Annotated in this window: 57 protein-coding genes, 1 other RNA gene, 2 pseudogenes and 1 other annotated feature (1 of these 61 cut by a window edge); of the genes and pseudogenes, 47 read left to right on the top strand and 13 right to left on the bottom strand. The window is 35.9% G+C overall.

The window, feature by feature from the left end; all coding sequences use genetic code 11:
* Nucleotides 1-503: 503 nt before the first annotated feature.
* Nucleotides 504-2033, bottom strand: a complete 1530-nt coding sequence (locus G4D61_RS07350) for an N-acetylmuramoyl-L-alanine amidase family protein (RefSeq protein WP_025728329.1) — start codon at nt 2031-2033, stop codon at nt 504-506.
* A gap of 217 nt (nt 2034-2250) precedes the next feature.
* On the opposite strand from G4D61_RS07350, the gene G4D61_RS07345 reads away from it, so the two are divergent.
* The 8 genes and pseudogenes from G4D61_RS07345 to G4D61_RS18120 form a co-directional block, all read left to right on the top strand.
* On the top strand, nt 2251-2427 hold the full coding sequence (locus G4D61_RS07345; protein ID WP_163173587.1) for a hypothetical protein: 177 nt from the start codon (nt 2251-2253) through the stop codon (nt 2425-2427).
* Nucleotides 2428-2510: 83 nt separating this feature from the next.
* Nucleotides 2511-2741, top strand: a binding site (T-box leader).
* 68 nt (nt 2742-2809) lie between these two features.
* The gene (hisS, locus tag G4D61_RS07340) at nt 2810-4081 is read left to right on the top strand and encodes a histidine--tRNA ligase (protein ID WP_025728327.1); all 1272 of its coding nucleotides are present in this window, start codon (nt 2810-2812) and stop codon (nt 4079-4081) included.
* 12 nt (nt 4082-4093) lie between these two features.
* On the top strand, nt 4094-5863 hold the full coding sequence (aspS, locus tag G4D61_RS07335) for an aspartate--tRNA ligase (protein WP_025728325.1): 1770 nt from the start codon (nt 4094-4096) through the stop codon (nt 5861-5863).
* 74 nt (nt 5864-5937) lie between these two features.
* A non-coding RNA gene (gene ssrS, locus G4D61_RS07330) (6S RNA) lies at nt 5938-6127 on the top strand.
* 203 nt (nt 6128-6330) lie between these two features.
* Nucleotides 6331-7314: a bile acid:sodium symporter family protein gene (locus G4D61_RS07325; RefSeq protein ID WP_025728323.1), complete on the top strand. Its 984-nt coding sequence runs from the start codon at nt 6331-6333 to the stop codon at nt 7312-7314.
* 91 nt (nt 7315-7405) lie between these two features.
* Complete coding sequence (locus G4D61_RS07320) at nt 7406-8173, top strand: tRNA threonylcarbamoyladenosine dehydratase (protein ID WP_025728321.1); 768 nt, start codon at nt 7406-7408, stop codon at nt 8171-8173.
* 253 nt (nt 8174-8426) lie between these two features.
* Nucleotides 8427-8720 carry an IS110 family transposase gene (locus G4D61_RS18125; protein ID WP_235425013.1) on the top strand — a complete coding sequence of 98 codons (294 nt, stop codon included), beginning with the start codon at nt 8427-8429 and terminating at the stop codon, nt 8718-8720.
* Between the two features lie 471 nt (nt 8721-9191).
* A pseudogene (locus tag G4D61_RS18120) lies at nt 9192-9314 on the top strand (transposase); the annotation flags it as partial.
* A gap of 550 nt (nt 9315-9864) precedes the next feature.
* Here the strand turns inward: G4D61_RS18120 and G4D61_RS07310 are convergent.
* Nucleotides 9865-10113, bottom strand: coding sequence for a hypothetical protein (locus G4D61_RS07310; protein ID WP_163173586.1), 249 nt, complete (start codon nt 10111-10113; stop codon nt 9865-9867).
* An 82-nt stretch (nt 10114-10195) separates the two neighbouring features.
* Nucleotides 10196-10270 (bottom strand): annotated as a pseudogene (locus G4D61_RS18620) (hypothetical protein); the annotation flags it as partial.
* A gap of 182 nt (nt 10271-10452) precedes the next feature.
* Here G4D61_RS18620 and G4D61_RS07305 point away from each other — a divergent pair.
* From G4D61_RS07305 to G4D61_RS07295, 3 genes are all read left to right on the top strand, one after another.
* A complete protein-coding gene (locus G4D61_RS07305; protein ID WP_025726605.1) occupies nt 10453-11538 on the top strand; it encodes a CotH kinase family protein in 1086 nt (361 codons plus the stop codon).
* A 146-nt stretch (nt 11539-11684) separates the two neighbouring features.
* Complete coding sequence (locus G4D61_RS07300) at nt 11685-12596, top strand: spore coat protein (protein ID WP_163173584.1); 912 nt, start codon at nt 11685-11687, stop codon at nt 12594-12596.
* Nucleotides 12597-12643: 47 nt separating this feature from the next.
* A complete protein-coding gene (locus G4D61_RS07295) occupies nt 12644-13327 on the top strand; it encodes a YwrJ family protein (protein ID WP_025726607.1) in 684 nt (227 codons plus the stop codon).
* 49 nt (nt 13328-13376) lie between these two features.
* Here the strand turns inward: G4D61_RS07295 and G4D61_RS07290 are convergent, their stop codons facing one another.
* Together G4D61_RS07290 and G4D61_RS07285 are read right to left on the bottom strand one after the other, a co-directional pair.
* Complete coding sequence (locus G4D61_RS07290) at nt 13377-14726, bottom strand: arsenic transporter (protein WP_025726608.1); 1350 nt, start codon at nt 14724-14726, stop codon at nt 13377-13379.
* 516 nt (nt 14727-15242) lie between these two features.
* Nucleotides 15243-16514, bottom strand: a complete 1272-nt coding sequence (locus G4D61_RS07285) for a replication-associated recombination protein A (protein ID WP_025726609.1) — start codon at nt 16512-16514, stop codon at nt 15243-15245.
* A gap of 137 nt (nt 16515-16651) precedes the next feature.
* On the opposite strand from G4D61_RS07285, the gene G4D61_RS07280 reads away from it, so the two are divergent.
* From G4D61_RS07280 to recD2, 6 genes are all read left to right on the top strand, one after another.
* Entirely contained in the window at nt 16652-17353 is a 702-nt protein-coding gene (locus G4D61_RS07280; protein ID WP_235425012.1) for a YczE/YyaS/YitT family protein, read from the top strand.
* Nucleotides 17350-17769, top strand: a complete 420-nt coding sequence (gene cymR, locus G4D61_RS07275) for a cysteine metabolism transcriptional regulator CymR (RefSeq protein ID WP_025726611.1) — start codon at nt 17350-17352, stop codon at nt 17767-17769. The genes G4D61_RS07280 and cymR overlap by 4 nt, the downstream gene beginning before the upstream one ends.
* 23 nt (nt 17770-17792) lie before the next feature.
* A complete protein-coding gene (locus G4D61_RS07270) occupies nt 17793-18938 on the top strand; it encodes a cysteine desulfurase family protein (RefSeq protein WP_025726612.1) in 1146 nt (381 codons plus the stop codon).
* A gap of 16 nt (nt 18939-18954) precedes the next feature.
* The gene (gene mnmA, locus G4D61_RS07265; RefSeq protein ID WP_025726613.1) at nt 18955-20070 is read left to right on the top strand and encodes a tRNA 2-thiouridine(34) synthase MnmA; all 1116 of its coding nucleotides are present in this window, start codon (nt 18955-18957) and stop codon (nt 20068-20070) included.
* A 90-nt stretch (nt 20071-20160) separates the two neighbouring features.
* The gene (locus G4D61_RS07260; RefSeq protein ID WP_025726614.1) at nt 20161-20817 is read left to right on the top strand and encodes a tetratricopeptide repeat protein; all 657 of its coding nucleotides are present in this window, start codon (nt 20161-20163) and stop codon (nt 20815-20817) included.
* A 39-nt stretch (nt 20818-20856) separates the two neighbouring features.
* Nucleotides 20857-23244: an SF1B family DNA helicase RecD2 gene (gene recD2, locus G4D61_RS07255; RefSeq protein ID WP_035352487.1), complete on the top strand. Its 2388-nt coding sequence runs from the start codon at nt 20857-20859 to the stop codon at nt 23242-23244.
* A 662-nt stretch (nt 23245-23906) separates the two neighbouring features.
* Here recD2 and G4D61_RS07250 read toward each other — a convergent pair.
* Together G4D61_RS07250 and G4D61_RS07245 are read right to left on the bottom strand one after the other, a co-directional pair.
* Nucleotides 23907-24359: a DUF2512 family protein gene (locus G4D61_RS07250; RefSeq protein WP_025726616.1), complete on the bottom strand. Its 453-nt coding sequence runs from the start codon at nt 24357-24359 to the stop codon at nt 23907-23909.
* 52 nt (nt 24360-24411) lie between these two features.
* Nucleotides 24412-24522: a hypothetical protein gene (locus tag G4D61_RS07245; protein WP_035348081.1), complete on the bottom strand. Its 111-nt coding sequence runs from the start codon at nt 24520-24522 to the stop codon at nt 24412-24414.
* Nucleotides 24523-24882: 360 nt separating this feature from the next.
* Here G4D61_RS07245 and G4D61_RS07240 point away from each other — a divergent pair, with 360 nt between their 5' ends.
* The 12 genes from G4D61_RS07240 to G4D61_RS07185 all read left to right on the top strand — a co-directional run bounded on the left by G4D61_RS07240 (nt 24883) and on the right by G4D61_RS07185 (nt 35503).
* Nucleotides 24883-25068: a YrzR-like zinc ribbon domain gene (locus G4D61_RS07240; protein WP_035352474.1), complete on the top strand. Its 186-nt coding sequence runs from the start codon at nt 24883-24885 to the stop codon at nt 25066-25068.
* Nucleotides 25069-25088: 20 nt separating this feature from the next.
* Nucleotides 25089-25220, top strand: a complete 132-nt coding sequence (locus tag G4D61_RS07235) for a DUF3918 family protein (RefSeq protein WP_081749929.1) — start codon at nt 25089-25091, stop codon at nt 25218-25220.
* Between the two features lie 157 nt (nt 25221-25377).
* Nucleotides 25378-26469, top strand: a complete 1092-nt coding sequence (locus G4D61_RS07230; RefSeq protein ID WP_035352471.1) for an AI-2E family transporter — start codon at nt 25378-25380, stop codon at nt 26467-26469.
* Between the two features lie 427 nt (nt 26470-26896).
* Nucleotides 26897-29530 (top strand): alanine--tRNA ligase, encoded by a 2634-nt coding sequence (alaS, locus tag G4D61_RS07225; protein WP_163173582.1) that lies wholly within the window; start codon nt 26897-26899, stop codon nt 29528-29530.
* A gap of 154 nt (nt 29531-29684) precedes the next feature.
* Complete coding sequence (locus tag G4D61_RS07220; protein WP_025726620.1) at nt 29685-29951, top strand: IreB family regulatory phosphoprotein; 267 nt, start codon at nt 29685-29687, stop codon at nt 29949-29951.
* A gap of 2 nt (nt 29952-29953) precedes the next feature.
* Nucleotides 29954-30370 carry a Holliday junction resolvase RuvX gene (ruvX, locus tag G4D61_RS07215; RefSeq protein WP_025726621.1) on the top strand — a complete coding sequence of 139 codons (417 nt, stop codon included), beginning with the start codon at nt 29954-29956 and terminating at the stop codon, nt 30368-30370.
* Between the two features lie 12 nt (nt 30371-30382).
* Nucleotides 30383-30685 carry a DUF1292 domain-containing protein gene (locus G4D61_RS07210; protein WP_025726622.1) on the top strand — a complete coding sequence of 101 codons (303 nt, stop codon included), beginning with the start codon at nt 30383-30385 and terminating at the stop codon, nt 30683-30685.
* 380 nt (nt 30686-31065) lie between these two features.
* Nucleotides 31066-32145, top strand: a complete 1080-nt coding sequence (mltG, locus tag G4D61_RS07205; protein ID WP_025726623.1) for an endolytic transglycosylase MltG — start codon at nt 31066-31068, stop codon at nt 32143-32145.
* 411 nt (nt 32146-32556) lie between these two features.
* Nucleotides 32557-33204, top strand: a complete 648-nt coding sequence (locus G4D61_RS07200) for an O-methyltransferase (RefSeq protein ID WP_025726624.1) — start codon at nt 32557-32559, stop codon at nt 33202-33204.
* Between the two features lie 6 nt (nt 33205-33210).
* Entirely contained in the window at nt 33211-33837 is a 627-nt protein-coding gene (gene udk, locus G4D61_RS07195; RefSeq protein ID WP_035348084.1) for a uridine kinase, read from the top strand.
* A 201-nt stretch (nt 33838-34038) separates the two neighbouring features.
* Nucleotides 34039-34512: a transcription elongation factor GreA gene (gene greA, locus G4D61_RS07190; protein ID WP_025726625.1), complete on the top strand. Its 474-nt coding sequence runs from the start codon at nt 34039-34041 to the stop codon at nt 34510-34512.
* Nucleotides 34513-34864: 352 nt separating this feature from the next.
* On the top strand, nt 34865-35503 hold the full coding sequence (locus tag G4D61_RS07185; protein WP_035352458.1) for a YrrS family protein: 639 nt from the start codon (nt 34865-34867) through the stop codon (nt 35501-35503).
* A 62-nt stretch (nt 35504-35565) separates the two neighbouring features.
* Here G4D61_RS07185 and G4D61_RS07180 read toward each other — a convergent pair whose 3' ends face one another.
* Complete coding sequence (locus tag G4D61_RS07180) at nt 35566-35772, bottom strand: YrzA family protein (RefSeq protein WP_025726627.1); 207 nt, start codon at nt 35770-35772, stop codon at nt 35566-35568.
* Between the two features lie 127 nt (nt 35773-35899).
* Between G4D61_RS07180 and mtnN the strand changes: the two genes are divergently transcribed.
* From mtnN to G4D61_RS07165, 3 genes are all read left to right on the top strand, one after another.
* Entirely contained in the window at nt 35900-36595 is a 696-nt protein-coding gene (gene mtnN, locus G4D61_RS07175; RefSeq protein WP_025726628.1) for a 5'-methylthioadenosine/S-adenosylhomocysteine nucleosidase, read from the top strand.
* 102 nt (nt 36596-36697) lie between these two features.
* Nucleotides 36698-36967 carry a YrhC family protein gene (locus G4D61_RS07170; RefSeq protein ID WP_025726629.1) on the top strand — a complete coding sequence of 90 codons (270 nt, stop codon included), beginning with the start codon at nt 36698-36700 and terminating at the stop codon, nt 36965-36967.
* 443 nt (nt 36968-37410) lie between these two features.
* Entirely contained in the window at nt 37411-37554 is a 144-nt protein-coding gene (locus tag G4D61_RS07165) for a YrzI family small protein (RefSeq protein WP_081749930.1), read from the top strand.
* A gap of 244 nt (nt 37555-37798) precedes the next feature.
* Here G4D61_RS07165 and sigK read toward each other — a convergent pair whose 3' ends face one another.
* Nucleotides 37799-38521, bottom strand: coding sequence for an RNA polymerase sporulation sigma factor SigK (gene sigK, locus G4D61_RS07160; RefSeq protein WP_025726630.1), 723 nt, complete (start codon nt 38519-38521; stop codon nt 37799-37801).
* 210 nt (nt 38522-38731) lie between these two features.
* On the opposite strand from sigK, the gene G4D61_RS07155 reads away from it, so the two are divergent.
* Entirely contained in the window at nt 38732-40519 is a 1788-nt protein-coding gene (locus G4D61_RS07155) for a M3 family oligoendopeptidase (RefSeq protein ID WP_035352455.1), read from the top strand.
* Between the two features lie 60 nt (nt 40520-40579).
* Here G4D61_RS07155 and pssA read toward each other — a convergent pair whose 3' ends face one another.
* Nucleotides 40580-41116 (bottom strand): CDP-diacylglycerol--serine O-phosphatidyltransferase, encoded by a 537-nt coding sequence (pssA, locus tag G4D61_RS07150; RefSeq protein WP_025726632.1) that lies wholly within the window; start codon nt 41114-41116, stop codon nt 40580-40582.
* Nucleotides 41117-41220: 104 nt separating this feature from the next.
* Nucleotides 41221-41361, bottom strand: coding sequence for a sporulation histidine kinase inhibitor Sda (locus G4D61_RS07145; protein ID WP_025726633.1), 141 nt, complete (start codon nt 41359-41361; stop codon nt 41221-41223).
* Nucleotides 41362-41791: 430 nt separating this feature from the next.
* Here G4D61_RS07145 and G4D61_RS07140 point away from each other — a divergent pair, with 430 nt between their 5' ends.
* The 5 genes from G4D61_RS07140 (at nt 41792) to nfsA (ending at nt 46903) form a co-directional block, all read left to right on the top strand.
* Nucleotides 41792-42859 carry a C45 family autoproteolytic acyltransferase/hydrolase gene (locus G4D61_RS07140; protein ID WP_035352452.1) on the top strand — a complete coding sequence of 356 codons (1068 nt, stop codon included), beginning with the start codon at nt 41792-41794 and terminating at the stop codon, nt 42857-42859.
* 91 nt (nt 42860-42950) lie between these two features.
* Nucleotides 42951-43379, top strand: a complete 429-nt coding sequence (locus tag G4D61_RS07135) for a MarR family winged helix-turn-helix transcriptional regulator (protein WP_035348087.1) — start codon at nt 42951-42953, stop codon at nt 43377-43379.
* A gap of 475 nt (nt 43380-43854) precedes the next feature.
* Nucleotides 43855-45435: an MFS transporter gene (locus G4D61_RS07130; protein ID WP_052137738.1), complete on the top strand. Its 1581-nt coding sequence runs from the start codon at nt 43855-43857 to the stop codon at nt 45433-45435.
* 144 nt (nt 45436-45579) lie between these two features.
* The gene (locus G4D61_RS07125) at nt 45580-46170 is read left to right on the top strand and encodes a GNAT family N-acetyltransferase (protein ID WP_025726637.1); all 591 of its coding nucleotides are present in this window, start codon (nt 45580-45582) and stop codon (nt 46168-46170) included.
* Nucleotides 46154-46903: an oxygen-insensitive NADPH nitroreductase gene (gene nfsA, locus G4D61_RS07120; protein WP_025726638.1), complete on the top strand. Its 750-nt coding sequence runs from the start codon at nt 46154-46156 to the stop codon at nt 46901-46903. The genes G4D61_RS07125 and nfsA overlap by 17 nt, the downstream gene beginning before the upstream one ends.
* Nucleotides 46904-47177: 274 nt before the next feature.
* On the opposite strand, the gene G4D61_RS07115 is transcribed toward nfsA, so the two are convergent.
* On the bottom strand, nt 47178-48866 hold the full coding sequence (locus tag G4D61_RS07115; protein WP_163173580.1) for an L-lactate permease: 1689 nt from the start codon (nt 48864-48866) through the stop codon (nt 47178-47180).
* A gap of 367 nt (nt 48867-49233) precedes the next feature.
* On the opposite strand from G4D61_RS07115, the gene G4D61_RS07110 reads away from it, so the two are divergent.
* From G4D61_RS07110 to G4D61_RS07075, 8 genes are all read left to right on the top strand, one after another.
* Nucleotides 49234-49752: a YqeG family HAD IIIA-type phosphatase gene (locus tag G4D61_RS07110; protein ID WP_163173578.1), complete on the top strand. Its 519-nt coding sequence runs from the start codon at nt 49234-49236 to the stop codon at nt 49750-49752.
* A gap of 2 nt (nt 49753-49754) precedes the next feature.
* A complete protein-coding gene (yqeH, locus tag G4D61_RS07105; RefSeq protein WP_200886135.1) occupies nt 49755-50861 on the top strand; it encodes a ribosome biogenesis GTPase YqeH in 1107 nt (368 codons plus the stop codon).
* An 81-nt stretch (nt 50862-50942) separates the two neighbouring features.
* Entirely contained in the window at nt 50943-51779 is an 837-nt protein-coding gene (aroE, locus tag G4D61_RS07100) for a shikimate dehydrogenase (RefSeq protein WP_035354828.1), read from the top strand.
* Complete coding sequence (yhbY, locus tag G4D61_RS07095) at nt 51779-52069, top strand: ribosome assembly RNA-binding protein YhbY (RefSeq protein WP_025726643.1); 291 nt, start codon at nt 51779-51781, stop codon at nt 52067-52069. The genes aroE and yhbY overlap by 1 nt, the downstream gene beginning before the upstream one ends.
* A gap of 14 nt (nt 52070-52083) precedes the next feature.
* A complete protein-coding gene (locus tag G4D61_RS07090; RefSeq protein WP_035354825.1) occupies nt 52084-52659 on the top strand; it encodes a nicotinate-nucleotide adenylyltransferase in 576 nt (191 codons plus the stop codon).
* The gene (yqeK, locus tag G4D61_RS07085; RefSeq protein WP_035354822.1) at nt 52649-53224 is read left to right on the top strand and encodes a bis(5'-nucleosyl)-tetraphosphatase (symmetrical) YqeK; all 576 of its coding nucleotides are present in this window, start codon (nt 52649-52651) and stop codon (nt 53222-53224) included. Before G4D61_RS07090 ends, yqeK begins: the two co-directional genes overlap by 11 nt.
* Nucleotides 53221-53574 carry a ribosome silencing factor gene (gene rsfS / locus G4D61_RS07080; RefSeq protein ID WP_035354819.1) on the top strand — a complete coding sequence of 118 codons (354 nt, stop codon included), beginning with the start codon at nt 53221-53223 and terminating at the stop codon, nt 53572-53574. Before yqeK ends, rsfS begins: the two co-directional genes overlap by 4 nt.
* Nucleotides 53571-54323 (top strand): class I SAM-dependent DNA methyltransferase, encoded by a 753-nt coding sequence (locus G4D61_RS07075; RefSeq protein ID WP_163173576.1) that lies wholly within the window; start codon nt 53571-53573, stop codon nt 54321-54323. The genes rsfS and G4D61_RS07075 overlap by 4 nt, the downstream gene beginning before the upstream one ends.
* A 574-nt stretch (nt 54324-54897) precedes the next feature.
* On the opposite strand, the gene comER is transcribed toward G4D61_RS07075, so the two are convergent.
* Nucleotides 54898-55716 (bottom strand): late competence protein ComER, encoded by an 819-nt coding sequence (gene comER, locus G4D61_RS07070; protein ID WP_025726648.1) that lies wholly within the window; start codon nt 55714-55716, stop codon nt 54898-54900.
* A 130-nt stretch (nt 55717-55846) separates the two neighbouring features.
* Between comER and G4D61_RS07065 the strand changes: the two genes are divergently transcribed.
* Nucleotides 55847-56196 carry the 5' portion of a helix-hairpin-helix domain-containing protein gene (locus G4D61_RS07065; RefSeq protein ID WP_025726649.1) on the top strand. 322 nt of this gene lie beyond the right edge of the window, so the window shows 350 of its 672 coding nt (coding positions 1-350); its start codon is at nt 55847-55849; the stop codon falls past the right edge of the window.

Genomic DNA, 56196 nt, shown 5'->3' with positions numbered 1-56196 from the left:
AAAAAAGGCAGTTTGTTGTCTGAACTAGAACAACAAACTGCCTTTTTTCTGCCTTTGCTAAATCAATTTATATAAAAACGTAAGATTTTCAGTGGCCTCGCTGTACGCCTGCGGGTTCTCAGCAATTCCGCTTATCCCGCAGGAGTCACGCATCCTTGCGCTTCGATAAATTTTTTTATGAATAGTTTAAGTATTGACAAAGTGCAATCTGTACTATACAAAGGTGTTTTTTATTCAAAAGGGGAAAGTTTAGATTTCCGCTTCAGGATGCTCCTTTCCGCGGGCGGAAGCTGAGCCTCCTCGGCGCTGCACGCCTGCGAGGTCTCATCTATTCCGCTCATCTCGCAGGAGTCACGCATCCTTGCGCTTCGATAAACTTAAGGTGAAAAGCGAATGGAGTTATAATAAAAAACGGCTAAAGCAAAATAGATTTACTTTAGCCGTTTTCATTGAGATGAAGCCCATTTAAAGGAGTAAACAAACTTGTCATGGAAAGATTTGTTTTACTTAAAATAATTTAGCAAACCGTTATAAATGCCTGTAGCTGCTTTATTTTGGTAAGAGTCCGTTACAACTAATTTTTCTTCAACTGGGTTACTTAAATAACCCAGTTCCAATAAAATAGCAGGTTCTTCATTTTCTCGAAGAACATGGAAATCGCCAAATTTAATTCCGCGATCTGCAGTTGATACTTGTTTAGATAGGCTTTTATCAACAGTCGTTGCTAGTGATTCATCTTGTGAGTGGTAATAGTATGTTGTATGTCCGTTAACACTTTTATCATTATCTGCACTATCAAAGTGGATACTGACAAAAGCATTTGCGTGATTTGAGTTAGAGATTGCTACCCTTTCTGGCAATGATACATAATAATCGCCTGTACGAGTTAATATTACTTTTGCTCCAGCTTGTTTTAATTTATCATACAATTTTTCAGCGGTGCGAAAGGTAATTAATTTTTCTAATGTCCCATTATAACCTGTTGTGCCATCATCTTCTCCGCCATGGCCAGGATCAAGGACGATTGTTTTCCCTTTAATACCAGCTTGTGAATTGGAATCTTCTTTGTTTGTTTGATCACTAGATGTAGGGGATGATTGTACAAGCCATGAAGCAACGTAAGCAGTTGTGCCATCAGGTAATTGAACTTCATACCAGTCACCGCTCTGTTTTTTTACTGTATACGCTTGTCCCGCCTCGCCACGAGCAATAACACTTGAATCTGTTGAAGGCTGGCTCCGTAAATTTGTTCCGTCCTGAACAATTTTTATATTTTCCATGCTGCTGTTTTCGTCTTGTGCTGATGAAGCTTCACTTGAACTGTTAGCATTTGTTTGAAGTAAGTAACTTGCAACCCATCCGACAGAACCATCTGAAAGTTTCACTTTATCCCAGCCATTTTCCTCTTGCATTATTTCTAGCGATGCGCCTCTTTTGGCAGAAGCAACGACATTGCCGTTTAGTGATGGTGTGTCTCTGACATTTAAATTATCTACGGAGACAGTTCCTTTTGTTGTTTTTTCGGAAGTATTTTGTGAATCTGATGTTTGTTTTGCTTTCGTTTCGACATATTGACGACTCACCCAACCATTTACAGAATGTGCAGAAATATACAGCCAACTGCCACTTTCTTTATGTACGGTAACAACGTCATTTTTTTCTAAAGTAGTGATAATAGAAGCATTATTATCCGGCAAGCTTCTAACCCTGAGCCCGTTTGTTGTTATAGTACCAGATACGCTTTTTTCATTTCCATTAGCGGTGACGAGCCAATCTGCAACCCATCCTTTTTTTCCACTTTCGAATTCAATTTGGTCCCAATTATTTTTTTGCTGAAGGATGTTGTAAGTTTCCCCTTTTTTAGCATCTGCTATGACTGAATAAGAAACGGCGGGACCTTGACGAATATGAATACCGTCACGTGGAATTGTGATTGATTCGGAGGCGGCTTGGATATTCTTAAAAGGAATACTGCTGAATATAAGCAGTATAATGCTTAAACAAAAACAAATTACGATCAGTTTTTTCCTCACTTATAGACCTCCTAGGTTCAGTTTTAGACATATTCGTTGAATACCCCTTTACTATTCTTGCTTAGTATAAAAATATCCTTTTTCATGAAAAAAAAAACGGTCTTTTGGGAAAAAATAAATATATACTACTATGATTTTTGACTGAGAGTAGTTTAAACATAGTTGTTAGATGAATCAGTTCATGTGAGTAAATGTAAAAAAAGGAGCGAAGACACCATTGAAATTAAATGATCGGCATCAAATGGCAAATCATGCAGCAAATCAAATTAATGGAACTACGTTTTACGAGAAGAATAATCATGAAAATGAAATAACATCTGTTGAACTAGCTTCTGAGTTTGGTGTATCATTAGAGAGTGTCAAAAAGTTAAAAAGAAAATTGGATAGATTTTAGTGTCATGCATTTAATTTCTTGAATAACCTTGACATATGAAATTCTGATACGTATCATATTTAAAATAGATGGTAAATATCGTTCGAAAACCAATGACGAAGAAAAGTAATTAAGATCCGTATGAAAAGAGAGGAAATGTCTCAGGCTGAAAACATTTCTACATATTGGCTTAATGAAAGAACACTTTGTAGGTTTTGTCTTGAACAAGGGACATCCTTTAATAGGGACAAACGTTTGCAGGCGTTAACTGTAAAAGTGGAAGCTTTTTGCTTCAATTAGGGTGGCACCACGGGAAACATACTCTCGTCCCTTGTTATTTAACAAGGGATTGGGAGTTTTTTTATTTTATACATATTTAGCTACATGTTAAGGAGGATGTTATATGGCCATTCAAATTCCGCGCGGGACTCAAGATATATTACCTGGTGAAGTGGAAAAATGGAACTATATTGAAGGGGTCGCTAAAAGCATATGTCAGAACTATCAATACCAAGAGATTCGAACGCCTATTTTCGAGCACACTGAATTATTTCAAAAAGGTGTTGGGGATACGACGGATATTGTACAAAAAGAAATGTACACATTCAAAGATCGTGGCGATCGTAGTTTAACACTTCGTCCTGAAGGAACTGCTTCTGTAGCTCGGTCTTTTATAGAGCATAAAATGTTCGGAAATCCTAATCAACCTGTCAAACTATTTTACAATGGTCCAATGTTCCGTTACGAAAGACCGCAGGCAGGTCGTTTCCGTCAATTCGTTCAATTTGGTGTAGAAGCTTTAGGAAGTGAAGATCCAGCCATTGATGCAGAAGTCATTTCTCTAGCAATGGATATATATAAACAATTGGGCTTGAAAAATTTAAAGCTTGTCATAAATAGCCTAGGTGATAAAGAAAGCCGGATTGCTCACCGCGAAGCACTTATTAATCACTTTAAACCGCGGATTCACGAATTTTGCAGCGACTGTCAAAATCGATTAGAGAAAAATCCATTGCGTATTCTAGATTGTAAAAAAGATCGTGATCACGAATTAATGAAAACTGCACCATCCATATTAGATTACTTAAATGAGTCATCAAAAGCGTATTTTGAACAAGTATTATCCTATTTAGATTCAATCGATGTTGAATATGAAGTGGATGCGACACTTGTACGTGGTCTTGATTACTATTATCATACGGCTTTTGAAATTATGAGTAATGCAGAAGGTTTTGGAGCTATTACAACACTTTGTGGCGGTGGCCGCTACAATGGACTCGTACAAGAAATGGGCGGTCCTGAAACACCTGGAATTGGATTTGCTTTTAGTGTTGAGAGATTGATCGCAGCCTTGAAAGCAGAGCATATTGAATTGCCAGTTGAATATGATGTTGATTGCTATGTTGTATCAATTGGTGATGAAGCAAAATCTACTGCCTTTAAATTATTGCATGATTTGCGCACAGCAGGCTTTTCTGCTGAAAAAGATTACTTAAATCGTAAAGTGAAAGCCCAATTTAAATCAGCAGACCGTTTGCAATCTAAATTTGTGGCTGTCCTTGGAGAAGATGAAATTAAACAAAATAAAGTAAACCTAAAAAACATGCAAACAGGTGATCAAATCGAATTACCGCTTGACACGTTTGTTGAAGAATTTAAAAAATTAGCGTACTAGGGGGAAAGTATGATGGAAGGACGTTCATATTATTGCGGTGACGTAACAGAAGAATATGTTGGTGAACAAGTTACATTAAAAGGCTGGGTTCAAAAACGCCGTGACTTAGGTGGTCTTATCTTTGTAGATTTAAGAGATCGTGAAGGCATTGTGCAAGTTGTTTTTAATCCAGAATATTCTCAAGAAGCGTTAGCACTTGCAGAGAAAATTCGCAATGAATACGTTATTGAAGTAAAAGGAACAGTAGTTAAACGTCAAGAGAATACCATTAACCAAAACATCAAAACAGGGAAAATTGAAATTCAGGCTGAACAACTAGTGATTATTAATGAAGCGAAAACACCTCCATTTGTTCTTGAAGATCAAACGGATGTTGCTGAGGATGTGCGCCTTAAATATCGCTATTTGGATTTGCGCAGATCAGAAATGATTCAAACATTTAAGATGCGTCATAATATCACGAAAACGATTCGTAATTTTTTGGATAGCGAAGGTTTTCTTGATGTGGAAACACCAATTTTAACAAAGAGTACACCGGAAGGAGCTCGGGATTACTTAGTGCCAAGCCGTGTCCATAACGGTGAGTTCTATGCTTTACCGCAGTCTCCGCAGCTTTTCAAACAGCTGTTAATGGTATCTGGGTTTGATAAATATTATCAAATTGCACGCTGTTTCCGTGATGAGGACTTACGGGCGGATAGACAGCCGGAATTTACACAAATCGATATTGAAACGAGCTTTTTTACTCAAGAAGATATCATTAGCATGACTGAAAGAATGATGAAACGATTAATGAAGGAAGTAAAAGGTGTGGATATCGTAACGCCACTACCGCGGTTAACTTACGATGAAGCGATGAGCCGATATGGATCTGATAAGCCTGATACACGATTTGAAATGGAACTAGTGGATATATCCGAAATTGTGAAAGATTCTAGTTTTAAAGTCTTTGCATCAGCTGTTGCAAATAATGGCCAAGTTAAAGCGATTAATGCCAAAGGAGCAGCAAGTAAATATTCTAGAAAAGATATTGATGCTTTAGGAGAATTTGTTGCTCGTTATGGAGCGAAAGGTTTGGCGTGGTTAAAAGTTGAGGAAGAAGGATTGAAAGGTCCAATTTCTAAATTCTTTACCGATGAAGATCAACAGCAAATGATGAAAACCTTAGAAGCTGAACAAGGGGATCTGTTGCTGTTTGTTGCTGATAAAAAATCAGTTGTTGCTAGTGCTCTTGGTGCGTTAAGGTTAAAATTGGGAAAAGAACTCAATTTAATAGATGAAAGTCTGTTTAATTTCCTATGGGTGACAGATTGGCCACTTCTTGAGTTTAATGAAGAAGATGGACGTTATTATGCTGCGCATCACCCATTTACAATGCCATTCCGTGAAGATATTGAAAAACTTGAAACAGATCCAGCAAGTGTAAAAGCTCAAGCATACGACATTGTTTTAAATGGATATGAATTAGGTGGGGGATCACTGCGTATTTACGAACGTGATGTACAAGAAAAAATGTTTAAAGCGCTCGGATTTTCATTAGAACAAGCCTATGAGCAGTTTGGATTCTTACTTGATGCATTTGAATACGGTACACCTCCGCATGGTGGTATTGCGCTTGGACTAGACCGTTTGGTAATGCTTCTTGCAGGCAGATCAAACCTTCGTGATACGATTGCTTTTCCTAAGACAGCGAGTGCAAGCTGCTTGTTAACGGATGCTCCTGGTCCTGTAAGCGAAGCACAATTAGATGAATTGCATTTAAATATTCAATTGAAGGAATAAATAAAAAATTCAATTTTTAGGCGATTACCATTTGATAATAAGATAGAAAAGTGATAAGATAATATCAAGTTAGATAAGTCCTGATGTGTTCGTTAATTTCCCTATAAGTTTTGACCGAACATTTCTATTTTTGGGAGTTCGGAGTTTTCAAGTGGCATACATGCCTTTTTAAAAGGAAGTATAAAATTTGGAACAGAACACCCACCTGCTGAGTGCGGGTTCAAAACACTAGGATATTAGAATAACGGCATGATCGGGACTTATCCTATTTTGCGTTAAATCACCCTCTTAATAAGAGGGTTTTATTTTTTGAAAAATCCAAAACAACGAATATTTTTTCTCTTTCGAAAACAAATACATATCATTTGCTTTATTGTTTAACGCGAAACACTATGTGCAAGTCACTACGACTACTTACTAGTTATAATCTGGATGCAGGTAACTAGTAATTAAAAGAGGGGAAATGAATGGTAATGAATGTATTTCAGCTGACAAATCAATTTTTAAGTAAAGCGATGCCAATTTTTATTCCGATCAGTTTAATTTTGGGGATTTTATTAGGTCATCATATTACACACTTATTATTTTTAGTTCCGTGGTTATTTGCATTTATGACATTTACGGGCAGCATTGGTTCAACGTTTAAACAATTAGGAATGGTTGTGCGTCATCCTTTTCCGGTTATTCTCGCTTTTATCGTACTACATATTGCGATGCCATTGTTCGCATGGGGGATCGGTCATGTTTTATATGCCCATGATCATTTTACAATTACAGGGTTTGTCATTTCAGCAGCGATTCCAACAGGTGTGACAAGTTTTGTTTGGGTAATGATGCAGAAGGGAAATGTTCCACTAGTGTTAACAGTCATTTTAATCGATACTTTGCTCTCTCCTTTTATTGTTCCCTTAACAATTATGATATTAGCAGGGCAAAGTGTTGAATTAAATGTTGTTGATTTAATGAAAGATTTATTCACAATGATTGTTGTTCCTTCCCTGTTAGGTCTCATCTTTAGTCAATTTACATCGAAAGAATTGCAAAAAAAGGCAACCTCAACATTGTCTCCCTTTTCAAAAATTGGTATGTTTCTTGTTGTTATGATTAACGGCAGTGTTATGACACCGTACTTGCATCATATTAATTTAAAAATATTATTGATTATTTTGACTGTATTGTTTATTTCAGCATCTGGTTACCTGTTAAGTTGGTTGATAGGAGCTTTATTTCATTTGAAAACAGATATGGTGATTACATTAACATATAGCGGCGGTATGAGAAATATTAGTGCAGGTTCTGTTATCGCAGTCTCATTTTTTCCACCACAGGTCGTTTTCCCGGTGATTATTGGGATGCTATTTCAGCAAGTATTAGCTTCTGTGTACGGGCAGCTGCTGACAAAATTCTATCATCACCGCTCGAAAAACATTACAATTACAACGAGCCATTAAATGGGAGACAGCTAATATCTATCATCTATTGCATTCTTTTAGCGTTTTGTATATTCTAATGAAGAAGTTAGATAGTTTGGAGATGATAGTTATGCTTCACCAGTTTTCACGTAATGAACTTGCCATAGGTCAAGAAGGATTGGAAAAATTAAAAAATGCAACGGTTGCTATCCTTGGTATTGGCGGTGTTGGCTCTTTTGCCGTAGAGGCGTTAGCCCGTTCTGGCGTCGGTAAATTAATTTTAGTTGATAAAGATGATGTGGATATTACAAATGTTAACCGTCAGCTGCCTGCTCTTTTATCAACAGTTGGACAATCAAAAGCGGATTTAATGAAAGCACGTATTGCAGATATTAATCCTCAATGTGAAGTCATTGCATTGAAAATGTTTTATACAGAAGAAACATACGAAGAATTTTTCCGATATAAGCCTGATTACGTAGTAGATGCTTCAGATACGATCATTTATAAAGTCCATTTGATGAAGGAATGCTTAAAACGCAATATTAAAATCATTTCTAGTATGGGGGCGGCCAATAAAATGGATCCAACGCGTTTACGGATTGCGGATATTTCTCAGACGCATACAGATCCGATTGCAAGGGTTGTCCGTCTAAAATTACGTAAAGAAGGGATTAGAAAAGGGATCCCTGTTGTTTTCTCTGATGAAAGTCCTATTGTCATCCGTGAAGATGTTCGAAAAATAGTTGGAAACGATCAAGCAGAAATTAGAAAGGCTCAAATGCCGCCATCATCAAATGCGTTTGTACCATCAACGGCTGGTTTGTTTATGGCTAGTTATGTTGTTCGGGATATTTTAAAAGATATTCCATTAAAACGTGTTAAAGATGAAAAATAATGCTCAATAAAAACATACTAACATTAGTAGCACAAACCTAGGCCATGGTTCGTGCTGCTATTTTTTTATAGTAGAAGTGAAGGAAGGTCGACCAGCCTCTGGGACCATGTAAGAGTCCGTATCAAAAATAGACCAACTTCACACCCTTATTTGAATCAGTTTAGTATGTTTGGTCAAAGAGATCGTGTATAAGAAAATGGAATCGATAAGGCACTGTGAAGACTTCTATGATAGGCAAAAGGAGTAGATTTGTATGAAACATGTCATCGCACTTGATGTTAGTAAAGGAAAAAGTACCATCGTTATATATAATCGCTATAAACAATGTGAATTTGAAGGTGTGTTAGATCATACACGTGTTGATTTTACGCAGCTATACCAATGTATTGAGGAAATCACAGCTCTTGATGGACCAGCCCCTGAAATCGTATTTGAAGCGACAGATGTCTATTCAAAGCAAGTTGAAAAGTTTCTACGTGATTACGGCCATACATACTGCCGCATGAACCCGATTGAAGCGCACTTACAAATGGCTTCCATGCGTTGAAACAAAACCGATATAAGTGATGCCCATAATTTAGTGAAAACCCACTTTAATATGGGACGCAAAAAGACGTATGTACAGGATGATTATTATGAACAAATGCGGGCGATTACACGTTATTATGACGAGATTGACGAAAAAATCATTCTTTTACGTAGCCGTATGCATGCGATTTTACATCTATCGTTTCCGGAGCTGGAACAACTTATTACACCGAGTTCAGCAATATTCTTGAATATTGTACAGTTATATCCACATCCCGCACTTTTAATGGCTCATTCAAAGACCATCATTAAAAATCGTTTGAAAAGTAATACACGTAAGAATCTGTCCCTAGAACGTGCAGAGAAAAAAGCCATCGTATTATTAGAAGTTGTGGGAAATTCATATCCCGCTGTGGCGATGTCTGAAGGAAGAAAGGAATATCCCGTATTACGCTCTTTTCCAAGTATCGGAGATAACACTGTGTGCCGACTTATTGGGGAGTTAGGGGATATCCACCGTTTTAAAAACGCGAAACAACTGAACGCTTATGTTGGTATCGATATTATGCGCTATCAATCTGGCAATACGCACTACCGTGATCGTATCAATAAAACATGAAGCGTTCAAATCGTTCCTGCGAATGAGGGCTGTCCCGCCTATCATCCATGCATAATGCTGAAAATTATCTTATGTGTCTACCCGCAATCTATCTTTTCAGGACGTAATCCCCATTAAAAGACAGTATCCCCGTGATGTGGCTAGTTCAAGGGTATGAAGTAAGCTCCGTACAATTAACACATTCCGTGTTCAATCGAAAGTGAAAGATTTAATTAGCCAATGTTTTGATATTCCGTTGAAGGTTAATTTACGTTTCACACGATCTTCTGTACGAGAAAAAATGAAGAAAGAAAAAGAAATGGGCCACACATTAATGGCTGGGAATTTAAGAAATACATGGCCAACAACTTAGGTAATAGAAGAATCTACACGTAAAAATAAAAAAAGGTGAGTTTGAGTTCTTTCAAATTCACCTTTTGCACTATTTAAAGCTAGTGCTGTCCCAACCTCATTTATTTTTTATAGTGTACAGACCAAAGATTGCCATTTCTCCATTCTTTTTTTACTGTTCTATACTTTGAGTAATTACAATTATGTTTACTATTTAGATTTTGGGTAGTTCGACTTGTTCTTCTGTTACATGAACGAGATGTTGATAGGTTGCGAGAAGAACTGCGACGGTTGCGAGAAGAACTGCGACGGTTGCGAGAAGAACTGCGACGGCTGCGAGAAGAACTGCGACGGTTGCGAGAAGAACTGCGACGGTTACGAGAAGAACTGCGACGGTTGCAAGAAGAGCTGCGACGGTTGCGAGAAGAACTGCGACGGTTGCAAGAAGAACTGGATTCAACATCACTGCTTTCTTCACAGCTACAATAGCATGAACAATGGTCAGATGTATCGTGATGGTGTTTTTTTCGACCTGGATCCTGATATAAGAACTCCTCTAAACCGTTTAAATGAACTTGATCTACTCCAGATTGAATATCTTCATAAGAATAGTAACCCATAGTTTCCCTCCTTTTTATTTAAAAAACCATTCTATCAATGTTTGGTTTTTACTTTACTATATTACGTCAAGAAGTGGTCAGTTGAATAAGTAAATCATGTAAATATAAAAAAATAGATTATCCACTATAGCCATTGTCACTTATCTTTAGCATTCATACAATATGAAGAAAGTGAGGGAGACATGATGAAGCCTATTAAAATACCTATATACCAGCTTTTTGTTCATCCGTTGGATTTAAGTGAATTAAAGAAAGATATTTGGAATAATGATCCCCTTCCAGCTACACTTACAATCCAGAAAAAAAGATATGATATTGATCTAGCATTACGCGGGGCACATATTCGAAAATTCCCTAAGAAATCATTTCACGTCCAATTCTATAAGCCAAAAACTTACAAAGGTGTAAAAGAAATTCACTTAAACGCAGAATATAAAGACCCTTCTATGATTAGAAATAAACTGTCACTAGACTTTTTTAAAGATATTGGTGTTCATTCACCTCAATGTAGACATATTTTTTTGAAAGTGAATAGTCAAAATTCAGGTATTTATTTGGAATTAGAATCTGTTGATAGGCAATTCCTTATGAAAAGGGGGCTACCAGATGGACCGATTTTCTATGCAGTTAATGGTGATGCCAACTTTTCGCTAATGAGTGACGTAGATAAAAAGATCAAGACATCTTTAACGTTAGGATACGAAAGAAAATATGGACTTAGCGAAGATAATGCAGAGTTAGAAAAATTTATCTATCAAGTAAATACGATGTTAAATAATGAATTCGAAAAAGAAATTAATCAATATTTAGATATTGATCGTTATCTCCGATATCTAGCAGGAATTATTTTCACGCAAAATTATGATGGGTTTGTCCATAACTATGCTTTATATCAAAATCGAGAAACTGGATTATTTGAAGTGTTTCCTTGGGACTACGATGCTACTTGGGGAAGAGATATAAATGGTAAGTACATGAGGGAGGATTTTGTCTCAATTTTAGGGTATAACACTTTGACTGCGAGATTACTTCATACAGATAAATATAGGAAGCAATATCAATTGATTTTAAAAAATATATTAAACGAACAATTTCATCATGATTATTTGAAGCCAAAAATAGATTTAATGTATGAATCTCTTGAACCTTTTATTACGCAAGATCCATATAAGGATGAAGAAGAGTGGATAAAGGAACCACAAAGAATTTATGACTATATTGAAGGTAGAAGAAAATATATCTCTACACATTTAGATATACTGAACTAGTCTGATAGGTAACAGTGGATATTGTTTGAAATGATGATATAGCCAAGGCAAATTATGGGAATGTAACGTATGTTATGATGAAATTATCTTTAAAGGATAAGTAACTTAGTAAATCAATCAAACCAATTATTAAAAGGGGGAGCAATATGACGAGAGAAATGATTTCATCTTCTCTAATAGGCCAAAATGTTACAATTTATCGTGGGGGACCGGAATCTAAGAGTGGGGTAATATTAGATGTACAAAAAGACTATCTTGCATTATATACACAACAAGAAATTGTTTATTATCAATCAGAGCACATTCAAAGCATCACTGTTAATACGAAAGAAAATCTTTCTGTACAGGATTTAAAAAATGAAGTTAATTACAAAAAAGCAAGTGATTTTTTATCCTTATTGTCCACTTTAATTAATCAGGAAGTAAAAATATATCAAGGTGGTCCTGAATCACGACAGGGTATTTTATTATCTCTTGGCGATGACTATGCTGCGATATTGACGAGAGAAGATGGGGTTATTTACTATAATTTGTTCCATGTGAAGAGTATTGAATTGAAAGAAAGTAAAGATGATAATATATCAAAGCAGAATGAGCATTGCTATCCAGCAAAGACCTTTAAGTCACTATTTAAGTTTTTTAATCATAAATGGGTATCAATAAATCGCAATGGTCCTGAGGCAGTAGAAGGGATCTTAGTTGAGAATTCAAATGGCCTATTAACGATTATTCATCACGAAGAATTATATAGAATAGATCCATTTCATGTGAAAAGCATTAGTGTTGGTGAAAGAGGAGCAGGAAAAGGAAATCAAAAACAAGAAAATAATAACGAGTCTAGCTCTTCATCTGCAAACTTTGAGGAATCTAGTTCATCGTCCTCAAGATATAAAGAATCTAGTTCATCATCTTCATCTTTCTCAATATACGATGATGAATATTTAAGTAGATCGAGAGGAACTCGGGTCTCTTCAAGTACAGATTCCTACCATTCATATCGTCAATCTGTTCAGTCGGAAACTGTCATATCTAGAAGCTATATTTGGAAACCACGATGATTGTAAATTAATTTTTATTTTTCTGTTCTAAAGAAAGGTGGGGAAAGATGGGCATAGAGCATCTATTAAATAAAGAAGTTGAAATTGAAATAACAGGGAAAATTATTTGTACAGGTATACTTGTTGATACAGGAACTGATATTCTTGTGCTTTTTGACGGAAATGAATACGTGTATATCCCTATTGTACATTTGCATAAAATTAAAGAATTTTCAGCGAAAGACCGGCAAGTAGACTTCCCAAAATTTAAAGAGACATTAGGAAACAATGAGCCAATTTCATATCGAAAAATATTAATAAACGGAAAAGGAAAATTTGTGAAAATAAAATTATCAGAAACAATAACTCTCCACGGGTATATCGTAAATGTATTAAACGATTATATTTTATTTTATTCCCCAATCTATCAGGTGATTCTTATTTCTATGCAACATGTTAAATGGTTAATTCCATACCCTCCTCTGCAGACACCATATGGGCTAACAAATAAAACCTTTCCGATAAAACCATTAAACAATCCACTAGCAAGATCATTTGAAGAACAACTGAAAAAATATGAAGGAGACTTAGTTGTTTTTAATATGGAGGCTTCTTCGGACAAAGCAGGTGTGCTAAAAAATATTCAAAATAATATTGTCGAAATACAAAATGCCTCTGGTGAAAAGGTCTTTCGAAAGTTATCTCATTTAAAATGCGTCAGTCTCGCTTTAAAGGAACCAATTTCTCTTTAAAAAACTATACCCCTCCTAACCACAAGAACTAGGTTAGAGAGGGCTTTTTTTAGTAAATAATCTTCAGCCAAAGAAAAAGGGATAATAATGTTAGGAATATAGTAGGGGGAAGTGCTAAAAAGGTGATATAAATATATTCTTTCCAATGGACGATTATGCCGTTTTGTTTTAATATATGCATCCAAATTAAAGTTGCAAGCGTTCCAATCGGTAAGATGAGCGATCCAATATCACTTCCAATAATACTTGATAAATAAGCAACATTTAAATGATATGAGTCAAGATTCATACTTGTTAAGGTAAGTGTTCCTACCATTAAAGCAGGGTGATTATTAAAAAGGTTTGATAAGAGAGAGATTAGTATTCCCATTGTTAATGTACTGTGAATTAGGCTATTTGATAGAAACGGTTCTAGAATGGATGCCAAATAATGAATGAATCCAATATTTTTCAGTCCATAGATCATCATGTACATACTAAAGGCGAAAATAAATATATGCCAGGGCGCTTTTTTCAGGACATCAAATGGGCCAATTTTTATTTTATGATAACGCCACCATAAAATAATGCATGAGCCAATTGAGGCAATAATCCAAATTGGTATTTCTAAAATAGAAGCTACATAAAGTCCAATTCGCATTAAAAAAATGAATAGTAGTACTTGAATCATCATTTTTTGCTGCTTCTTTATTTCTTCTTTACTTGGTGTATTTTGAAGGGGATGGTATCTTTCAATCATTTCATAATGCTCTGGAATAAATCCTGGTATCTTTTTTGGAATCCTCTTGTATAAGAGTAAATATAGAATTAATGCTAAGAAGCATAGGCCTAAAGTAGATGGAATAAACATCAGCTTAGTTTGTACATATAGATTCATCCCGATCATTTTTAAGGAAATTAAATTTACAACATTACTTACGCCAATTGGAGCACTAGAGGCTGTAGCTATTAGCACACCACTAATTAAAAACGGGACTTGCTCATGTTTGCCCAAACCGATACGTTTAAAGAGTAATATTAGGATTGGCGTAGTGATTAAAATACTGCCATCGTTATTAAAAAATAACGTCATTAGAAAACAAAGGAGATTAATAAGCCAAAATAATTTGATACCGGAACCGTTCGAAAATTTGATTAGTTTTATACTTACCCAGTGGAAAAGACCGAAACTTTCCAATGCTATCGCCATAACCATCGTTGCAATAATTGTAATTGCTGCTCCCGAAACGTTTTCTGAAATAATAATAAGATCTGAGAATTTAATACTGCCGCATAAGAGCATCAGGGTCCCGCCAATTAATGCTGGATAAGCCTCATTAATACCGTTTGGGCGCCAAAGAATAAAAATTAAAGTTAATAAAAATATAAATGATGTAAAGAGTATGGTGAAACTATCCATATATTCACCTCTTTTCTGGAACAAGTATGAAAGATTCATCACCTAATTTCAGAATTGAAATGATATCATTAGTAGAAAAAGTGCGGAAAAAGGGGTGGTTGTATAAATATTCCTTTATTAGTGATGTGTCACTATATATTACGTTATATTAAATATCTTGTACTAAACGAAAGGATTATCTTCATAGAAAATCCACCTCTATCTGTCATATGTAAATGACTATTATAGGGATGAAACACCATTTCAGAAAAGGGCTTTGTTATATACTCTATCTCTCTATAAACAAGCGTTTTAATAGAATATATAATCAGTCAGCAGCTATTGTTATTTCTGAAGTTTCAGGTGGTTATAAAATTGTTGAAATCCGCATCAGGATCCTCGCTTTCGCTCGTTCAAGCAATCTCGCTCATCCCGTGAGGTCTCGACCTTTAGCTTTAATCAACTTTATGAATTTCTTAATGAAAAGCAACAATGTTTACGAAAACAGCCTATAAAAAAGATGCCAAATAAATGGCATCAATTATTCTTTTCAATTTTTTCATATACGGCTGCAAGTGTCTGTTCAAATTTGCTCGTGCGCTTTGGCTGGTAGTATTGTTTTCCTTTTAATGTATTTGGAAGGTATTGCTGTTTGACCCAACCGCTTTCGTAGTTATGCGGATATTTATAGTCAATCCCTCTGCCTAGAGCTTTTGCACCTTTATAATGAGCATCTTTTAGATGAAGAGGGATTTCACCACTTTTTCCAGAACGGATATCTGCCAATGCCTCATCAATCGCAAGAATTGCCGAGTTTGATTTTGGAGATAGACATAATTCAATAACAGCTGCTGCTAATGGAATGCGTGCTTCAGGAAAGCCAATTTTTTCAGCTGTTTGGATAGCGGCCAATGTTCGTGCCCCTGCTTGCGGGCTTGCTAAGCCAATATCTTCATAGGCAATCACTAGCAATCTTCTTGCAATACTAGGTAAATCACCAGCTTCAATTAAGCGCCCTAAATAATGGAGGGCAGCATTTACGTCACTGCCACGAATGGATTTTTGAAAAGCACTTAAAACATCATAATGCCCGTCTCCATCCTTATCATGACTAAAGCTTTTTTTCTGTAAACACTCTTCTGCAATTTCAACTGTAATATGAATGATTCCATCTTCCGTTTCCTTTGTAGAAAGGACAGCAAGCTCTAACGCATTTAATGCACTGCGAACATCACCGTTGCTTGCCTGTGCAAAATGATCAAAGGCTTCTTCTTCAAGCTCCACATGATACGTTCCTAATCCGCGTTCTGCATCATACAATGCTCTTTTGAGCGCAGTTTTCATTTCATCTATCGAGAGCGGTTTTAACTCGAAAATTTGACAGCGGCTGCGAATCGCCGGATTAATTGCGTGATATGGATTACTTGTTGTTGCGCCGATTAAAATAATCATTCCGTTTTCTAAATAAGGTAAAAGAAAATCTTGCTTTGCCTTGTCTAAGCGATGAACTTCATCTAAAAGTAAGATGACTTTGCCGCTCATTTTCGCTTCTGCTGCAACAATTTCCATATCTTTTTTATTATTTGTAACGGCATTTAATGTTCGAAATGCATAATGCGTACTCCCGGCAATTGCACTTGCAATCGAAGTTTTTCCTATGCCGGGTGGTCCATACAAAATCATGGAAGACAGCTGTTTTGCCTGGACCATACGGCGAATAATTTTATTTTCACCGACTAAATGATGTTGACCAATCACTTCATTAATGGAGCGAGGGCGCATTCGAAATGCTAAAGGTTGATCTTTCATTCTCTTCTCTCCAAACTGATTCACAAATCTTGTACTACTATATTAACAATGAAGTTGTTTTCGAACAAGGAAAGACTCTGATCGTGATTTAGTTACTTAAACCTTTTAAATATGCTATAATATCATAAGCTGAAAAAATGAATAAGACATCGGATTGGGGCGAAATGGTGAAAGCACAGGGGGATATTTGGTTACGTCTTATTGTTTTTATTATCGGTTTATTGGTCATGTCATTTGGAATTGATTTGTTTATTGTATCGAATTTAGGGGCAACACCGTGGGATACGCTACATGTCGGTTTATATGAACATTTCGGTCTGACAATCGGTTCTTGGTCAATCATTGTCGGCTTTTTTGTTTTAGGAACTTCTGCACTTTTTTTGAAGGAATGGCCCAAATTTGGCGCTTATTTAAATATGATTTTATGCGGTGTCTTTATTGATTTATTTTTAAAATTGCCGTTTATGGTGACACCGGATACATTGACTGGAAAAATCATCATGTTTTTAGCAGGCCTGTTGATCAATGGCTATGGAATGGGCATTTATATTTCTGCAAAGCTTGGTGCCGGACCTCGGGATAGTTTTATGTTAGCGGTTCAGCAAAAAACTGGCTGGAAAGTATCTCATGTTAGGCGTGGTATGGAAGTGATCGTTTTGACAGCGGGCTTTTTGCTAGGTGGACCAGTTCATATTGGTACAATTCTTTATTGCATCATAATAGGTACGATTGTTGGGTTTGCGCTCCCAGAGTGCCAATGGTTCACGAATAAAGTACTTCGAAAAATGGGCAGTCGAAAACATAATAATAAAGAGATTAAACGGGGTGTTAGTTTATGAAAATCTCAACAAAAGGTCGTTATGGTTTAACGATTATGATTGAATTAGCAAAAAAATATGGTGAGGGGCCAACTTCATTAAAATCAATTGCGACAAGTCAAGATTTATCAGAACACTATTTGGAGCAGCTAATTTCACCATTAAGAAATGCTGGATTTGTGAAAAGTATTCGCGGCGCTTATGGTGGGTACGTGTTAACAAAAAAACCATCGCAAATTACTGCGGGTGATGTTATTCGTGTATTAGAAGGTCCGATTACGCCGGTTGAAGGGATCGAAGATGAAGAGCCAGTAAAACGGGCGCTATGGATTAGAATTCGTGATGCGGTAAAAGATGTATTAGATAGTACAACAATTGAAGATTTAGCGAATTATCATGATCAAGGTGACACAGATACGTATATGTTTTATATTTAATGATTTGATAGAGGTGTTTTAAGTTGGACAGAATTTATTTAGACCATGCTGCTACATCGCCAGTACATCCACAAGTAGTTGATAAAATGATCCAAGTGTTGCAGGGATCGTTTGGAAATGCGTCAAGTATCCATTCATATGGTCGGGAAGCACGTCATCTACTTGATGAGTCCCGGACAGTTATTGCTAATAGCATTGGTGCCTCATTTAATGAAATTATTTTTACAAGCGGAGGAACCGAGGCAGATAATTTTGCTATTCTCGGTGTTGCTGAAGCGATGAAAGAAAAGGGTAAACATATCATTTCAACCTCCATTGAGCATCATGCAGTTTTGCATACGTTAGAGTATTTAGAAGAAAAAGGCTATGAAGTAACTTACCTTCAACCTGATGAAACGGGACGAATTTCAATTGAAGATGTTAAAGCATCCTTACGGGAAGATACGATTCTTGTCACTGTAATGTATGGAAATAATGAAGTTGGCACGGTTCAACCGATTAAAGAGATTGGCGAATTATTACAGCACCATCAAGCCTATTTCCATACAGATGCAGTTCAAGCGTACGGTTTAGTAAAACTAGATGTTGAAGATTTAAAGGTTGATTTATTATCTGTATCAGCGCATAAAATTGCCGGTCCTAAAGGAATTGGCTTTTTATACATGAGGACAGGCATAAATGTAAAAACGCGTTTATTTGGTGGGGAACAAGAATTAAAACGACGTCCTGGTACAGAAAACATTGCTTCAATTGTTGGATTTAGCGAAGCGGTAAAAATCGTGCAACAAACGATCGACGAAAAGCAAAAACAATATCAAACGTATAAAAAAATATTTATTGACACTTTAGAAGACGAAAAAATTGATTTTTATGTGAATGGCAGTTTAGACTATGGATTACCACATGTTTTAAATATAAGTTTTCCAAATACAGATGTTGAATCGTTACTTGTTAATTTAGACTTGGCTGGGATTGCTGCCTCAAGTGGTTCAGCTTGTACAGCAGGTTCAATTGAACCGTCACATGTACTTGTAGCAATGTTTGGCCGTGATTCTGAACGGATTAGAAATTCTGTACGATTCAGCTTTGGTATTGCGAATACAATGGAACAAGTTGAACATGCGGCACATGTTGTTAGCACTATTGTTGGACGTTTCCAGGGTCATTAGAAAGTAGGGAGGAAATATGAAAAAGGCACCAAAAGATACGCGAGTTGTTGTCGGGATGTCAGGCGGAGTGGATTCTTCTGTTGCTGCTTACCTGTTAAAGCAACAAGGTTATGATGTAATTGGTATTTTTATGAAAAACTGGGATGACACCGATGAATTTGGCGTTTGTACAGCAACGGAAGATTATAACGATGTTATTCGAGTTTGTAATCAAATTGGCATTCCATACTATGCAGTTAATTTTGAAAAACAGTACTGGGATAAAGTTTTCACTTATTTCCTAGATGAATATAAAGCAGGCCGAACACCTAATCCTGATGTCATGTGTAATAAGGAAATCAAATTTAAAGCTTTTCTTGAGCATGCATTAAAATTAGGCGCAGATTATTTAGCGACAGGGCACTATGCACGGGTAGCATTTCGTGACGGCGAATATAAAATGTTAAGAGGTCTTGACCAAAATAAGGATCAAACTTACTTTTTAAATCAGCTACAACAACACCAATTAGAACGTGTGATGTTTCCCATTGGTGAGCTTAATAAGCCAAAAGTGCGCGAAATTGCAAAAGAGGCCGGACTTGCCACGGCAACGAAAAAAGATAGTACAGGAATTTGTTTTATTGGTGAAAGGAATTTTAAAGAATTTCTTGGCAACTATCTTCCAGCACAAAAGGGCGTCATGAAAACATTAGATGGCAAAGTAATGGGTGAACATGACGGATTAATGTATTATACGATTGGTCAACGTCACGGATTAGGAATTGGTGGGTCAGGAGATCCTTGGTTTGCAGTAGGAAAAGATTTAAAAGATAATGTGCTGTATGTAGAACAAGGATTTGACCATCCAGCGCTTTATTCAGATTTCATTAAAGCTGTTAATATTAGTTGGGTTTCAAATCAACCAGTTGCTAAGGAATTTAACTGTACAGCTAAATTCCGTTATCGTCAGCCGGATCATAAAGTGACCGTACAAATTTTATCAGATAATGAAGTAAAAGTAATTTTTGATGAACCTGTGCGTGCTGTAACACCTGGACAGGCAGTCGTCTTTTACAATGGAGATGAATGTCTTGGTGGGGCAACAATTGATAAAATATATAAAAATAATGAACAGCTGTTATATGTTGGCTGATCATAAAAAGCCTTCTCTCTTTGAATAGGGAGGAGGTTTTTAGCGTTTTATGCTATAATTTACATACTAAAAAATCAGGAGTGTTCGGAAATGGACAAGTTCGAAAAAGGTTTAGAAGCTTTACGACAGAAGCAATTTGATGAAGCGTTAAGGCTCTTTAATGAATTAATAGAGAAAGATCCACAAGACCCACTTGGATATATTCATTTTGGTGACGTACTTTTAGCAGTTGGAGAATATACTCGCGCTCAAAATTTTTACATAAAGGCGTTACAATTAAAGGAGTTACCGGCACCATATTATAGCTTAGGAACCATTCAGTATAAAGAAGGTCGTTATGAAGAGGCAGCAGGATTTTTTGAAAAGGCTTTGCGGCTCGGAATGAAGGATAAGGACACATATTTTATGCTCGGTATGTGCTTTTTGTTAATGAATAATCCCCGTTTTGCGATCCCGTATCTTCAAAGAAGTGTTGAACTCGATCCAATGGATATTGATGCAAAGTTTCAATTTGGTTTGGCGCTCGTTAAAGCCAATCTCCATAAAGAAGCGCTGCAATATTTTCAACAAGTGATTGATCATGATCCAAATCATGCAGACGCTTATTATAATATTGGCGCTATTTATGTTGATTACTATCACCAGCCTGAAAAAGCGATAAGTTTTTTTGAAAAAGCCCTTGCTATTCAGCCAGATCATTTATTAGCAGGTTATGGAATGAAAATGATTTCTGCATTAGATAAATAATCAGCAATGTTAAGCTCTGCTCTTTAGGAGGTGGTAAAGATGGATAAACAAGGTGCGTTAGATTTATTTCAAGAGGATGAAAAATTTATCAAGGGACGTCATATTATTACCATTTTTCATAACGAACAAAATCTATATTCTGTTATTCGTATTCGTGTTGCTGAAACCAATTTAGATTTGGACGAAAAGGAAGCGGTTATTACTGGATATTTTCCGCGAATTCACGAAGAAGAAACCTATATTTTTTATGGGGCGATGAAGGAACATCCAAAATTTGGAAGACAATTCCAGGCAAATCGCTTTCAAAAAGAAATGCCCAATACGAAACAAGGTGTCATTGATTACTTAGCGAGTGAATTATTTAACGGGATCGGCAAAAAAACAGCCGAAAGAATTGTCGAGACTTTAGGTGAAAATGCGATTTCAGCGATATTAAATAATCCATCTATACTTGATCAAGTACCACGGTTATCGCCTGATAAAGCAAAGTTATTATATGATACGTTAAGAGAGCATCAAGGACTGGAGCATGTAATGATCGGTTTAAATCAATATGGGTTTGGGCCGCAAATTTCGATGCGTATTTATCAATTTTATAAAGAACTTACGTTGGAAGTGATTGAAAACAATCCATATCAGCTAGTTGAGGACATCGAGGGGATCGGATTTGGACGTGCCGACGAAATTGGGAAAAAGCTCGGCATCAGTGGTTCACATCCTCATCGGATTCAAGCAGGCTGTAAATATACTCTTGAACAAGAGAGCTTACAAAATGGCCATGTATATCTATTGGTCGATGAACTTATTCAGAATGTAAAAGCATTATTAGAAGAATTTCAAAATGTTGAAATTACAAATGAAATGATCGAAGCAGAGCTTAATAAACTGCAGGAAGAAGGAAAAGTAATGATAGAGGAGAACAAAGTATATACTCCTTCTCTTTATTTTTCTGAAAAAGGGATTGTTTCCAATATAGAAAGAATTTTATCGCAAAAAGAGTATGAAGAGCAGTTTCCTGAATCAGAGTTTTTATTAGCACTAGGTGAATTAGAGGAGAGGATTGGGGTAGAGTATGCCCCATCACAAAAAGAAGCGATTCAGAAAGCATTGATGTCGCCGATGATGATTTTAACAGGAGGACCAGGCACCGGGAAAACAACTGTTATTAAAGGTATCGTTGAATTGTATGGCGAGCTTCACGGCTGTTCACTTGATCCAAATTCTTATAAAAAAGAAGAAGTGTTTCCAATTCTGCTCACCGCTCCGACAGGAAGAGCTGCAAAAAGAATGGCAGAATCGACAGGGCTGCCTGCTACAACGATTCACAGATTATTAGGGATGACGGGTCAAGAACATGGAGATATAGACGATGACAAACAAGTTGAAGGGAAACTATTAATTGTAGATGAAATGTCAATGGTGGATACTTGGCTCGCGAACCAGCTACTAAAGGCATTACCTGATGAAATACAAGTTATTTTTGTTGGTGATGAAGATCAACTACCGTCTGTCGGTCCTGGACAAGTATTGAAGGATTTACTGAAGTCTGAAGTAATACCAACCGTAAGATTAACAGATATTTACAGGCAAAAAGATGGTTCATCAATTATTGAGCTCGCTCATGACGTGAAAAATGGTATCGTTCCTAAAACGATCGTTCAACAGCAGTCAGATCGCTCTTTTATCCGTTGTTCAACGCAGCAAATTCCTGAAGCGGTTGAAAAGGTTGTTCAGAGTGCGAAAAGAAAAGGGTATACAGCAAGAGATATACAAGTTCTTGCTCCAATGTATCGAGGAGCAGCAGGGATTGATCGCTTAAATATGCTGCTGCAAGAAATTTTTAATCCAAATGAACATCATACCCGGAAAGAAATTAAACATGGCGATATCATTTTTCGTATTGGTGATAAGGTCCTACAGTTGGTAAACCAGCCAGAGTCCCAGGTGTACAATGGCGATATGGGGGAAATTATTTCGATATTTACTGCGAAAGAAAATACTGAAAAACAAGATATGTTAATTGTTTCATTTGACGGAATTGAGGTTACTTATACAAGACCCGATTTTAACCAAATTACACATGCATATTGTTGTTCCATTCATAAATCGCAAGGGAGCGAGTTTCCCGTTGTCATTTTGCCGGTCGTAAAAAGCTATTACCGGATGCTAAGAAGAAATCTGCTTTATACAGCGATAACGAGAAGTAAGAAAATCCTTATATTATTAGGGGAAGAAACTGCATTTCGCATGGGTGTTGAACGTGAAGATGACCAAAAAAGAAAAACATCTTTATGTGATAAGTTAAAAGCTTCGATATATAAGAAAAAAGACGGGCAAACGCTGCCTCCTTATTTAACCGAAAAAAATTATATGTCAATTGACCCGATGATTGGCATGGAAGAAGTAACACCATATCAATTTATGTAATGTCGAGCTTGGATTTACCCAAGCTCACAGGCTGCCGACAGAAAAAACTCCCTATTTTTCTGTCGGCAGCTTTTTTATGATAGATAGAAGGAGCTTCTTCGAACCGATGAAGCGTTTGAAGTTATTCTGTATTGTGACTGTTTTTGAATAGCCAGCAAAAAGGAAACGGAAGAAATGATGCTCAATTTTAGAAGAAATAAAAAAGGAGAAATATTGAAATATGAAATGGCGACGAGAGATAGAAGCGGTCAATACTCCTCTAATCCCTTTTGAGTATCGAATTGCCTGCTGCTTTCATATACGTATGCTTGTTTTTACTGCCATGAATTAAAAAGAAAACGGCATGGTCTTCTGTCCATAAAAAAATGTTATAAAAATTGAACTATAGCAAAAACGATCTAATGTGAAGATGGTTAAAAATGGAAAAGGTCTTCCGAACAGGAACGTTCGGAAGACCTTTTGTCTTCAATCTGCGAGGCAGGGAAAAAACGTAAAAAGTGGTTAGTGAAAAACGAATATTGCATAAATTAGCTCTGAAAATATACGTAGACTCATGCGGGAGTCACCAGCCACCCGCGGAAAGCGAAGTTTATTTCCGGAGCGAGGTTGAAGCGCAATATTCGGTTTTTATTTTGTTAACGTATTTTCGTCCTTGCCTCTTTTTAGACATCCTCTTCATCTTTCATATGAATAGTTGGGTCAATTTCTTCCGATGTTTCAAACTGGTATTGTAAAGAACGTCTTGAATGTCTATCAGTTACTATATTTGTATTTGTAAAGGCAGCAGCGAAATATTGGTGGAAGTAATATTCAAAAAAAGAAATCGTCACAGCTGATAACATTGATATATATAGACTTGATAAATGGTTATGGGGAAAAAACGACGTTAATCCCCAAATAATGGAAAAGGCTAAGCCTAAGTCACAAATAAATGTAAACCATTGATTAATGTTTGGGAGCATCCCAATATCGATTAAAAAGTAAGAGATTAGCCCAAAAGTGAGTGTAATCAACATAATGCTGTAAAAAGGCATATCAAAAACGATGCCTAAAGTTAAAAACAAAATCAGCAAATTACCAATCAGTTTAATCGCTAATGGTTTTGAATTCTCCACTTTGATTTTGCTCCTTAGATGAGGAAATACTTACTCCTTCAAAATCGGTTAATTATTTTTTCTTTTTTGTTTGATTTGTATCTTTTATTTGAAAAGCTGTTTCAGTTTCATGATCATGCTTTTGTTGTTCAATACTAGTATTTTTCGTTGCTTTTTCTTTCAATCCATTCACCCCCCTATTAAAAATTATTCTGCTTCTAAATTAGTTCGGTATTCATTCATTAGCTATGTACCATCAAAAACATAACTTGGGAAACGTTGGGTAGCATGTTTTCAGCTAAGATGAGGACAATATGAATGTTCAAAGTTTAAAACTTTGGATTTCGATATAGCAAAAACCGCATAATTTGGTGACGATTCCGCTTTCTGTTTTGTATTTTGGTTCTTATTATGTATATATAGGGAAAAATTGGACCATGATGATAGGGTGAAAAAGGATGGCTTCTTTTCGAGTAGAAAAGATACATTGTACATTCCCCTAGAAAAGAGCCATCATCGAAAAAAATCGAGGGGTGGCTCATTTATGAAATGTCCAAATTGCCAAAGTACAGATATTGGAAAAATAGGCGTCAATCAATATTATTGCTGGAATTGCTTTATCGAATTGTCCGTTACAAACGGAATTGTTCATACCCATCAAGTTGAAGAGGATGGGACATTAAGTTCATTAGATGATTTATTTGATGAAGAGACACGTAAACTAAGCTAAGCGGAAAGGATGCGCATCGTATGAATAAAACGGTCGTTACTATGCTTGGATTTGGTGCAGGAATTGCAGCAACAATTATGTCGCAAAACGGTACGTTAAACGGAAGAAATGTAAGAAAAATAACAAAACGCATGCGACGTGCACTTCGATAAACAAAAAAAACCATCAATGGATCGTATCCATTGGTGGTTTTTTTTAGGTGTTTTCCGCAACTATTTCCCCCATTTAAATGAACATCCTTGATTAAAAAATAGAAAATAACTCATAAACCTTTTCATTTGTGAGAACCTAATGTGAGGAGGTTTTAATATGAATAAGCCGAATGGTCAATGGATTTATAAATTAGGTTTTTTATTATTCATACTTGTCATTTTGTATGTTGTGCTGCTACTAAAGCCGTTATGGTGGCCGATTTTACATATATTATTAATTGCCTGTATTCCATTATTAATTGGTGCATTTATTGCCTACTTGCTTCATCCGGTTGTCGAATTTCTACATAAAAGAGGATTTCATAGAGGGATTGCGATTATCGTGATTTATTTATTATTTTTTGGTGGAATTGCCTATGGTGTTTATAGAGGGTTTCCATTAATGATTGAACAAATGACGGATTTATCAGAGCATATACCGGAATTTGCAGATCATTACCGAGATGGTGTTACGTATTTACAAACTTCAACAAAACATTGGCCTGATGGATTACAAGACCAAATTGATGAAAGAGTTGAACTTTTCGAACTGTGGTTAACTAGAACAGTTTCAAATTCTATCAATACGTTAATGAAATTTATTAACTTTATTTTGGCACTGGCAGTAATCCCGTTCATTTCTTTTTATTTATTGAAGGACTTTCAAAAAGTAAAAAGAACGGCTTGGTCTCTTACGCCGAAAAAATGGCGTCGACCAGCATTAAAATTTTTTAGAGACCTAGATCACTCTTTGGGAGGATATATTAGAGGGTTATTATTAGACTGCACGTTTATCAGTGTTATTTCTATGCTTGCTTTTTGGCTCCTTCATATTCGTTACCCTATTCTCCTTGGCCTTATTATGGGAGTTACGAATGTCATTCCATATTTTGGTCCTATTATCGGAGCTATTCCTGTCTCCATTATCGCGGCGACGATTTCGCTAAAAACGGTGCTGTTTGTATTGATCGTCATCTTTGGCTTAGAATTTATTGAGGGAAATATTCTCTCGCCACTCATATTTGGAAAATCTCTTCATCTTCATCCATTATTTATTATAATTGCGCTCATTTTTGGTGAAGAGGTTGGCGGGGTAGTCGGTATGATTTTATCTGTGCCGACATTAGTGATATTAAAAGTTGTCATCATACATGCACATCACCATTTTATGCGCATGAAACGTATAAAGCAAGTTGACAAACTAGATTAATGTTTTTTATAATTCGACTATAGTTATATATTTGAAAAACGTAGAAAGATCGAGTATGTTATAGTCCATTTACGCTTACAGCGGCAAGAGAGGAATTTCCTAGGCTGAGAGAAATTCTAAATGAAGGATAACAGAAGGCTAGTCTTGAGTGCAGGTAAACCCTGTCGTTTTGTCCCGTTATCGACACCCAAGTGAAAGGCAAGTTTTTTTGCCTTTAATCAGGGTGGTACCGCGAGTAAGCCTCTCGTCCCTGGATATGGGATGAAGGCTTTTTTTATTTTCTAGAAAATGGTTTATCTTTTATGGATAGAATGCAAAATGGTACAAAAGATTTATTTGCCAGCAAAGGTAGACATAGGGCTTACAATGTAAAATTAACGTTTTTGGACTATGTGAGCTCGGTATAAATAATTAGGAGGTTATACATATGAAGAAACTTACTGGTGCGGAAATTCGCCGAATGTTTTTAGATTTTTTCCAAGAAAAAGGCCACAAAATTGAACCAAGCGCTTCATTAATTCCTCATGATGATCCTTCATTACTATGGATTAACAGTGGGGTAGCAACTTTAAAAAAATATTTTGATGGACGGGTCATTCCAGAGAATCCACGTATTGTGAATGCACAAAAATCAATTCGTACAAATGATATTGAAAACGTAGGAAAAACAGCACGCCATCATACCTTTTTTGAAATGATGGGGAATTTCTCAATAGGTGATTACTTTAAAGAAGAAGCAATCACTTGGGCTTGGGAGTTTTTAACGAGCGAGAAGTGGATTGGGTTTGAGCCAGAAAAATTATCTGTTACAATTCATCCAGAAGATCATGAAGCATATGAGTTATGGCATAATAAAATTGGTATTCCAGATGATAGAATTGTCCGTTTAGAAGATAATTTTTGGGATATCGGTGAAGGACCAAGCGGACCAAATACGGAAATTTTTTATGATCGTGGACCAGAATATGGCGATGATGAAAATGATCCTGAATTATTTCCAGGCGGTGAAAATGAGCGTTATTTAGAAGTTTGGAATTTAGTGTTCTCTCAATTTAACCATAACCCTGATGGAAGCTATACTCCGCTTCCTAAGAAGAATATTGATACGGGAATGGGTCTTGAACGGATGACTTCTATTGTTCAAGAGGTGCCTACTAATTTTGATACTGATTTGTTCATGCCAATTATCCGCGAAACGGAAACAATCAGTGGTGTTCAATATGGAAAAGATAAAGAAAAAGATGTAGCATTTAAAGTCATTGCAGACCATATTAGAACAGTAGCATTTGCAATCAGTGACGGGGCATTGCCATCTAATGAAGGCCGCGGTTATGTGTTAAGACGCTTATTAAGACGTGCTGTTCGTTATGCGAAAACCATCAATATTCATGAGCCTTTTATGTATAAACTCGTTCCAGTTGTTGCTGAAATCATGGTAGATTACTATCCAACGGTAAAAGAAAAAGCGGACTTTATTCAAAAAGTTGTTAAAACAGAGGAAGAACGCTTCCATGAAACGTTACATGAAGGGTTGGCAATTCTCTCGCATATTATGAAAAAGGCGAAAGAAAGCGGCAGTGAGATGATTGCTGGCGAAGATGCATTCCGTTTATACGATACTTACGGTTTCCCGATTGAGCTTACAGAAGAATATGCAGAGGAACAAGGTTTAAAGGTTGATCATGAAGGCTTTGAAAAAGAGATGGAAAATCAACGTGAACGGGCGCGTAATGCACGCCAAGATGTTGATTCTATGCATGTTCAAGGTGGCGTTCTCGGAGAAATAAAAGTTGAGAGCACATTTATTGGTTATGATCAGTTGCAAACAACTGCACATGTAGCAGTCATACTTAAAGATGGTGAACTTGTTCAAACAGCAAATGCTGGTGAGGAAATTCAATTTATTTTAGATCAGACACCTTTCTATGCAGAAAGCGGTGGACAGGTTGCGGATAAAGGGACATTAACGGCTGAAGGCTTGAAAGTAGAAGTGAAAAATGTCCAAAAAGCTCCAAATGGACAAAACTTGCATCAGGCAGTTGTTGTTGAAGGAGTATTGAAAACAGGACAAGAAGTATATGCAGAAGTGAATCAAGCTGAACGCAATCGAACAATGAAAAATCATTCAGCTACCCATTTATTGCATCAAGCATTAAAAGATGTCCTTGGACCACATGTTAACCAAGCAGGTTCGTTAGTAGAGCCAACACGGTTACGTTTTGACTTTTCACACTTTGGTCAAGTAAAACAAGAAGAATTAGAACAAATAGAGACAATTGTAAATGAACAAATTTGGGCAAGTCTGCCTGTAAATACTGATTTGAAAAATTTAAATGAGGCAAAAGCGATGGGGGCAATGGCGCTATTCGGTGAAAAATACGGTGAGATTGTTCGCGTAGTTTCAATGGGAGATTATAGTCTCGAATTATGCGGCGGCTGTCACGTCTCAAACACTTCATCAATTGGTTTGTTTAAAATTGTTTCCGAATCAGGCATTGGTGCCGGAACACGCCGTATTGAAGCAGTGACGGGAGAAGCGGCATATCAATTAATGAAAGATCAGCTTCACCTCTTGCAAGAAGTGAGTGAAAAGTTAAAAGCAAAACCAAAAGAACTTCCTCATCGTGTAGACGGCTTATTACAGGAAATGAAAGAGCTCCAAAGAGAAAATGAGTCACTTTCTACTAAATTATCTAATATTGAAGCAGGAAGCTTATTAGATAATGTAAAAGAGATAGATGGTATCAAAGTTCTTGCCGCAAAAGTTCAAGCAAGCGATATGAACCAACTTCGTAATATGGCAGATGAATTAAAACAAAAACTGGCAAGCGGTATTGTTGTGTTAGCTTCTGCCCAAGGAGAGAAAGTGAATATTATCGCTGGTGTGACGAAAGATTTAGTAGAAAAAGGTTTTCATGCTGGCAAGCTTGTCAAAGAAGTGGCAAGTTTATGCGGTGGTGGCGGCGGCGGTCGTCCAGATATGGCCCAAGCCGGAGGAAAACAGCCTGAAAAAATCGAATCGGCATTAAAATTTGTTGAAGAATGGGTAAAATCCGTTTGATTCAAGTGAAAAGTATTGTACAATGAAACAAAGCTAGTGTTTACAATATCAAGTTTTGCTTTTATGTTATTGTGCACCTTTGATAGAGACTCGAATGTAAACACATATTCCCGCTCGGTTTAATAAGCCAAGCTCTAAAGAGAGGTGCTGCTTGATGAGTTCATTTGATAAAACGATGAGATTTAATTTTTCAGAAGAACCAATTGAACATGATGTGAAGGAAGTATTGTTGCATGTATACAGTGCATTACAAGAAAAAGGATATAATCCAATCAATCAAATAGTAGGTTATTTGTTGTCTGGTGATCCAGCATATATTCCACGTCATCAAGATGCCCGGAATACCATCCGTAAGCTTGAACGAGATGAAATCATCGAAGAATTGGTAAAATCTTACTTGAAACAGCATCGTGAGGGATAATATTGAAAATTATGGGTCTTGATGTTGGATCTAAAACTGTTGGGGTTGCAATTAGTGATGCCTTGGGTTGGACAGCCCAAGGCATTGAAACGATTGCGATCGATGAGGAAAGTAAACAGTTTGGATTCGATAGGGTTACAGAGCTTGTAGAAAACCATCAGGTTGAAAAAATCGTAGTAGGTTACCCGAAAAATATGAATAATACAATTGGTCCGCGTGCAGAAGCAGCAAAAGCATATGCTGAAGAACTAGAAAAAAGATTAAAGTTACCGATCATATTATGGGATGAACGTTTAAGTACGATGCAAGCGGAAAGAATATTACTACAAGCAGATGTTAGTAGAAAAAAGAGAAAGAAAGTCATTGATAAAATGGCAGCAAGTGTAATCTTACAAGGCTATCTTGATAGCCAAAATTAATGAGGTGAAAATATGGCGCATAATCATGATCATGAAAATCATCAACATATTACAGTGGTAGATGAAGACGGAAACGAACAATTACACGAGGTACTATTCACATTTGAATCAGAGGACTTCGGGAAATCCTATGTATTGTATTATCCGGTAGGTGCAGAAGAAGACGAAGATGAATCAATTGAAATTCATGCTTCATCGTTTGTTACGAATGAAGATGGTACAGAAGGTGATCTTCAGCCAATTGAAACGGATGAAGAGTGGGATATGATCGAAGAAATGTTAAATACTTTTCTTGATGAAGAAGAAGAAGAGTAATGTGAAGAGAGATTTGGATATTTTCCAGATCTCTCTCTTTTTATTTTTTCTTCATACCTAAAAAGGGATGTGTTTCTTCACTTTTCGGTTTGATGGAAGAAGATTGCTTCCCTAATATTATTTTTACTTGAACGATTCTATCGTTATAGATTGATAATTTAGGGTTTCAAGACATCACAAATCATATAAAAATTACTTCATTTCTATAAAAGTTAAATAAAATTGAAATAGCAAATGTCAAAAAATGTAGTATAATGGACAAGGAAAATTGAAAATGTTCGTATGTCGAATATCATTAAAAAACGGATATTGAGTGATAAGATTCTCCTAAGAGTCTTTTCTTATGAAAGGATGAAAATGTGTTGACCGATAGAAAAGACATGTTCCATTTTAAAAATTTATTCCAAGATGGAAATAAAAAGAAAACGATTTTAACGGTTATAATTGTATGTTTACTAATCATCATTGCAAGCGGATATTTATATATACATTCGGCTTTAAAAGCTGTGAACCCTCATCATCAAACGGAAAAAAGGATCGAGATTCCTACTGGCTCAAATGTGTTGAAGATTGGAACTATTTTAAAAGAGCATCATTTGATCAAAAATCCTTATGTATTTGCTTTTTACGCCAGATTGCATCATGATGAAAATTTTCAAGCAGGAACGTTTGAGCTTTCAACTGCAATGACATTAGACGAGATTGTACAACGTTTGCAAAAGGGTGGAATAGCAGCGATTGAGTTTACGATTCCTGAGGGAACACAAATTGATGAAATAGCAGCGATTGTCAGCAAACATTCATCGTATAGTCAGCAGCAATTTTTAAAACAAGTTGATGATCCAAAGTTTATTCAATTAATGATTCATAAGTATCCGAACATGCTGACAGCGGCCATTTTAAGTAAACAGATTCGTCATCCGCTTGAAGGGTATTTGTTCCCTGCAACTTATTCTTTTTATAATAAAAATATTAGTTTGCAAGACATGATCAGCAAAATGATTGCCAAAACAAATGATGTCTTGTCCCCTTACCAAGAGGAGAGAGAGAAAAAGCAATTATCCGTTCATCAACTTATGACGATGGCTTCCCTTGTAGAGGAAGAGGCAACAGGTGATGTAGATAGAGAGAAGATTGCGAGTGTCTTTTATAACCGCCTAGCAAAGAATATGCCATTACAGACAGATCCAACTGTTCTGTATGCAATGAAACAACATAAAGAAAAAGTCGTATATAAAGATTTAAAGGTGAATTCCCCTTATAATACTTATAAACATAAAGGCTTGCCGCCGGGACCGATCGGTAGTCCAGGAGAAAAATCGATTCAAGCTGCTTTAAAGCCAGCAAAGACAGATTACTTATATTTTTTGGCAAATATTCATACCGGTAAAGTATACTTTGCAAAAACACTTAAAGAGCATAATGCTTTGAAAGAAAAATACATTTCTAAGAAAGATTAGCATTGTCGATGAAAATATGCTAATATAGTAACGGAAAATTTGTCGAAAAATGTTATAGAATAATGAATAGTGATTCATATATTGAAGAATAGAAAGCTATTGACAATGCTTTCTATTTTCATGTAGTGATGTTTTTATGAGTTTCAACAATTTTATTCACTTTACGGTTCATAAAGAAGCTGACTGAAGCAGAAACTGCGGGATTCCGTGGAATAGGTAGAACCCCGTATACTTAAAACCGACCATTAAGAGGGAGCTATTTCATAACTTAGTTATTGGATATTTAGTTGTTTACTTCCCTTTATAGACCTACAAGATGGATTTTACACATTTGCTCTAAAAATATAATGAAAAAAGAGTGGTTAAGAAACATGTTTGATTGACAGCTGTTAAATGCAAGGAGGCTTTTTTGTGAATGGAAAATTAGATTCATATCTTGAATCGTTTATTACAGATCGCAATGAATTATTTACGGAAATGGAAAGATACGCGGATTTGAATCACGTGCCAATTATGGAGATTACAGGTATCAATACATTATGTCAGTTGTTAAGATTGCAAAACCCGAAAAGAATTCTTGAAATTGGGACAGCGATTGGCTACTCAGCCTTAAGAATGGCAGATACTTTAGAACAAGTTGAAATCATTACAATTGAACGTGATGAAGAGCGTTATGAACGTGCGATTCATTATCTTGGACGTTCACCATATGGCCAAAGAGTGAAAGTTATTAAGGGCGATGCATTGGACCAATCCGTGATTGATGAGGTACATTCATTCGGTCCGTACGATGCAATTTTTATAGATGCGGCTAAAGGACAGTATCAAAAATTTTTCAATGAATTTACAGCATCCCTAAATGAACAAGGTTGTGTGTACACAGACAACGTTCTTTTTAAAGGGCTTGTATTGGAAGATGAAGATTTGATTGAAAAGAAAAATCTTCGCAATCTTGTAAAGAAAATTAAACATTATAATCAATGGTTAATGCAGCATGAAGAATTCATTACAACGATTTTACCAGTTGGAGATGGATTGGCAGTTAGTATAAAGAGGTGAAATGGAATGGAAAAAAAACCCGCTGTTATTGGGGTTGCAGGTGGATCTGGATCTGGAAAAACTAGTGTAACGAATACAATTTATGAAACATTAAAGGATCACTCAATATTAGTACTTGAACAAGATTATTATTATAAAGATCAAAGTCATCTTCCGTTTGAGGAAAGATTAAAGACAAATTATGATCATCCATTTGCGTTTGATAATGACTTATTGATTGAGCATTTAGGCCAGCTGCTTCAATACGAGCCAATTGAAAAACCTGTTTATGATTATAGTAGACATACAAGATCAGAGCAAACCATACATGTTGAACCGAAAGATGTAATTATTTTAGAAGGAATTTTAGTATTAGATGATGAAAGATTGCGTAACTTAATGGATATTAAAATATATGTCGATACTGATGCAGACTTGCGTATTATTAGACGGCTGTTAAGAGACATAGAAGAACGCGGCAGAACGATCCAGTCAGTCATTGATCAATATACGAATGTCGTAAGACCGATGCATAATCAATTTATTGAACCGACAAAAAGATATGCTGATGTGATTATTCCAGAGGGTGGTCACAATCATGTTGCAATTGATTTAGTTGTGACGAAATTGCAATCGATTCTTGAACAAAAATGATTTTTGTAATACGATATTCTAGAATATATATTAAGCGCGCCGATTACTTGGCGCGCTAAACCATATTTGTAAAAATATGATTTAGCGGGGGAAAGAAAATTGAAAACGCATATAAAGAGGATAAATATGGTGATACACCCCCAACCAAATATTCTTCTTTATAAAATAGACGTTAATAAAGAGATATAGGAGTGAAGGTAATTGGCTACTGAAAAAGTATATCCAATGACACAAGACGGTAAAGAAAAATTAGAACAAGAATTAGAATACTTAAAAACAGTTAAACGTAAAGAAGTTGTAGAACGGATTAAAATCGCTCGTAGCTTTGGAGATCTTTCTGAAAACTCCGAATATGATTCAGCGAAAGAAGAACAAGCTTTTGTGGAAGGTCGTATTACAACAATTGAAAATATGATCCGCAATGCGAAAATTATTGAAAATGATGGTGAAACAGATGTAGTTTCTCTAGGCCGTTCTGTTACTTTTGTTGAGCTGCCTGATGGTGATGAAGAATCATATACGATTGTCGGCAGTGCTGAAGCTGATCCTTTTGAAGGAAAAATTTCTAACGATTCACCGATCGCTAAAAGCTTAATTGGCAAAAAAGTAGGCGATGAAGTGGTTGTGCAAACACCAGGTGGAGATATGAAGGTTAGAATCGTTTCAATTCAATAATTAGCTATTCAAAAAATGGGGATGTCTTATGAAAGATTCGGTATCGAGATCTTTCGTAAGATATCCTTTTTTTCTTTTTATATAATGAAAATATCGGATAGACATTTAGTGAAAAACAGAAACTTCTTAATTCATTGATTTACTGTGATATGGGCATTCCAAAATAGGCAATTGTCGTTGCGAATATTGTCAGAAAAGATGATGCAGGAGTGATTATTCTCTTATTCCGTGAAATTGGTTATATGAAAATGATAAGCATAATGTCCAGGCTTGTATCATATCGTAAACAGGAAATGTCTTTTCGATTGAGGAGATAAATGGTATGATAATGTCATGAAATGGAGGGATTACCTTGGTAGATTATTCTAGCCGTGAAGAACGATCGCGTGCGATGCAAAAAACAAAGCGGCGTAAAACCAATCTAATATTAAATACGTTAATTGTCATTGTTATTGTACTAATTTGTATTGTGGCGTACTCCATTTTCTTTGCTGGAGGAAATCATGCTGATAAAGATACAAGCTCACATAAACATGCGACGAAAACAGCCGCCGCTGTAACAGATAAAAAGGATTCTTCAAAAGCAAAAAGCTCAGAGAAAAAAGATACAGATAAAAAGAAGAAGAAGGAAGACTCTAAACAGTCAACTGTGAAGACAACGAATCCTAATGAACCAAATGTGAAAGAGCAAATCGTCGATTCAAGTTGGAAACCAGTTGGCACGCAGCAAACAAATGGACATGTTTACTCAACGGATTCATCATCACTTGATTGGCAGGAGAAGCTAAAAGCACTCTCTTATGCAACAGGTATTGATGTAAATAACATGACCGTGTGGTTTTTAGAAAAAGGTGAAACAACAGATCAAGCAATTGGTACGGTTTCGGAAAAAGGTCAAGATCAAACATATCGTGTATATTTAACATGGGTAGATGGAAAAGGGTGGAAACCTACTAAAATATACAAATTAATTCAAAATGATAAAAAATAAAGAGAGTGTCACAGCAACATCAATGGCTTCTTGCTGGTGTTGTTGTGACACTCCTTTTATGATTATTTTTTAAGTTTGAAGTGGACGACAGCAGTGTAATACGGTTTCCCGTCAGAATCTAAGTGCATTTGATGGGAAACAGAATGGACCCCAAGCATCAATGCCTTATTCACTTCGATTTGCTCATTTATTTTTTTCTCTAATGTATTTAATTGTTGTGCTTCAAAAAATTCAATTTTATCTTCAATCATTTCTAATTGTATGTTCATTTTTTAACCTCCTCCATATTGGCTCATTGCTAATATTATCACGATCTCGAAAATGTACAAGATATATGATATTTTCCATTTTTCCTTTATAATGGAGGAGAAAACTTTGAATGAAAGAGGTTAAGTCATGAAAGTAGCTATTATTGGTGCAATGGAAGAAGAAGTGTCTTTATTAAGAGAACATATATCCAATCGTCAAGTTGAGACGATTGCTGGTTATGAATACACTGTGGGAGAATTAAATGGTAAAGAAGTTGTTCTGCTTCGATCAGGAATTGGTAAAGTAAACGCCGCACTTTCGACAGGAATATTACTACAAACTTATCAACCGGACGTTGTCATTAATACAGGGTCAGCTGGAGGTTTAAATCCTGAGTTGACAGTGGGAGATGTCGTCATTTCAACAGAAGTGCGCCATCACGATGTAGATGCGACGATTTTTGGCTACGAGTACGGACAAGTTCCACAAATGCCTGCAGCATTCCAAGCAGATAAAGCATTAATTGCTGTTGCCGAACAAGCAGCACAGGAGATTCAAGCAATCCGAGTAAGCAAAGGTTTAATAGCAACTGGAGATTCATTTATGGATAAGCCAGAAAGAGTAGCAGCTGTTCGTGAACATTTTCCTGACGTTCAAGCAGTAGAAATGGAAGCAGTTGCTGTTGGACAAGTAGCATATCAATTTAACATTCCATTTGTTATCATCCGTTCATTATCAGATATCGCTGGGAAGGAATCAAATATTTCATTCGATCAGTTTCTTGAAACTGCAGCAGTAAATTCCGCTAATTTTGTCATGAGCATTGTAAAACATCTTAAATAAGAGCGTATATAATTTCCATCATTGCCTCTAATTACTTGTCAAAAATCATTCACGTCTATGTTACAGTTAGAATATCAGAGTCATAGAAAGGATGAATGACAGGTGAGAAAGGCGAAAGAATTATATGGGAAAATGATGGATTTTAAAATATATGCATTTATCACGTTAGCCGTTACGGGCTTTATATATTTAGGCGCTGTACTGCCTGTAGAAGGAAAAACAGAGAAGATGACTGAAATCATGATGACTGGAAACATCGTTTTCATAGGGATCGCTGCGCTTTTCTTCTTTTTATCCCGAAAATATTATGAAGAGCTACAACAGAGCGAAGAAGGTCTTCAATTGCTTGAAGAGCGATTAGATCAAAGATAAGTAAGCAAATCGTCTAATAGGCGGTTTGTTTTTTTTGTTTTGAGTTTTGTTTAATAATTGAATGTAGCACGTTTATCATGTTAATTAATATGATAAAGGAGTGAAAGAAGCAAAAAGGAATTTATGTAAATCTATTCGTTTGATTTTTTTGAAAAATAGTGCAAATAAGGGTTTACTTTATAAAAGAGATTGGATATAATTTCCTATGTAAACAAATTCATCTATAGGAGGTCGAAAACAATGAACTGTGTTATGGATATGAAAACTGTACTCACAACTAAATCATTTCAACATTCGACCTTGATGAGGATGAGTTTGTGTTAATTTAGTTTATTAAACAATGCACATAAGCCGCAAGGAGAATGTAAATTCTTTTTGCGGCTTTTTAAATTTAGGCTGCAGGAAGATTATTTCCTGCGGCTTTTTTTTTGGGAGGTGATACAATGACGCTCAATTTAATCTTTATTACGGTAACAATTAGGCGCAATGCTAAAACGCTAGAACAGCAATTACACGATGAACAAGTAAAAGAGAGGTTTGAAGAGTTAAATATTAAAAAAGCTGAGCTACACATTACACATTTATAGGCATTGCTAAATTTGAAAGGATGGATGAAATATGACGGTATTGTATTTAATCAATCACAATGAAAAAGTACAGCACTTTATTGAAGCGGCGAAGGATACTACCTAGCAGCATCGTTGGGAGTGACGAGATTGTTCTTGCATATTTTAATGTTTACAGTGTTATTTTATAGAAACAAAAGAAATAATAAGTCAGATTAAATTAGAAAGCCATCAGTGCAGATACTTTTCACTGATGGCTTTCTTGCTAGTTATCTATTTGTTTTTTCTTTTCCTTTTCAAGACGATAAAATTCGTGGAACATCTTCATGAGCGCTCGTTTTTCTATCCGTGATACGTAGCTTCTGGAAATTCCTAACTCTTTTGCAATTTCTCTTTGAGTCTTTTCTTTTTTTGAACCTAAGCCGAAACGACCAACGATAACTTCCTTTTCTCGGTCGTCTAAAATATCGAAAAACTCTTTTACCTTTTCTAATTCCATATTCAGCTGAATGGTATCAAAAACATCTTCGGCATCCGATTGTAAAACATCAATTAAAGAAATTTCATTCCCCTCTTTATCTTGACCAATCGGATCATGCAATGAGACATCCTTTTTTGTTTTTTTCAATGCTCTTAAGTGCATTAATATTTCATTTTCTATACATCTGGCGGCATATGTTGCCAGTTTTGTTCCTTTGCCCTCCGAATAACTTTCAATCGCCTTAATTAATCCAATTGTACCGATAGATATTAAGTCTTCAGAGTCTTCACCAGTGTTTTCAAATTTTTTGACGATATGAGCAACTAAACGTAAATTATGCTCAATTAACATATTGCGTGCTTCTTCATCACCTTCTGCCATTTGTTTGAGATACTTCCGTTCTTCACTAGGTGATAGGGGGTGTGGGAAGGCATTGTTTTTTACATAGGATACTAAAAAAACGAGCTCTTTAAACATCAATCCAAATGCGGTTAAAATTCCAGACATGCTTCCACCTCCAGTAGGCTTTTGCCTATATATCTAATATTTATGTAAAATCGGAAAGAATTGTGTCTGTCCAACAGAAAGTAGTGAATAATAATTTCCCTAAGATAAATGAAAGTTATGTGGAAAATTATAAAAATTAGGAAGAGAGGAAATATACTGGTATACTTTTAAAATATAAGAAACAGCAATCATTGGAGAGGGTGGTTAATTGTGAAGTTTCCTACATTTTCACAAAACTGGGATCTAGACGTATTATTTATGGGTGGCAGTCATTCGCCTGCTTTTCAAGATTTTCTTAATAAGAGCGAAAAGGATTTAAGTGCATTTCAACAATATGTAGAGGCTTGGCAACTTGACTTACAGGATACAGATCGTTTTTACACCCTTTTAGAAATGCTAAAAGCAAATATGCAGCAACTTGAACAAGCAAGTTCATTTGTTAGCTGCTTACAAGCTCAAGATACTTCAGATTCGAAAGCGGGTTCACTGCGGGCAAAGGTTTCACAATTGTTGGCTACATATGGAGTCATTTTAACAACTTTTGATGAGAAGCTTCGTAGCATCTCAGATAGGGAATGGCAACAGCTCTTAGAGAAAAAAGAATTTAGTGAACTTCAATTTTTCTTAACAGAAAGACGAAAACATGCAAAAGAAAAGTTATCAAAAGCTGAAGAGTCTCTTATTCATTCCCTCTCAGTTGATGGTTATCATGGATGGGGAGAGATATACGATACCCTTGCTAGTCATGTCTATATTCCATTTGTAGAAAACGGCGAAACGAATATGCTATCAGTTGGGCAAGCATCAAACTTATTCAATCATCCTAATAGGGCAGTTAGAAAAGAAGTATTTCATAAATGGGAAGAGGCATGGGGCGAAAAAACAGATATGCTTGCAGATATATTAAATCATCTTGCAGGATTCCGCTTAACTGTCTATAAAGCGCGAGGATGGGAAGATGTTTTAAAGGAGCCGCTTGCGATCAGTCGTATGAAAAAGGAAACATTGGATACAATGTGGCATACAATTGCAGATTTCAAAGCACCATTAGTCCGGTTTTTAAACAAAAAAGCAGAAATGTTAGGCATTAAGAAGCTTAGTTGGTTTGATGTAGAAGCGCCGATCGGCAATACTAATAGTACCATGACTTTTGATGAAGGAGCAGAATTCATCATTTCACATTTCAATAAATTTGGACCGCAATTAGCAGATTTAGCAAAGACAGCTTTCAAGAATCGATGGATTGAGGCAGAAGATCGGCCTGGCAAAAGAGCAGGTGGCTTTTGTACATCTTTTCCGCTAAGTGAACAGTCGCGTATTTTCATGACGTATTCTGGTACGCCATCAAATGTTTCAACATTGGCGCATGAATTAGGGCATGCTTTTCACTCTGCTGTGCTTCATGAAATTCATCCACTAAAGAGAAACTATGCGATGAATGTCGCTGAAACAGCATCCACTTTTGCAGAAATGGTTATTGCTGATGCAGCTGTGAAGCAGGCCGCATCTAAAGAAGAAAAATTAGTTCTTTTAGAAGATAAAATTCAAAGATCAGTGGCGCTGCTAATGAATATCCATGCTCGTTTTCTTTTTGAAACAGCCTTTTATGAAGAAAGGAAGGCAGGATACGTTCATAAAGAACGTTTGAATGAACTTATGATTGATGCCCAAAAAACTGCTTATGGTGATGCATTAGGTCAATATCATCCGCAATTTTGGTCATCAAAACTTCATTTTTATATAACAGACACACCGTTTTATAATTTTCCTTATACTTTCGGTTACTTGTTCTCCTTAGGTATATATGCGAAAGCAATGGAAGCAGGAGCTGGATACGAGAAAAAATATATTGCTTTGCTTCAAGACACGGCGTCAATGACCGTAGAAGAATTAGCAAAAAAACATTTAGACGTTGACTTGACGAAACGGGACTTCTGGGAAGCCGGATTGAAACTTTGTATAGAGGATATTGAAGAATTTTTAGCGTTACTTGGATAAAATAAAAAGCAGCAGAAAGTGTTTTAGCTCTGCTGCTTTTTACGTGAAACTTAAGCTTTCTTATAATTTTTTGAATTTAAATGTTGATACCATGAAAATGGATAGAAGAAAAATAAGGATGAAGAAAAAAATGGATGGCAAGTATGGAATTCCGGTGTAACTTACACAAAGAACGACACCTGCAGCAGTTATTGGTAAGCCCGTATAATGTCCGCTGAATTCCATAATATTAAAGCGTGCTAGACGAATTGTGCCGCAAACGATATAAAAAAGTATAAAAAAAATGCCTAGCAAATTGAATTGATGGAAAATTCCATGATACATAATGATGGCAGGAGCAGTACCAAAAGACACGATATCGCATAGTGAATCGAGCTGTTTTCCAAAATCGGAATGAATGTTTAATTTGCGGGCAACTTTCCCATCAAAACCATCAATCAATGCAGCAATCAATACAAGAACAACTGCTAAATGCAGATTTTTTACAGAAAAAAGTATAGAAACTATACCTAGACATACATTTATGATCGTTAAACAGTTAGCAGAATGGGCTTTAAGCTTTTTAATGGTTTCATCAAATAACTCATATGAAAACATGCTATCCACCACCCTTGCATGAATCTTTGATGATTAATATTAACATATTCTTCGCCAATTTTTTTATAACAAAAAAAATCCCTAGAAAAAGGGACATTGATTCATCAAGAAGAAATTTGCAATTTGTTAAAAAGGGAGCGACGTTTGATTTCTTTTTCAATCATTTTAATAAAATCTTTGCTAAGTTTTAATTCTATCGCTTTATAATAAGACTCAATTAAAAGTTCATCTGAAAGTGTATGCATATTTTCCGCCTCCTAATGTTAGACGTTGAACATAGTGCAAATGTAGAGGAATGAATGTAATTCTATGTCCTTACACATAATCTATCAAATTTATCGTTGTGGAACAAGTGTTCCTTTATCCACAATTACATGTTTACAACTTGTTGATAAGTTGTTTATAAAGAAACGGAACCTTTATATTTCACTGTGAAAAGTGTGTATAAAGTTATCCACATTCGTTGGAAAAAGTAGAAATTTGTCGAACGATTCTTGGAATATCTTTAAATATCGGTCGTTCAGAAGGAACCGATTTATATGTTTACAGCTAGATTTAATGATGCGAGACAAATCAATCTTATACCAATAGGAGCATGGAAAATATCAGGATTCGTAAAGTATTTATTTTTATTAAAACTTATTTTATGCTTATGAATATGAAAGAGGGGATGAGATGAGACAAATATATAGTGATATCATTCAATTTCGAGGTACACATTATGATTTTGGTTATATGCAAGGTCAACGATTATTGAATTCATTAAGTGTTAAGAATCGTGAACAGCAGTGGAGAGTAAGGAAACCAAGATTTTTAATTAGCACGGATGAGACTTGCCGTGCAATCATGAAATTTGCTCCGGGTGTTTGGGAGGAACTAGAGGGATTACAAGCAGCTTTGAAATGGCCGATAGAACTTATTTTAAAAGAATTCGGAGGATATCGTTTGGATTATGGACGATCAGGCTGTTCTATTTTAACAGGTGATAACTTCTTAATAAGAAATTACGACTATCATCCAAAAACGTATGAAGGCCGTTATGTTTTATTTCAGCCGAGCGATCAAGGTTATGCAATTGTCGGTCCAACTCAAAGAGTGACTGGACGGATGGACGGGATGAATGAAAAAGGCTTAGCAATTGGATATAATTTCATGAATCGTAAACAGCCAGGTGATGGGTTCATTTGCTGTATGATTGGAAGGCTCATTCTTGAGGCCTGTGCCGATGTTGAAGAGGCTGTTGCGATGCTGAAAGAAATCCCGCATCGCCATTCCTTTAGCTATGTAGTCTATGATCAACAAAGTACTACTTATATTGTTGAAACAACTCCAAGAGGCGTTGAAGTACGTCAAGGAAATGCCTGTACGAATCATTTTGAAATTATGAAACATGAAAATCGCCACCATTTAGAAGATTCTAAGCGACGTTTAAGTATTTTACAAACAAGACAACATACGATCCAGCAAGCTTATGATGCCTTTAGGCTATTTAATGATACGGATAAAGGAATATTTTCAACATTATATGGCAGTTGGGCAGGAACGATTCACACATCTGCATATTTGCCGCAACAGCTGGAAGTATGGTTTGCACTGGGAGGAAACCAAGAACCAATTCGTGTTGATTTTGCGAAATGGCTTAAGGGACAGAATGTAAGTTTGAAGAAGATGGTGGGAGTGGTGGATACCGATATCTCTTTTTTACATATGGATGAAGATGCTGACTGGACAAAACGGCATTAAGTTACAGTTGTTACGTTAATCATTATTTTTATATATGTTATACTTTTCTTATGACAGTATTTTTAATAGATTTAAAAGAGGTGAAAGAATATTGAAAGAGGATTCACTTCAAGCAATAGAATATGAAATTGCGTTACTCGTGCGCTTAACAATTGCCCACAGCCCGCGTTTAGGTAGTCTAGACCGTTCTGAATACTTATTATTAAGTGAATTAGAAAAATCTAGTCCTTTAGCAATTAATGAACTTGCTGAAAATTTATTGTTAAATCTTTCAACTGCTAGCAGGCAAGTAGCAACATTAGAAACAAAGAAATATATTCGGCGTTTTCCTGATTCACAAAATGGCAGGATTAGTCTTGTAGAATTAACGTCTGAAGGGAAAAAGATTTTACATACTGTACAGAAGGCTAGGTACGATGCCTATACTGAAATGCTCCATGATTGGTCGCCTGAGGAGTTAAAACATTTAGAAGCAAACTTGGCTCGTTTAAATAAGGATTTTAAAAAATGGCATAAATAGTGCAAATTTTTCCTGATTGATTAGACACCACTTAATAATCGAATTAACGAAAAATCGGTATAAAAGAATAGGTGGTGTCACATAAATATCACCACGACTACTATTGCTTTATTGATTAAAAGTTGTATAATACATATTGTAATATACAAATTAAGGTTAGTAAAAAAATTTCCATTCAAGGGGAATTTTTTTGGTTTCCGAAAGCTGTTTTCGGAAATTTTGTTGTTTTTATTAAAAGGAGTAGTTGATTTACACTCGAGGTTGCTCGCTTTCCAACGGGCGGATGGTGAGCATCCTCGGCGCTATATGCCTGCGGGTCCTCACCGATTTCCGCTAATCCCGCAGGAGTCTCACATCCTTCGTTTCAATTGATAAATAAGATTTCTTTAACAACAACAATTTTTTAGAAAAAGAGCTTTTTCACATAACAGGTCGAGTATGTCGGCCTATTAAACCATTAGAAAGGGGAAACTAGATGAGCCAAGGCAATGTCGAGACGAACACAAATTCGTCTACAATAGGTATTCCAAGCTTTGTTATTATTTCAATTTTAACGATTTTTGCAATAGGACCTCAATATTTTATTAATCTCTCTTATACGATGAACCAGCAAATTATTCAAAATGGTCTACATTTTAATTCGCAATTCTCATTATATCCAGCGACACTTTCAAACCTTGCTTTTGCACTGGGCGTTCCGCTTGGTCCAATGATCGCCCGAAACGCTGGCATTAGAAAACATTATTTAACATGTATTTTTCTATTTTTATGTGCTTCTATTTTGAATGTTTTTGCTCCGAATATCGTTGTTCTTATTCTTGGCAGGGTTGTACAAAGTCTAAGTGCAGGTATGATTTTCTTGACGATGTTGCCAATTAGTTTGAGATCTTTTCCAGGGAACATTCGTAATTTCTTTTTATTTATGATTATTACGGGTTTATTTGGATCAACAGCAATGGGGGCTTGCTTCGGTTCCTTATCGTTAAATATTGATGAATGGCGTTGGCTATTTATCTTAAATATTATTACATCAATTATTTGCTTAATTGTCGGTTACTTTACTTTTCCCAAACATAAGGAACACCAGAAGCAGCCAATTGATAAAATGGGTATTTATTTACTAACATTGATTATGTTTTCTTTAGCGACTCCATTGTGTAATCTCATGGACAAAGGCTTTTCATCTTTTTATGTGTGGCCTTATTTAATTGTTGCCGGCTTGTTAATCTTAATCTTCATTTACGTCGATCTTCAAAAAGAAGTACCTTTGGTGCCGTTTGCAACGTTAAAAGCTGCTAAGCCAATTTCAGGTACTATTATGGCAGTAGCTTCACATATTCTACTTGTCTTATCGATTGCTGGTATTAATGGCTTTTTAAGAAATGATAAAGATCTTCCGTACCATTATTTAGTGCATTTTTATTTTTGGTTTTTTATTGGGATTTTGATTACTGCGATTTTAAAAACGTTGTTATACAGCAAGCTGGGTGCTGGTGTAATGGGGATTATCGGATCCGTTGCTGTTATTTATGTCAGCCTGGAGTGGAGAACGATGAATCCTGATGTTTCATTAACCGCCTTATATGTTCAAGTTGCTTGTCTTGGTGCAGGCGTTAGTATGGTCCTCGTCGGGGGTGCTCTTGGCACAGCGCTTGCAGGTGATCTTCATAAAGCTTCGCTGAGATCAACAACTTTGCATTCGATTCGTAATTTTGTTGGGGCAATCATTTCTCCTGTTATTGGTTGGTATCTAAGTCGCCAAAATCAACTTCATTATGAACATATTCGTTCTACTCTTGGACAGTTTAGTGGAGAAACAAATATGGAAATTTCACAGTTAACCAAGCAGTTTATGCAACATGGTCTGCCGCAAAGTAAGGCAGAAAATATGGCCTTTTATGAGCTTGTTTTACATTCCAAAAAAGACGCTGTATTAGGTGCTTATCATGATTTATTTACGATTATGCTTATAGTAAGTATTATAATGATTCTTGCTTCAATAGGGAAAATGGCTACAGGAAAAGGGCTAGGATTAGTGCCAAAAAAACAAAAGTGATGTAACGATTTTATATGCTCTGATAAGGTCAGATGATGCAGGTTCAATATAAAGTGATATATTGAACCTGCATCATCTGACCTTTTTACCTTTTTCTACTATAATAAATGGAGATGTTCATAATGACAGGTGGGGTGTGTAAAGGTGATTAGACAAGCATATGAGAAAGATGCACAGGAAGTAGCGTATTTAATTCATTTAGCGATTAAAGATATAGCTGAAGCATTAACAGGAGAAACTGATCTAGTCAGCATTCGGAAAGAGTTGGCTTATTTATTTCTTCAAAAGAATAATCGTCTCAGCTATCAAAATAGTATAGTAGCTGAAGTAAATGGTGAAATAGCGGGGACTTTAATTGCATACTCAGGGGATGATGCTTCATTACTTGATCAAGCAATTATGGAAAGATTGAAAAGGAAGAAACAGAATCATGTTGTACTAGATAAAGAAGCAGATCGTGGAGATTATTATATAGATACTGTTGCGGTACATCCACAATATCGAGGTAAAGGTATCGGAACAGAATTAATACATCATGCAGAACATGCAGCAGGTCAATACGGTTTTAGTAAAGTTTCTCTTAATGTTGCGCATGATAATGTTAGGGCAAAGCAGTTGTATCAGAGACTTGGATATGAGGAAGAAAAGATCAAACAAATTAATGGTCATCCATATGACTATATGATAAAGTATGTTCAGCATAAGGAGGGAATAAAAAATGAACACAATGATTGAAACCATTTTAAATCACAGATCTATACGTAAATATGAAGATCGACCGTTAACGAAGGAACAAATCGAAGTCATTGTCAAAAGTGCACAGGCTGCAGCAACGTCAAGCTATGTTCAAGCATATACGATTATCGGTATTACAGATCAGGAGAAAAAGAAACAACTTGCTCATCTTGTCGGCAATCAGCCATATGTTGAAAAGAACGGCCATCTTCTCGTTTTCTGTGCTGATTTATATCGTCATCAAGTTGTCGCCGAAATGGAGAATGTGGACATTACAGATTCCTTAGAAAGAACGGAAAACTTTATGATTGCTGTCATTGATGCGGCACTTGCAGCGCAAAATGCAGCATTAGCGGCAGAGTCAATGGGTCTTGGGATTTGTTATATCGGGGGGCTGCGTAACCAGTTAGTTGAAGTTTCGAAGCTGCTTAATATTCCAAAGCATGTTATTCCATTATTCGCAATGACAATTGGTTATCCGCTCCATGAATCATCTAAAAAACCACGTTTACCGTTTGCACATGTTTACCATGAGAATGGATATCAAACAAATAAAGAATTATTAAAAGAACAGCTACATGATTACAATCAAACGATACAACAATATTATAAAGAAAGAACAAATAATGAAAGACAAGATACTTGGACAAGTCAAATGGCTGTGAAATTTACAACACCTACGCGTCTTTATATGAAGGAATATGTTCAAAAACAAGGTTTTGATAAAAAATAAAAGTTCAATCAGGTGGCAGTTGATTTCTGCAGAAGGAAGCTGAGCCTTCTTGGCGCTGCACGCCTGTGAGGTCTCAGCAATCGCGCTAATCCCGCATGCTCCAATTAACTTTTTAATAAATTATTTTGGTGAATAATATTTCTTGAAAACCAACAATCTTTTAGACAAAATAAAAAGGTTCGTCATGATATGCTGACGAGCCTTTTTACTAAAGTGGATATAAAAACGTTTATTACTTAATGTTGAAGGCTGTTTATGAATAAACAGTCCTTTTTTATGGTACCATCCAAGTCAAAAAGAATGATTGAATAAATGTGATAATACAAATTAATAGTAACAGGAAGAGGCTATGCTTCACGGTGAATCGGAATAGCTCCGACTCTTTTCCAATCAAACCGGTTGCTGCACATGCGACAGCGATAGATTGTGGAGAGATCATTTTTCCTGTGACACCGCCAGAAGAATTGGCAGCCAGTGCTAATATTGGGTTCATCCCTACAGATTGAGCCGATACTTGTTGAAGCGCCCCAAATAGCACGTTTGACGAAGTATCCGATCCTGTAATAAATACCCCTAGCCAACCTAAAATTGGTGAGAAAAACGGAAAAAACGAACCTGTCTTCGCTAGTGCTAATGCTAAAGTGGTAATCATTCCTGAGGCATTCATAACATATGCAAAAGCAACGACGAAAATGATTGTCAAAACAGGAAATGTTAGCTCTTTCAACGTTTCTCCTAAAACAAGCACCCAATCTTTCCAGGAAATCTTAACAATATATTTTGTAATGATAGCAGCAATAAATATGGCTGTTCCAGCTGAACCTAAAATTTCTAATTTATATGCTGCAGAAATACCTTGCCCATTGCCATTCATAATATGGTTGTTGATGAATGGAACATTCGGATTAAAGGTTAATACCGACCCTACATAATTAACCGCTTTCAATAATGCGTTTGTTCCAGTATAGTGTCCTGTTAAGGCATTTTTTATTTGCGGAATTCCCCAGATTGTGATGAAAACTGTTAGGATAATAAATGGCGACCATGCCCTAACGATTTCCCATCTTGTATGTGGAGAAATCGCTTTCGACGGTTCTGAAACAGATAGAGTAGCTGCTGCTTCTTCGTGTGCAAACCGAAAAATACTTTTTGGTTTCCAAAATTTTAAAAATACTGCTAGAACAACTAATGACACTAAAGCTGATAATACGTCCGGAAGTTCAGGACCCATAAAATTAGATGTGAAATATTGTGTAATGGCAAAAGAAAATCCAGATACTAATAGTGCAGGTAGTACTTGTAATGCTTTTTTAAAGCCTGCCATGATTATGATTAAATACAGCGGAATAAATGCTGAAATAAAGGGCAATTGCCGACCGACCATTTTTGAAATTTCTAATGCAGATACACCTGTTGGCCCTGCCATAGCAATAATAGGTGAACCAATTGCCCCAAAAGCTACAGGTGCTGTGTTAGCAAGAAGACAAATGCCTGCAGCATACAGTGGATTGAAACCAAGTCCAACTAGTAATGCTGCTGATATTGCTACCGGAGCACCGAATCCTGCAGCACCTTCTAAGAAAGCTCCGAATGAAAAGGCAATGAGCAATGCTTGTAATCTTCTATCTTCAGTAATTGATACAACAGAGTTGCGAATAATTTCAAACTGCCCAGTTTTTACAGTTAATTTATATAAAAAAACTGAGGTGACAATAATCCAACCAATTGGTATGATTCCGTATACAGCACCTTGGGTGGCTGACATAACGGGAAAAGCAACCGGCATTTTGTAAACGATTACAGAAATAAACAAAGAAATAATTAACGTGATTAGACTTGCTTTCATTGCTGCCATTCTCTTAATTGCTAACGCCCAAAAGAAAAAGGCAATTGGGATAAGTGCAACTAGGGCCGATAAAAATAAGTGATCATGAATAGGAATAAAATTTTGTACATACCTCATAAATAAACCCCTCTTTCTTTTTAATGATATGGTTAAATGGTCATCTGATGACGTGATCAACGCTCACTTTAAAAAGTATAAATAGGTTTGTCGAAAAAAACAATATGTTTTTTCTATTTTTTTATTATTTGGATAATTATCTTATAGGGTGGCAAATACCACATAAATAGCATGATTATTCAGCGTAATAGATAAATGAACGTTCATAAGATGCTATTAATAATTTCAAGAACATTCTCTTAATATGTTAGGAGTTGAATAATATTGTATAATTGGTATGATTAAGGAAAAATTTAAACACAAGTAAGAAAACTATACTATAATTGTTTAGATAAAAATGGTAATGAATCGAATGGAGTGTTATTGATTGTTGTTGGATAATTTTTTACCAAATGAGCAAGTAAAATCTGTATTAATGATTAAACCTGAAGAATTAAAGAGCAGAGGGATTAAAGCGATTATTACAGATTTAGATAATACATTAGTGGAATGGGATCGGCCAAGTGCAACGCCAGAATTAACAAGCTGGTTTGAAAATATGAAAAAACACCAAATTAAAGTGACAATTGTTTCGAATAATCAACAATCGCGGGTCAAATTATTTGCTGAGCCTCTAGGAATTCCCTTTATTTATAAAGCAAGGAAGCCATTTGCAAAAGCCTTCCATAAAGCAGTTGAGATGATGAATGTTCGCAAGGAGGAAACAGTTGTAATCGGTGATCAATTGTTAACAGATATTCTTGGTGGCAATCGCAGTGGCTATTATACAATTTTGGTTGTGCCTGTTGCACAGTCAGATGGTTTTATGACAAAATTCAATAGAAAAGTTGAAAGAAGAATTATGAGTTATTTTAAGAAAAAAGGATTATTATCTTGGGAGGATTAAGTTTGGAAACTATGAAAGTACATTGTATAGGATGCGGGGTTGTGATTCAAACTGATCAACCTAATGAATTAGGGTACGCTCCACCCTCCGCTTTAAATAAGGAACAAATTATTTGTCAGCGTTGTTTTCGTTTAAAGCACTATAATGAAGTTCAAGACGTTTCTTTAACAGATGAAGATTTTTTGAAGATTTTAAATCAGCTCGGTGATGTTGATGGGCTAATCGTGAAAATCGTTGATATATTTGACTTTAATGGAAGTTGGCTGCCAGGATTGCAAAGATTTGTTGGCAAAAATCCAATTTTATTAATTGGTAATAAAGAAGACTTGCTTCCTAAAGCGGTAAAAAGGAAAAAAATGATACAATGGATGAAGCAGCAAGCAAAAGAACTAGGTTTAGATCCTATTGATGTTTTATTAGTGAGTGCTGCTAAAGGTCATTCAGTAGATGAAGCTATGGAAGCGATTGAACAATATCGCAATGGCAGAGATGTATATGTCGTTGGTTGTACGAATGTCGGTAAATCAACGTTTATTAATCGAGTTATTAAGCAAGCGACAGGTGAACAAGAACTTATTACAACTTCCCATTTTCCTGGTACGACGTTAGATATGATTGAAATACCATTAGACGATGGCACAGCTCTCTATGATACACCGGGAATTATTAATCATCATCAAATGGCGCATTTTGTAGGCAAAAAAGATTTAAAAGTGATTACACCTAAAAAGGAAATTAAGCCGATAATTTTTCAGCTTAACGAAGAGCAAACATTATTTTTTGGCGGATTAGCTCGGCTTGATTATATAAAAGGCGGACGACGTTCTTTTGTCTGCTATTTGTCAAATGCGATGCAAATTCATCGAACAAAATTAGAAAATGCCGATGCATTGTATGAAAGGCAGCTCGGTGATTTGCTGCAACCGCCGGGAAAAGATGAACTTGAAGGCTTTCCAGAACTTGTCCGTTATGAATTTTCGATAAAAGAAGGAAAAACAGATATTGTTTTCTCTGGATTAGGCTGGGTAACAGTAAATGAGCCAGGTGCAATTGTAGCGGCATACGTTCCGAAGGGCGTACATGTAATGCTTAGAAAGTCTTTAATTTAAGTATAAAGTGTTTGGATGACAAGGGGATGTAATGAAGTATAAATATATAGCTGTCTTTAATAGTAGGGGAGGAGAGTCGTTGTGAGAGAATTATATGGTGTTATTGGTGACCCAATTGCGCATTCTATGTCACCACTTATGCATAATGATGCTTTCAAAGCATTACACTATGATGCAGATTATCATGCCTTTCATGTCACGCCAGATAATTTAGAAGCAGCAGTAAAAGGAATGAAAGCAATTGGTGTTTCTGGCTTTAATGTAACGATTCCACATAAAACAGCAATCATTCCTTACTTAGACGAGATAGATCCGTTAGCTGAAGCAATTGGCGCGGTTAATACTGTTGTAAGGAAGGGGACGAAGTGGATTGGCTATAATACAGACGGCCCTGGTTTTATTCAATCTTTAAAAGAGGATTGGAAAGAAGATGTAACGAACGAGCATGTACTTGTCGTTGGAGCTGGCGGAGCGGCCAAAGCAATCTACTATGCTTTAGCGCAAAGCGGTGTGAAACAAATTGATATTTGCAATCGTACATTGGAAAAAGCTATAGCGCTGCAACAAGCAAATCCATTTCATTGTCAATCTAAAGCTATAACGCTGCAAGACGCTGAAGAATGTTTAGCTCAATACTCATTAATTGTACAAACAACATCGATCGGTATGCATCCGAATGTTCATCTGCAGCCGATTTCGTTAAAACATTTGAATGTTAACGCCTATGTAGCGGATATCATATACAATCCTTTTGAAACTGCTTTTTTGGCCGAGGCAAAAAGGTTGGGAGCCAATATTCAAAATGGTCTTGGAATGTTTATTTATCAAGGAGCAATTGCGTTTGAAAAATGGACTGGGCAAACCCCAGATGTCAAACGGATGAAACAGATAGTGATGGACAAATTAGGAGGGAAATAATGTTAACTGGTAAACAAAAACGATTTTTGCGTTCAAAAGCGCATCATTTGAATCCCATCTTTCAAGTTGGAAAAGGCGGAGTAAACGAAAATATGATTCGCCAAGTGAGTGATGCACTTGAGGCTCGAGAATTAATGAAAATTAGTGTTTTGCAAAACTGCGAAGAAGATAAGCAAACAGTTGCAGATCAACTTGTGCAAGGAACTAATGCGGAGCTTGTTCAAATTATTGGAAATACTATTGTCTTGTATAAAGAATCAAAAGAGAATAAAGAAATTGTTCTTCCGTAGCAGGGTGACTTAATATGAAGAAAAAGCAAGTAGGAATTTTAGGCGGGACCTTTGATCCTCCTCATCTTGGACATGTTATTTTAGCCAATGAAGTACTTCAGGCATTAAAACTAGATGAGATCAGATTTATGCCAAATCAAGAACCGCCGCATAAAATGAAGGTAGCAGATGTAACAAATAATGATCGTTTAAATATGTTAAAGCTTGCAATTGCTGATCACCCTAAGTTTGTCATAGAGACAATTGAATTAGAGCGAACAGGTCCGTCATACACATATGATACGATGGTTTTATTGAAAGAGCGGGAACCAGATATAGATTTTTATTTTATTATTGGGGCGGATATGATTGAATACTTACCAAAATGGAAAAATATTGAGCAACTTGTTCAGCTAGTGAATTTTGTTGGTGTAAACCGACCAAAATATTCGCATATAACCCATTATCCAATTACATTTGTGGAAATTCCGGATATTCAAATTTCATCATCTATTATTCGTGAAAGATTATATCATAATATGTCCGTTCAATATTTAATTGCTGATCAAGTTTGGGATTATATAAAGGAGCATCATTTATATGGAACGTGATAAAGCATTACAAATCGTTAAGGAGCAGTTAACAGAACGCCGTTATTTACATACGATCGGTGTGATGGAAACAGCGATAGAGCTTGCGCAAAACTACAATGAGGATGAAAAAAAGGCGGAATTGGCAGCTATTTTTCACGATTATGCAAAATTCCGTCCAGCTGATGAAATGAAACAAATCATTATCGAGCAAAATATGGACAACAGACTTTTACATTATCATGTTGAATTATGGCATGCTCCAGTTGGCGCATATTTAGTTAAAACAGAAGTCGGTATAAAAGATGAAGATATATTAGATGCAATCAAGTTTCATACTTCTGGAAGAGAGAATATGAATAAGCTTGAAAAAATTATTTACTTAGCTGACTATATTGAACCTGGCCGCCAATTTCCAGGTGTTGACAAAGCGAGACAATTGGCTAAAACGGATTTAGATGAAGCTGTTTTGTATGCTGCAAAACATACAATTGAGTTTTTACTAAGTAAAGATCAATCCATTTTTCCAGATACATTCGCTTTATATAATGATTTAATCATGAAGAAAGAAGGGAAGCAGTTATGAATAATCAAGAATTATTAAAAGTTGTTGTAAAAGCGTGTGATGATAAACGAGCAGAAGATATTGTTGTACTAAATATGCAAGGTCTATCTTTAATTGCGGATTATTTTCTTGTTTGCAACGGAAATTCAAATAAACAAATACAAGCGATTGCTCGTGAAGTAAAAGAAAAAGTAGAGGAATTGGGCGGCGAAGTAAAACGGATGGAAGGCTATGACGAAGGAAAATGGGTGCTTATTGATTTAGGCGATGTCGTTGCACATATCTTTAATCGCGATGAGAGAAGTTATTATAATTTAGAAAGATTATGGGGAGATGCACCATCCATTAGCGTTGCAAATGTATTATCATGAGCTACGAAGATTTCGCATATGTTTATGACTTTTTAATGAAAGATGCTCCGTATGATGAATGGTTAGACTGGGTAAAGCGTCAGCAAAAAATTTATCATCATACTGGTAAACGTGTACTAGATTTAGCTTGTGGTACAGGTGAACTGTCCATTCGTCTTGCCAAAAATGGTTACCATGTAACAGGTGTTGATTTATCGGAAGATATGTTGACTGTTGCCAATCAAAAAGCAATGATGGAAGGAATAGCATTATCACTTTTACAACAAAATATGTGTGAATTAGAAGGTCTTTTCAATTATGATATTGTGACTATTTTCTGTGATTCTTTAAATTATTTGTCAACATCAGATGATGTTCGACAAACGTTTAAACATGTATATACCGCTTTAAAGCCCGGTGGTATGTTTTTATTTGATGTCCATTCTATTTATAAAATGGAAAATATTTTTGCTCATCATACTTTTGCTGAAAATGATGACGAGGTTTCTTACATATGGAACTGCTTTGAAGGAGAACACCCATATTCAGTGGAACATGATCTTAGTTTCTTTGTATTGGATCAGCAAACAGGTTTATATGAAAGAATAGATGAATTACATAAGCAAAGAACATTTTCAATTGAGCAGTATGGTCATTGGCTAAAAGAAGCTGGTTTTACAGTTAAAACAATTACAGCTGATTTTTCAGTCGATCAACCATCCTCGCAAAGTGAACGAATCTTCTTTACATGTATGAAAGAGTCATCGTAAAAGAGATTGCTGAAAATAACTTATTCACTGAGGCTGTCAACAAACTTGTTTTAGTTTGTAGGGCAGTCTTTTTTATTTTAGATAGAGGATAGTTCTCCAAAGCTTACCGCTCGCTTTCCGCGGACAAGCGCCGAGCAAATGCTTCTCCGAACTAATGGAATGTTTATTTTTAAATTCTTTTTAGGTTTTAAAATTGTATCCTTAAACCAGCGATATGCTATGTTTGTTCGATTTCTTCTATAGTTTAACGTATAGAACGGATGCAAAAAACATATTAAAAATAAAGAGATTTTTCATAAACAACTGGATCTTCACTCGGTCTTGTTATGAAACGATTTTTTTTACATTTTCAAATGATTCATTGATACTTATGGGGAGATTAACTGAAGGAAGTAGCTCATTTTAAACACACGGATTTAAGTAGATTTTTTACATCGGGTGTAAAGAAAACAGGACAACCCCCATCGAATAATAGATCCAATGGGGGCTGTTAACACTCTAAGTCGGTAAAAGTCATTTACCGATTTTTTTATATAGGGAGGAAATTTAGCGATTATGTCGAAATATTATTCATTCAGATTCCGAATTGTTTTTGAACAGCTTCAATATCTTCTTTAAATTTTTGATGTGTGGCGATAAATACTTTTTTAAACATTTCTTTCGTTTCTTTTTCTAACACGTTAATTCCTTCTCCGGTAACTCCGCCTTTTACACAGACTTTTGCTTGTAGGCTTGGCAAAGTATAAAAATTCTTTTTCAATAGTTCTCCCATTCCAATTAACATCTCTGCTGCTAATGATGTTGCGGTTGCATGATCAATTGCTGTTATACTGACAGCATCTTCAATCATTTGCTGAGTTAGAAAACTGAAAAAAGCTGGTCCACAACTTACAATATCAGACGCTACTCGAGTAATATCCTGTTTGATCTCAATCGGTTTGGATATTCGCGACAGCATAGTAGTGATTACTTTTTTCCAGTCTTCATCACAATGATCTCCAAACGTGCATAACGTGACTCCTGACAATGCACGGTTGATAATACTTGGGATTACTCTTGCGCATGAACAAGATAAGACAGATTCTAATTGTTGGACTGAAATTGGGCTCGTAATACTAATTAAACATTTGTCCTTTGTTAATAAGTGCTTGTTTTTTATAAGAATAGGATGAATATCCTTTGGCTTGACACATATAAAGATAAGATCGGAATTCTGAATAGTTTCATTTATATTTAATACTTTAATTCCTGGAAATTGCTTTTGAATGCTGATCGCCTTTTCAGGTGTACGATTTGTAATGGAAAATTGTGAAGGAGAAACAGCATTTCCGTCAATAAGTGCTTCAATTAAAATTCTTCCCATATTCCCGGTTCCAATAACGCCAATGTTCATGTCATTTCCTCCTTCCTTAAGTGAACCGTTCAAGCTTTTCTCATAACATCTTATTCGTTTCCTTTCGTCTTCATTCATAGATTTGCTATCTTATTCAATTCTAAAAATTTTTACCGTGAGGTGATCGTGTTTGAAAGATTTTTTACTGCGAAAGTATTGGATGATGTTTATTGCAGTTGGGGTCATTCTTGCAATTTTTTTAGTTATTAGTCAAAATAAGGACAAGGAAGTTACTGGCCAAGCAATTCATTTATCAGAAACGAAAAAATCCGATGACTATAACGAAATTAGCTCATCCGGAGATGAAAGTAATACAGCAGATCAGTCGGCAACCGAAAATCAAGATATTTATGTCGATGTAAAAGGTGCTGTTAACAATCCGGGTGTCTATAAATTAAGCGGCAATGAACGTGTTCAGGATGCAATTCAAGATGCTGGTGGTTTTAAAAAAGATGCAGATCAAAATCAAGTTAATTTAGC

The sequence above is a fragment of the Heyndrickxia ginsengihumi genome (assembly GCF_011008565.1).
In the GTDB taxonomy this organism is placed as follows: Bacteria; Bacillota; Bacilli; order Bacillales; family Bacillaceae_C; genus Weizmannia; species Weizmannia ginsengihumi.
The sequence above is the reverse complement of the archived record's forward strand: the minus strand, read 5'-3'. Positions and strand labels throughout refer to the sequence as shown.

What these genes read in the sequence shown, in the direction of transcription:
- G4D61_RS07075 (WP_163173576.1), top strand. Translation starts at nt 53,571, where the DNA reads ATGAGCTACGAAGATTTCGCATATGTTTATGACTTTTTAATGAAAGAT.
- G4D61_RS07230 (WP_035352471.1), top strand. Translation starts at nt 25,378, where the DNA reads ATGAATAAGCCGAATGGTCAATGGATTTATAAATTAGGTTTTTTATTA.
- cymR (WP_025726611.1), top strand. Translation starts at nt 17,350, where the DNA reads ATGAAAATCTCAACAAAAGGTCGTTATGGTTTAACGATTATGATTGAA.
- sigK (WP_025726630.1), bottom strand. Translation starts at nt 38,521, where the DNA reads ATGTCTGGAATTTTAACCGCATTTGGATTGATGTTTAAAGAGCTCGTT.
- G4D61_RS07295 (WP_025726607.1), top strand. Translation starts at nt 12,644, where the DNA reads ATGGGCATAGAGCATCTATTAAATAAAGAAGTTGAAATTGAAATAACA.
- G4D61_RS07310 (WP_163173586.1), bottom strand. Translation starts at nt 10,113, where the DNA reads ATGTTGAATCCAGTTCTTCTTGCAACCGTCGCAGTTCTTCTCGCAACC.
- yqeK (WP_035354822.1), top strand. Translation starts at nt 52,649, where the DNA reads ATGGAACGTGATAAAGCATTACAAATCGTTAAGGAGCAGTTAACAGAA.
- G4D61_RS07130 (WP_052137738.1), top strand. Translation starts at nt 43,855, where the DNA reads ATGAGCCAAGGCAATGTCGAGACGAACACAAATTCGTCTACAATAGGT.
- G4D61_RS07260 (WP_025726614.1), top strand. Translation starts at nt 20,161, where the DNA reads ATGGACAAGTTCGAAAAAGGTTTAGAAGCTTTACGACAGAAGCAATTT.
- G4D61_RS07320 (WP_025728321.1), top strand. Translation starts at nt 7,406, where the DNA reads ATGCTTCACCAGTTTTCACGTAATGAACTTGCCATAGGTCAAGAAGGA.
- mnmA (WP_025726613.1), top strand. Translation starts at nt 18,955, where the DNA reads ATGAAAAAGGCACCAAAAGATACGCGAGTTGTTGTCGGGATGTCAGGC.
- hisS (WP_025728327.1), top strand. Translation starts at nt 2,810, where the DNA reads ATGGCCATTCAAATTCCGCGCGGGACTCAAGATATATTACCTGGTGAA.
- pssA (WP_025726632.1), bottom strand. Translation starts at nt 41,116, where the DNA reads ATGTTTTCATATGAGTTATTTGATGAAACCATTAAAAAGCTTAAAGCC.
- mtnN (WP_025726628.1), top strand. Translation starts at nt 35,900, where the DNA reads ATGAAAGTAGCTATTATTGGTGCAATGGAAGAAGAAGTGTCTTTATTA.
- recD2 (WP_035352487.1), top strand. Translation starts at nt 20,857, where the DNA reads ATGGATAAACAAGGTGCGTTAGATTTATTTCAAGAGGATGAAAAATTT.
- G4D61_RS07300 (WP_163173584.1), top strand. Translation starts at nt 11,685, where the DNA reads ATGACGAGAGAAATGATTTCATCTTCTCTAATAGGCCAAAATGTTACA.
- G4D61_RS07280 (WP_235425012.1), top strand. Translation starts at nt 16,652, where the DNA reads ATGAATAAGACATCGGATTGGGGCGAAATGGTGAAAGCACAGGGGGAT.
- G4D61_RS07115 (WP_163173580.1), bottom strand. Translation starts at nt 48,866, where the DNA reads ATGAGGTATGTACAAAATTTTATTCCTATTCATGATCACTTATTTTTA.
- G4D61_RS07090 (WP_035354825.1), top strand. Translation starts at nt 52,084, where the DNA reads ATGAAGAAAAAGCAAGTAGGAATTTTAGGCGGGACCTTTGATCCTCCT.
- G4D61_RS18125 (WP_235425013.1), top strand. Translation starts at nt 8,427, where the DNA reads ATGAAACATGTCATCGCACTTGATGTTAGTAAAGGAAAAAGTACCATC.
- G4D61_RS07285 (WP_025726609.1), bottom strand. Translation starts at nt 16,514, where the DNA reads ATGAAAGATCAACCTTTAGCATTTCGAATGCGCCCTCGCTCCATTAAT.
- alaS (WP_163173582.1), top strand. Translation starts at nt 26,897, where the DNA reads ATGAAGAAACTTACTGGTGCGGAAATTCGCCGAATGTTTTTAGATTTT.
- G4D61_RS07165 (WP_081749930.1), top strand. Translation starts at nt 37,411, where the DNA reads ATGACGCTCAATTTAATCTTTATTACGGTAACAATTAGGCGCAATGCT.
- G4D61_RS07305 (WP_025726605.1), top strand. Translation starts at nt 10,453, where the DNA reads ATGATGAAGCCTATTAAAATACCTATATACCAGCTTTTTGTTCATCCG.
- mltG (WP_025726623.1), top strand. Translation starts at nt 31,066, where the DNA reads ATGTTCCATTTTAAAAATTTATTCCAAGATGGAAATAAAAAGAAAACG.
- G4D61_RS07145 (WP_025726633.1), bottom strand. Translation starts at nt 41,361, where the DNA reads ATGCATACACTTTCAGATGAACTTTTAATTGAGTCTTATTATAAAGCG.
- aspS (WP_025728325.1), top strand. Translation starts at nt 4,094, where the DNA reads ATGGAAGGACGTTCATATTATTGCGGTGACGTAACAGAAGAATATGTT.
- comER (WP_025726648.1), bottom strand. Translation starts at nt 55,716, where the DNA reads ATGAACATTGGCGTTATTGGAACCGGGAATATGGGAAGAATTTTAATT.
- G4D61_RS07240 (WP_035352474.1), top strand. Translation starts at nt 24,883, where the DNA reads ATGAAATGTCCAAATTGCCAAAGTACAGATATTGGAAAAATAGGCGTC.
- G4D61_RS07140 (WP_035352452.1), top strand. Translation starts at nt 41,792, where the DNA reads ATGAGACAAATATATAGTGATATCATTCAATTTCGAGGTACACATTAT.
- rsfS (WP_035354819.1), top strand. Translation starts at nt 53,221, where the DNA reads ATGAATAATCAAGAATTATTAAAAGTTGTTGTAAAAGCGTGTGATGAT.
- G4D61_RS07325 (WP_025728323.1), top strand. Translation starts at nt 6,331, where the DNA reads ATGGTAATGAATGTATTTCAGCTGACAAATCAATTTTTAAGTAAAGCG.
- G4D61_RS07290 (WP_025726608.1), bottom strand. Translation starts at nt 14,726, where the DNA reads ATGGATAGTTTCACCATACTCTTTACATCATTTATATTTTTATTAACT.
- udk (WP_035348084.1), top strand. Translation starts at nt 33,211, where the DNA reads ATGGAAAAAAAACCCGCTGTTATTGGGGTTGCAGGTGGATCTGGATCT.
- yhbY (WP_025726643.1), top strand. Translation starts at nt 51,779, where the DNA reads ATGTTAACTGGTAAACAAAAACGATTTTTGCGTTCAAAAGCGCATCAT.
- G4D61_RS07180 (WP_025726627.1), bottom strand. Translation starts at nt 35,772, where the DNA reads ATGAACATACAATTAGAAATGATTGAAGATAAAATTGAATTTTTTGAA.
- G4D61_RS07235 (WP_081749929.1), top strand. Translation starts at nt 25,089, where the DNA reads ATGAATAAAACGGTCGTTACTATGCTTGGATTTGGTGCAGGAATTGCA.
- nfsA (WP_025726638.1), top strand. Translation starts at nt 46,154, where the DNA reads ATGAACACAATGATTGAAACCATTTTAAATCACAGATCTATACGTAAA.
- G4D61_RS07210 (WP_025726622.1), top strand. Translation starts at nt 30,383, where the DNA reads ATGGCGCATAATCATGATCATGAAAATCATCAACATATTACAGTGGTA.
- G4D61_RS07220 (WP_025726620.1), top strand. Translation starts at nt 29,685, where the DNA reads ATGAGTTCATTTGATAAAACGATGAGATTTAATTTTTCAGAAGAACCA.